Raw genomic sequence first — 57671 nt, 5'->3', positions numbered from 1 at the left:
CTGATAGCGGCCGCCCAAGGGCTCCGCCATGATGCTGTTGGGCGAACTGTCCACGATGTCCCCGTATCTTCCCTGTGCGCCACGGCGGCGCTCCACAAGAATAATACGGGGACGGGTATCGGCTGCCGTCACCCTGGGCCTGTGTCGGATGCGCCGTGGCCGGCAGCGGGCCTCTTTTGTTGACGGGTTTGTGTTGACGGACCGCTCCTTCGAAGGCGCCCTACCGCCGGAGCCAGTGAATGCCGTTGGGTCCCCCAGCGGACCCAACGACCTCGCTCCGGCGGTTACAGGACCTCGAGGGGAGCGGGGCAGTGCATTACGGCGGGCGGGCCCTGCATCCGGCGCGCGGATGCTGGCCGGAGCGTTCCGGACGCGCGGGTGCGGGCAGCACTTCCGACGGCCCGGACATTGACGGTGCCGGCTCTGACTGTGCGGACTTTGGCGGTGCCGGGTTTGATGCTGCGGGCTTTGGCGGCGCAGCCGGTGACGGGGCTGACGGGATCAGCCCGTTGCGAATTGGGGTGCCGGCAACCCGGCGGCGGACGGTTGAGTCCATTGGGAAATCTCCTGGGTGACAGTTAACGGGCGGCCAAGGCAGCCCGACGGGCCGTGCTCTGTGGAGACAGAGACGGCCCGACTAGTCAGGAGAAGAACCGGGATCAGCGCTAACGGCGGCGTAGTCGTGCTGGAGCGGACCGGTGATGGGATCGGCTCCTGTTGTGGGCAGGCAGAAGTACAGGCCGGGCATCCAGGCAGCCGTTCCGACAGGCCCGTTGGCGGACTGACCGCTGCCGCACCCCGAGCCCGGAGCAGCCGGGAGCGCGTCAGGGGCAGGCAGGCCCGTGCCGCCATGCCAGGGGCTCGGACCGGGGGTGCCGGGGGAGACCGGCGGACCACCGGTGCCGGCAGGGGGTTCGGCAGGTGGGGCAGCGGCCGACTGGACGGGTGCCGCCGAAACGGGTTCCGACATCAGCAAACCGGCATAGGTGACCGGGGCAACCGCAGGGCGGTATGTCTGGAGCGGGCCGGGAGCCGGAGGACCTGCCGGAGCGGCGGGCGCTGGCGGTTCCTGTGATGCTGCCTTCACGCTGTTCGCTGGCGGGGAGGTGCCGACGACGGCCGCCGGCGGTGCTGCCGCTGTGCCGTCACCCGGAACGGCGGCGCCCGGAAGCACGCCCGGAACGATGGCGGCGGGGTCACCTGGTTGCAGTGGGGCCGGATCCACCGGAGCCGCGGGGACCCCGACCGGCGGAACAGTGCCCGTGCCTGGAACGGCCGGGTCCACTACGGGAGCGGCCGGGTCCACTACAGGAGCGGCCGGGTCGACGGCGGGCGGAACCACCCCGGTGCCAGGAACTGTCGGATCCACTGCCGGGACGGCGGGATCCGCGGCGGGCGAAGTGGAAGGCGGGGCGGCGCCTGGCGCGGGGAGTGAAGGATCAGATACCGCCGGATCGGAGGCAGGAGGTCCGGGATCAGCCGCGGGCGGTGGCGTGTCCGGAACTGGCGCGGCACTCCCAACGGCGCTTCCAGCGGCTCCCTTAGCCGCCTTGTCAGCAGCGACCCGCGCGTCATCTGCGACGTCGTTCGAGGCGACGGTACGGGAAGCGTCCGCCGGGGCTACTGCCAGCGCAGGAACGGCGCCCGCGGTCCACGTGCCCGACGGGGCCGGGTCGGACTCCAGAGGCACCTGGGGGCCGTCGAGGGCGGGAACGGGGAAGTCGTCGGAATCCGCGCATTCGGCAGCTGCTACAGTCCCGTGCTCGTCGCCGGCCGGCCCGTAGATCGTGCACGCGTCGTCCGCCTGCGCGGCGGTGCCTGAGAGCGTCAGCCACGCGGCGCCGGCTAGGGCCGCCAAGACGACGCGGCGCAGGGGGCGGAGGCTGCGGCCCGCGCGGGAGGGCGACGCTGCTGGATCCATGCGCGCACCCCCGCTCCGGGAAGAGTAGACAATTGCCTACAGGGTAAGTCGGCCCCAACGGGCGAGTCCAGAGCAGCGCCGAAACTGTAGGCATACCGAGACACTGGGCCCCGGCCGGGTTCGCGGCCGGCGGGAGGTCGTCAGTGGGCGTCGTTCGGGTAACTCACTCCGAGTTGCGCGCGTACACCGTCGAAGAGCCGCATGGTGTTCAGGGAGTCCTCCAGCGGCATGACCGGGCTCTCAGTGAGCCCCTGCTGGATGCAGCGCGTGACCTCGCGGAGTTCGTAGGTGTAGCCGCGACCCACCGTCGTGAACTGCTCCGTGCGCGGATCGTCGAAGCCAACCCTGACCAGCAGCTCCTTCGGGTTGTTGATGGAGCCGGAGGTCTGCAGGAAGCCCTTGCTGCCGGCGACGGTGGCAGTACGGGGCCCATGCGCGAGCAACGAGGAGGTCAGCTGGGCCTGCGCGCCGTGGTGGTAGCCGAGCGTCAGAGCGTTCTGGGCGTCCACGCCGTCGTCGTTGAGCCAGCCGGTAGCGCTGACTGTTTGCGGGAACCCCAGCGTGCCGAGCGCCCAGAGCAGCGGGTAGACCGTCAGGTCCAGCAGGGCGCCGCCGCCGTCCTTGGGCGCCCAAAGCCGGGAACCCGGCGAGTACGGTGCCGGGAAGCCGAGGTCGGCGCCGACCCACTTGACCTCACCGATCTCGCCCGAGGCCGCGATCTCGAACGCCCGCTGCATGCTGGGCAGGAAACGGCTCCACACCGCCTCCATAAGGAATAATCCGTTAGCCCGGGCCACCGCGATCAGCTCGGCGGCTTCCCGCGCGTTGATGGTGAGGGCCTTCTCGCAGAGTACGTGCTTGCCGGCGTTGAGGGCGGCGAGGGCGATCTCGTGGTGGTGGGCGTGCGGCGTAGCGACGTAGACGACGTCGACGGTGTCATCCGCCAACAACCGGTCGTAGCCGTTCACGCCGTCGTGGTCGCCGTAGGCGCGGACAAAGCCGTAGTCGGCCGCAAAGGCGTCGGCTGCCGCCTGGGTGCGGGAGCTGACAGCATGCAGTTCCGCATCCGCCAGAAGTTCGAGGTCGCGGGTGACCGCTGCGGCGATCCCGCCGGTGGCGATGATCCCCCAGCGCAGCCGGGCGCCGGTGGCGGTACGGGGGTCCTGGTCCGGCTGGCTGAACAGCCACGGCTTCGCGATGAGGGCAGACATGGTGCCATCTTCTCACCCACCTGCGGGAGGGATTGGGCTTTGGGGGGCGGGATCTGCGGGAGGGATTGGTTTTTGGGGGCAAAAGCTGCGGGAGGATCGGAAGGGACCCGCCCGCAGCGCCGCCGTTAGCCGGTCACGGCCGCGGTCGCACGGGTCCGGGTCGTTTCCTCCGTGAGCCGGCCCTGCTGAAGCCGGAACCGCCGCTCGGTCTTGTTGGCCAGGGACCGGTCATGGGTGACCACCAGGATGGTGGTGTTGTGGTCCCGGCTGAGCGCGCTGAGGAGCTCGATGATGTGCTCGCCGGTCTGCTCGTCGAGGTTACCCGTGGGTTCATCGGCCAGGATCAGCTTCGGTTCGTTCGCCAGCGCCCGGGCGATCGCCACCCGCTGCTGCTCCCCGCCGGAGAGCCGGTTGATGCGCCGCACGTGCTTGTCCGGGTCGAGCTGGACCTGTTCGAGCAGCTGCCGGGCACGCTCGAGCCGGGCGGCCTTGCGCACCCCGGCAAACTCCATCGGCAGCATCACGTTGTCCACGGCCGAGAGGTTCGGGATCAGGTTGAACTGCTGAAAGACGAATCCGATGTCCCGGCGCCGGTAATTCGTCAGCTTGGCGTCCGGCATGCTGGCCAGGCTCACGCCGTTGACCACCACGTCGCCGCTGGTCGGCTTGTCGAGCGCGCCGAGCAGGGACAGCAGGGTGCTCTTGCCGCTGCCGCTCTTGCCCACGATCGAGGCCAGCGTGCCCTGTTCGAGCTCGAAGCTGACGTCGTTGACCGGCTTGATGGTCCGGTCACCGGATTTGAACGTGCGGACCAGGTTCTTCACTTCGATCATGGCTATTCTCCTCGGAGGACTTCGATGGGGCGGATGCGTGCGGTGAGCAGGGCCGGAACCAGGGCCCCGATGATGGCGACGCCGAATACCGCGGCGATGCCCGTGGCAATGATCCCGGGGGAGGCGCTCGCCGTGACGGAGGTCAGCAGCTGGCTGGCCCCGCCGAAGGCACCGCCCGGGCCGCCGGGGAAGCCTCCGGGGCCGCCGCGCTGGCCGGTGGCCGCTGTCGTGTTGCTGCTTGAGCTGATGAGGGCGCTGGCGATGCCTCCGCTGGCGAAGGACGCGATGGCGGCGCCCACCACGCTGCCCATGGCCACCAGCACGAGGGCCTCCAGCACGAACTGCAGGCCGATGGTGCGGTTGGGTGCTCCGATGGCCTTCAGGACGCCGATCTCGCGGCGGCGTTCGCGGACCAGCATGACCATGATCAGCAGGATGATCAGGCCGGCAGTGGCGAGGGCCGCAGCGAAGGCGATGAAGGAGATGTTCTTGACGCTGTCCAGCGAGCTGATGGCGGTCTGCAGGTTCCGCTGGCCCTGGGTGACGTCCGCCTTGTCGGAGCCGAGTGCGGCCTGGAGGGCGGTCTTGGCGGCGTCGACGTTCTCCATGCTGTTGACCGTGACGATCATGGTGGACAGTTCGCCCGGCAGCGCCGCGAGGGTCTGGGCGGTGGGGAGCGTCACGTAGAGGGCGTTGTTGCCGAAGGCGGTGCCGGCGTCGAAGAGTCCCTTGACGGTGAAGGTCTGGTCCTTGATGGTGAATGTCGAGCCCACGCTCAGGCCGTTCTTCGTGGCCAGTGTGGTGCCCAGCAGGGCGCCGGTGGATGTGGCGGTGTAGTCGCCCAGGCCGGTGCCTTGCGTCAGTTGCAGGGCCTTGCCGGTGGAGTCCACCTCGGCGCCGATGCCCGTTGCGGTGACCGGCAGCGAGAACGACGGCGCGGCCTGGGTGGAGCCGGCAGTGCCGCTTCCGGAGGCTCCGGAGGCGGCCTGGTTCCGGTTCCCGAGCGTGCCGGCGTCGACTGCGGCGGTGAGGCTCGTGGTGACGGAGGTGGCAGACTGGCCTCCCGGGCCGCCCTGGCCTGTCCGTCCGGACGCGGCCTCGGCCGCGGCTTCGGCGGCGTTGCGCAGGCGCAGTGCCTTGGTGCCGACCACGCTGGTGACGTTGGGGACGGCGGCCGCGGTGGCCGCCTGCGCTGCGGTCAACGGCTCGCCGCCGCCTTCGAACCCCTGGCCGCCGGCCGGGTTGACCGTCAGGACCGTGCCTACGGAGGCATTGAGCTCGGCGACCTTGCCGGTGACAGCCTGGTTGGCTACGAGCATGGCCAGGGCAAGTCCGATTGCTACGGCCAGCACGGCCACCACAGCGGCGGTCCTGACCTTGTTTCGAAAGGCGTTGCCTACACTCCGGGCAAGAACGCTCACGGTACTCCTAATTTTTCTTGGGTGTCTCTTGCCGGACCCACTGTCCGGCGGCTGGTCCCACAGTGGTACGGGCTGCTGTGCGAACCTCCCGGTGAAGCTATGGATCCGCTGTGAAGCTCTCTGCCGCAGGCAAAAGGGAGCAGGCAAAAGGGAGCAGGCAAAAGAGAGCAGGCAAAAGGGAGGAGGCAAAAGGGAGTGGCAAACCACCGCAGGCAACACGAGAGCCCCGGCCCTCCCTTGCGGGGGAGCCGGGGCTCTCGCGTCTGGCTGGCGCCGGTGGAACCTGCGCCTAAGTCAGGAACTGCTGGTCAGGAACTACTGCTTGGTGATCGGTCCAAGTACCGGATCGTTGACATAGGCCGTGTGGACGTTCTCGGCGGTCACGATGACCGGCTTCAGCAGGTACGCGGGAACAACCTTGACGCCGTTGTTGTAGGACTTGTCGTCGTTGATCTCCGGCTTCTTGCCTGCCTGGATGTCGTTGACCATGGTGATCGAGTGCTCAACGAGCGCGTTGGTGTCCTTGTTGATGGTGGAGTACTGCTCGCCCGCCATGATGGACTTGACTGACTCAACCTCGGAGTCCTGGCCCGTGACAACCGGGATCGGCTTGCCGGCGGCCTTGACGGAGGTGATGATCGCGCGGGCCAGGGTGTCGTTCGGGGACAACACGCCGTCAAGCGCGGCGCTGCCGTACGTTCCGGCGAGCAGGGTGTCCATGCGCTTCTGGGCGTTCTCTGCCTTCCAGCCCTGGGTAACGGCCTGCTCGAAGCTCGTCTGGCCGGAGAGGACCTTCAGGGTGCCGTCGTCCATCTTCGGCTTGAGGACGCTCATGGCGCCGTCGAAGAAGACCTTCGCGTTGGCGTCGTCGGGGGAACCGGCGAAGAGCTCGATGTTGTACGGGCCTGCCGGCTTCTTGGCCTTCATGCCGTCCAGCAGCGCCTGGCCCTGGAGTTCGCCGACCTTGAAGTTGTCGTAGGCCACGTAGTAGTCCACGTTTTCGGTGTTCAGGAGCAGCCGGTCATACGCGATGATCGTGGCGCCGGCGTCCTTGGCCTGCTTGAGCTGGGTGCCCAGCTGCGCACCGTCGATGGCACCGACGATGATGAGCTTGTCGCCCTTGGTGATCATGGCACTGATCTGGTTCTGCTGATCCGAAACGCCGCCGTTGGCGAACTGCACATCCGGCTTGTAGCCGGCCTTGGTGAGGCCGTCGTTGAACAGCTGCTCAGCCAGGACCCAGTTTTCCGAGGTCTTCTGGGGCAGCGCGACACCGATAGAAGAGCCCTTCGGGAAGGCCTCGCCCCCGGAGGAAGAACCGCTGGTGGTTCCGGTGTCGGAACGGCCGCAGGCTGTCAGCGCCAGTGCCGCAATTGCAGCGATTGCTGCTGCCTTTCCTGCTTTACCAATCATTCGCATTGCTTGGTTCTCTTTCTTTTGGTGGTGTGCGGAGAATTGTGGGATTCGGGATTCGGGGTAGCGGATCATATCCCCCTGGAGATGACCTCTTTGGTTTGGGTGGTCTCGTCGGCCTTGATCTCGCTGCTGCGGCCGAAGTTCTTCATCAGCATGCCGATGATCGACCTCTTGCCCTGCGACTTGTTGTAGACGTCGAACGCGACGGCGATCAGCAGGACCAGGCCCTTGATGATCTGGGTGAGGTCGGCGCCGACGCCCAGGAGCTGCAGGCCGTTGTTCAGCACGGCCATGACCAGGCCACCGATGATCGAGCCGATCACAGTGCCCACGCCACCGGTGACCGCGGCGCCGCCGATGAAGACAGCCGCGATGGCGTCCAATTCCCAGCCGACGCCGTCGAACGGGCCTGAGGCGGTGGACCGGCCGACGAAGATCATGCCGGCGAGGCCGGCCAGCAAGGACATGTTCATCATGACCAGGAAGTTGACCTTCTTGGACTGGACGCCAGAGAGCTCGGCGGCGTGTCGGTTCCCGCCGACGGCGTAGATGTGGCGGCCAATCACGGTCTTGGAGGAGATGAAGCCGTAGATGAGGATCAGGACGGCGAGGATCAGGCCCGGGATCGGGAAGGAGGTGCCCGGCCGGCCGGTGGCGAAGAGGTAGGTGGCGTAGAGGATGGCGCCGCAGACCAGGACCAGCTTGAGAACGCTGACCCAGACTTCGGGGACCTCGGCGCCGAGCGCCTTGGCGTTGCGGCGGGAGCGGATCTCGCTGAAGATCACGAAGGCGACGCCGAGCAGGCCCAGGATCAGGGTGAGGTTGTTATAACCGGTTTTCGGGCCGATCTCGGGCAGGTAGCCGGAGCCGAGGTACTGGAAATCCGTGGGGACCGGGATGGTGTTCGACTTGCCGACCAACTGGTTGGCGCCGCGGAAGATCAGCATGCCGGCCAGCGTCACGATGAACGCTGGAATGCCGACGTAGGCCACCCAGAATCCCTGCCAGGCTCCGATCAGGATGCCCAGCCCCAGCCCCATCAGGACGCCGATGTACCAGGGCAGGCCCCAGTCACGGATGAAGAGGGCCACGCAGACGCCCACGAAGGCGGCGACGGAACCGACCGAGAGGTCGATGTGCCCGGCGATAATGACCAGAACCATGCCGATGGCGAGGATCAGGATGTAGGAGTTGCCGTTGAAGAGGTTGATGACGTTGCCCGACGTGAGCGTGCGGCCCTCCGTGAAAATCTCGAAGAACACGATCAGCGCAACCAGGGCGAAGATCATGCCGAATTGGCGGGTGTTGCCGCCAAAGAGCTTCTTGAGCGCGTTCATTGTTTCAGTCCTTGTGTCCGGGGTGTTCGGCTAGTTCTGGATGGTCTCAGAGGGTGAGGCGGTCTTGCGGGCGGACGTCATGAGTTTCATGAGGCTCTCCTGGCTTGCTTCGTCCTTGTTCAGCACGCCGGTGATGGCGCCTTCGAAAATCGTGTAGATCCGGTCCGAGAGGCCCAGCAGTTCGGGCAGTTCCGAGGAAATGACGATCACGGCCTTGCCCTGGTTGGCCAGGTTCTGGATGATGCCGTAGATCTCGTACTTGGCGCCGACGTCGATCCCGCGGGTGGGCTCGTCCAGGATCAGCACGTCCGGGTCGGTGAACATCCACTTGGCCAGCACGACTTTCTGCTGGTTGCCGCCGGAGAGCTTCGCGACGCCTTCCTCGACGGAGGGCGTCTTGGTCCGCAGCGACTTCCGGTACTCCTCGGCAACCATGTACTCCTTGTTGGTGTCCACCACGAAGTGCTTGCTGATCTTGCGCAGGTTCGCCGAGACCGTGGTGGCCTTAATGTCGTCCAGCAGGTTCAGGCCCAGGGACTTGCGGTCCTCCGTGACGTAGCCCAGCCCGGCGTCGATCGCCTGGCGGACGTTCTTGAGCTGCAGTTCCTTGCCATCCTTATAGACGTGGCCCGAGATGAAGCGGCCGTAGGAACGCCCGAACACGGACCGGGCCAGCTCGGTGCGTCCGGCGCCCATGAGGCCGGCGAACCCGACGATCTCGCCGCGGCGGACGAAGAAGCTGGAGTTCTTGCAGACCAGGCGGTCCTGGATCTGAGGGTGCCCGACGTTCCAGTTCTTCACTTCGAAGAGGACGTCGCCGATCTTCGGCTCGTGGTCCGGGAACCTGGATTCCAGGGTCCGGCCCACCATGCCCTTGATGATGCGGTCCTCGTCGACGCCGTCGGCCTTGACGTTCAGGGTCTCGATCGACTTGCCGTCGCGGATGATCGTGATCTCATCCGCGATCTGTTCGATCTCGTTGAGCTTGTGGGAAATGATGATCGAGGTGATGCCGCGGCCCTTCAGGCCGAGCATGAGATCCAGCAGGTGCTGGGAGTCGGACTCGTTCAGCGCGGCCGTGGGCTCGTCCAGGATCAGGAGCTTGACCGACTTGTTCAGGGCCTTGGCAATCTCGACCAGTTGCTGCTTGCCGACGCCGATCTCCTTGATGGGGGTGTCCGGGTCTTCCCGCAGCCCCACCCGGGCCAGCAGTTCGATGGACCGCTTCCGGGCCTCGGTCCAGTCGATCACGCCGCGCTTGGTCGGTTCGTTGCCGAGGAAGATGTTCTCCATGATCGACAGTTCCGGGATCAGCGCGAGTTCCTGGTGGATGATCACGATTCCGGCGTGCTCGCTGGCGCGGATGTCCTTGAACTCCTGGACTTCGTTCTGGTAAACGATGTCCCCGGTGTAGGTGCCGTACGGGTAAACCCCGGACAGGACCTTCATCAGGGTGGACTTGCCGGCGCCGTTTTCACCGCAGATGGCGTGGATCTCGCCGGCCTTCACCCGCAGGCTCACATCGGCCAAAGCTTTAACGCCGGGGAATTCCTTGGTGATGGAACGCATCTCGAGGATTAGCGGATCACTGTGCGTGTTGAGGGACGTCATCTGCCCTTACGCCTCCAATGCATGACTTCGTTGTCCGCCCCTGCAAACCGCAGGGCCGTCTGATGGAAAAGTAAACTGGATCACAGGCCTTGTCGTCAAGTCTTTAACGCAACGGCCCGATAACGAATGGTTAGTTCCGCCGGATTCCGGCGTGCTGGAACACCAAAGCCGTGGCCCCGAGAGCCTCCGCCCGGTCGCCCAGGGATGACATCGTGAGGGTAGTGGTCTCCCCGATGACCGGCACCGCGTGGCGGATCAGGCCGCGCCGGATCGGATCCAGGAGGAGCTCGCCGAGCCCTGCCAGCGGACCGCCCACCACAATGACTTCCGGGTTGATCAGGTTCGCCACGTTGCCCAGGGCGCGTCCGACGGCGAGACCGGCGTCGTCCACCACACGGAGTGTCGCGGAGTCCCGTTCCAGGGCTTTCCGGACGATGTCCCCGGGCGTGAGGGGCCGATCCTCGCCACGGCTCAGGAGTTCGATCATGGTGGTGGTGGAGGCGATGGTTTCCAGGCATCCCCGGTTCCCGCAACGGCAGATCAGCCCATGTTCGTGGATGGTGGCGTGGCCGATTTCGCCAGTGATCCCCACGTTGCCGTAGTACGGGACGCCGTTGAGGATCAGACCCGCGCCGATGCCCGAACCGATCTTGAGGAACATCAGGTTGCTGACGCCGCTGTGCGGCCCCCAAGTGACCTCGGACAGGGCGCCCAGATTGGCGTCGTTGTCCACGAAAACGGGCAGGTCAAGGGCTTCCTCGAGGCGTTTGAGGATGTTGATGCCCACCCATTCGGGCAGAATCGCGCCCTGCGCCACGGTGCCGGTGCGCCGGTCGATCGGGCCGGGAATTCCGACGCCGGCACCCACCAGGGCGCTGCGTTCCACGCCGCTGCTGGCGAGCAGCCGGTCCAGTACACCGACGGCGGCCTGGATGCCCTCCTCCGCGTGGTGGCCCAAGGGAAGCAGGACCGATTCCTCGGCGATCACGTGATAACTGAGCGAAGCCAGGACCACGCGCAAGTGGCGGCGGCCAAAGTCGATCCCGACGGCGACGGCACCGTTGCTGTTGAGCCGTACGTTCAATGCCCGTCGCCCGGAGCTGGTGATCGGCTCGGTCGAGGCCAGTCCGGCGTCCTGCATGATCTTGACGATGTTAGAAACAGTCGCAGTGGAAAGGCCGGTCTGGCGGGCCAGTTCCGCCTGGGTGGAAGGACCGGCGAGGAGGCATTCGATGATCCGCTGCTGGTTCAGATGCCGGAGCGCGGACTGCGATCCCGGGTTCTTGGTTCGGCTCCTCGTTGAGCGCGTTGGTGAGGGCATGCTATGAAGCGTGACGCATCCGCGGCTTGTAGTCAAGAAGTTAACGCATTGATAACGGTGCCGCAGGATTCCGGCGGCGCGAGCGGCCCTTAGCGCTTCCACGCTCCGCTGCCGGGACGTTCTGCCCTGCCCGCCGGACGGCCGGGCGGAAATGCACCACTGCAGGCAGTGTGGGCCGAAGCTACGCTGGGACAAGAGAGTCCGCAGCGGTCCTGCGGAGGTGCCCGGAAAATCTTGAGGTGGTAATGGTGCTGCTGGCCCTGATGCAGGCGAACTCCGCCGTGCTGGACATAACGGCGAACTGCGCCGCGGTGGATGACGCGGCGCGCACGGCGGCGGCCGCGGGGGCGCAATTGCTGCTGACCCCCGAGCTCTTCCCCGTGGGCTACGCGCCGGGCCGGCTGCGCACGGACTTCGACCCCGCCACGCTGCCTGCGCTCCGGGAGGCCTTGGCGGGGATCGCCCGGCGCCATAACATCGCCCTGGTCTACAGCCTGCCCGCCGTGACGCCAGCAGGAGAGTGGCACATCTCAGCGACTCTAGTCGACGAGTCAGGAGACGAACTGCTCAGCTACGGGAAAGTGCACTTGTTCGGCCCCGATGAGCGGGCTGCGTTTGCGTCGGCCGCCGCGGCCCCCGGCGTCGTGGAGTTCCACGGGCTCAAAACGTCGCTGGTTATTTGCTACGACATCGAATTTCCCGAGTCCGCACGGGCCGCCGCCGTGCGCGGTGCCGAACTGCTCCTGGTGCCGACGGCCCTCGCCGGCGGGTTCGACGCCGTGCCGAAGGTGCTGGTCAGGGCCCGGGCCCTGGAGAACCAGCTCACGGTCGCCTATGCCAACCACACCGGCGTGGAGGGCAGCTATGACTTCCACGGCGGCAGCATCGTGGCGGGTCCGGACGGAGCCGTCCTGGCCGAGGCCGGCCCCGGGGCGGAACTGCTGTTTGCCGAGCTTGGTGAACCCAGTAACGCCGCCGCGGACCCTGCCGAAGGGGCCGGCAGCGCAGACAGGGCGGACGATCCGGAGGCCGCCGTGGCGTATCTGCGCGACCGCCGCCCGGACATCTACCGTTCCTGGGACGTCTGACCGGCAGGCGTCCGGCCACGGGTCTGGGCGGCGGGGGAGCCAGCAGCCGGCGCAACGACGTCGGACGCGGCCGGCACCGCCGAGCCAGCCGGGGCGCCGGGCAGCTCCAGGACGCCTAGGTACTGGAACGCTATCCACAGCTCCGCGCGGGCCTGCGCCTGATTGAGGTCAAGTCCCAGCAGATCGGTGATGATGCCGATCTGCCGGCGGACGCTGTTGCGGTGCAGGCCCGTGGCCTTTGCCGTGGCGTCCCAGCTGCCGTTCTCGCCCAGCCAGGCCCGCAGGATGCCGAGCAGGTTGTCGCGGCGTTCCGGCTCAAGCGCGAGCACGGGTGCCAGCAGGCGCCCCGCCAGCTGGGCCCCGGCCTCGGCGCCCAGCAGGCCCGTCACGGACCACGTAACGTCGTCCTCCCGGGCGCTCCGGCGGCTCGTGAGCACACGGTTCCGCAGCGAGGAGGCGCGCTGGTAGGCCTCCGCCAGGCCGGCGAATTCGGTGCTGCTGCCGATCACCAGGCTCCACCCGAGCCGTTCGACCTCGGCGAGCAGGGCGTCGTCGACCTTCAGGCGCGTTATGGCGGCAAAGCCGTAGTCGGTGAGCTCCACCAGTTTGGTGTCGAACAGCCTGCGCCACTCGAGCAGCTCCCGGACCGGGCCCTCGCCCGTGCGGCGCGGCGCGTCCGCCGTCCTGCCGCTGCCGGCGGCGGTGTCCAGCCGGAGGCCCTGAATGACGCGCAGCTGACCGGACCGGGTGGAGGAAATGCTTTGTGCCAGCAGGTCCTTCAACCCGGTGACGTGCCGTGCCGTTCCTGACGCCACGCTTTCCGGATGCAGGAGCAGCGCCGTGGCCAGCTGGCTGGGGGCCAGGGAACCGCTGGTGCGCTGGCGGACCAGCAGTTCCAGCAGGCCGACGGCGGTGGAGACAACACTGTTCTGCGCCGGGGTCAGCGCGGCGTCCGTGCCGATGACGAGAGCGCCGAGGTTGGCGTCCCGGGTGCTGCGCAGCGGATGCCCGAAGACCAGCGACGAGCCGGCGGCGTCGAACGAATCCATCTCCACCCGGGGACCGCTGCCGGCGAGCAGCCGGGTCAGCAGCGGCTGCAAGGCGGCTGAATCAACGCCCGGGGCGGCCGGGCCGCGGGCACGCACCCGGCCGTCGGCGCCGACCAGCACGGCCCAGACCGGGACGCGCTGCACGAGGGCGGCGAGGAGTTCATGTTCGGGGCGCGCAGACAGGACCGCGCGCATCAACTGCCGGTTGGTGTCCGCCAGTTGGCGGAAGGTCTTGGCGTTGTCCGATTCGAGAAGCCGGGAGAACTCGAGCCCAAGGGCGGCGAACGGGAGGTTCCCCGGGATGGACACCAGCGTCAGCTCCTGCCGCCGGCAGGCCTGGACCACGGTATCCGGCACGGCATCGAAGTAGGGTTCCAGGCCAAATCCGAGGGCACCGACCCGGGCCTCAACCAGCCGCCGCACATAAGCATCCACCGCATCCTGGCTGCCGCCGTCGCCTACGAACGGCAGGCCGGCGGTGAGCAGGAACTCGCCGTCGAGCAGGTAGGGGGTCGGGTCGTCCAGCTCACTCGGCTCAACCCAGCGCAGCCGCCCCTCTCCGTTGCCGCCGTCGTGCAGCACCTTCAGCGCCGGAAGCTGGCCCAGGAACTGCGCCAGAGTGACGAAGCCGAGCCGCTCGGAGCCTTCAGCAGCCACGGCCGTGGAACCTGGTCTGGCCGCCCGGACGCCGGGCCCACCACCGGGTCGGCAGTGCATTAAGTCTCATGACTGAAGACTATAGGTCATTTTGCACACCCGTGAGAGGTGGCTCACAAGCCTAGGGTGGGTCAGGGGAAACCGACCACTACTGAAGATAAGGACGTCAACGATGACTGTGCCAACTCTGATCGGGGAACGCCCGCCGGCTGCCGCCGGCCGTCCCGGGCTCGCCGCCCAGCTCCTGCGCCGCAAGCCGATCGGGCAGCTGGTCAGCGAGGCCGAGACCGGGCACGGCGGCACGCGGCTGGTCCGCAGTTTCGGGGTACTGCAGCTGACCATGATCAGCGTCGGCGCCACGCTCGGCACCGGCATCCTGGTCATCCTGGGCGAATCCGTGCCGCTCGCCGGACCGGCCATCTGGATCTCCTTCGCCATCGCCGGATTCGCCGCGCTGCTCTCGGCCGTGTCCTACGCGGAGATGGCCGGCCTGGTGCCTGCCGCCGGGTCCAGCTACTCCTACACCTACGCGACCATGGGCGAGGGCATGGCCTGGATCTGCGGCTGGTGCCTGGTTCTGGAATACGCCGTCTCCGTGGCCGCCGTCGCGGTCGGTGCCGGCCAGTACGTCAACGAGGCCCTGGCGGTCTTCGGCCTCACGCTTCCGGACGCGATGTCGCAGCCGCCGGGAGCCGGCGGGGTGCTGAATGTCCCCGCAATCATCATTGTGGTGCTGGCCATGGTGCTGCTGGTCCGCGGTGCCAAGGAAAGCGCCTGGATCAACACCGCGATTGTCCTGATCAAGGTCGGCATCCTGCTGTTCTTCTGCGCCGTGGCGTTCACCGCGTTCAACGGCGGACACTTTGAACCCCTCATGCCGATGGGCGCCGCCGGGGTCTCGGCCGCGGCCTCACGGGTCTTCTTCTCCTACATCGGCTTCGACGCCGCCTCCACGGCCGGCGAGGAAGCCCGCAACCCCAAGCGCGACCTCCCGCGGGCCATCCTGCTCTCCATGCTGATCGTCACCAGCATCTACGTGCTCGTCTCCGTCGCCGCCATCGGCGCCCGACCCTGGGGCTGGTTCGACGGCACCGAAGCCGCCCTCGTGAAGATCCTCGAGGAAATCACCGGTCAGCCGTGGGTCGGCGTCGTGTTCGCCGTCGGTGCCGTGCTTGCCATCGCCAGCATCGTGCTGACCGTCCTCTACGGGCAGACCCGGATCCTGCTGTCCATGTCCCGCGACGGCCTCGTCCCCAAAGTCTTCGGCCGCGTCTCGCCCCGGACCGGCACGCCGGTTGCCGGAACCCTGATCGTAGGCACCGCCGTCGCGCTGACCGCCGGCCTCGTGCCGCTGGGCGCCCTCGCGGACGCCACCAGCATCGGCACCCTGTTCGCCTTCGCGCTGGTCAACGTGGCCGTCCTCTACCTGCGCCGCAACCGCCCGGAGCTCAAGCGCAGCTTCCGCGTCCCGCTCTTTCCGCTGACCCCGATTCTCGGCGCCCTCATGTGCGCCTACCTCATGGCCAACCTCGGCGCCGAGACCTGGGCGGTCTTCGGTGTCTGGATGCTCGTGGGCCTTGCCGCCTACTTCGGCTACGGCCGCAAGAACTCCAGGGTGGCGGCCCTGGGGCACGAGGAATACCGTGAACTATCAAGCCGCCAACCCGCCAACACCACCACAACCGAGGAACTGAAGGCAGAGATCTCATGACCACCGCCACCGAACTGCCGGCTACCACTCCGGCTTCCACCCCGGCCGAGGCGCCCATCACCATGCTGAACCCGGATTTCCCGTTCAGCTACGACCACTATCTGGCCCACCCGGACGGCCTGGGGTCCGTGCCGCCGGAACTGTACGGGACGGAGGTCGCCGTCGTCGGTGCCGGCCTGTCCGGGCTCGTGACCGCCTATGAGCTCATGAAGCTGGGCCTGCGGCCGGTGGTCTATGAGGCCGATCAGATCGGCGGCCGGCTGAGGACCGCCAGCTTCCCGTCCGCGCCGGGCATCGTGGCGGACCTCGGCGGCATGCGGTTCCCGGTCTCCGGGAAGGCTTTCTACCACTACGTGGACCTGCTCGGGCTGGACACCCAGGAGTTCCCCAATCCGCTGGCGCCGGCGACCTCCAGCACGGTGATCGAGCTCGCGGGCCAGAAGTACTACGCCGAGACCGCGGCGGACCTGCCCCCGTTCTTCCTGGAGGTCGCGGACGCGTGGAAGGCGGCCGTGAACGACGGCGCCCGGTTCGCCGAGATGCAGGAGGCCATCCGGGCCCGGGACACGGCCCGGATCAAGGAACTGTGGAACGCGCTGCTGCCGGAGCTGGACGAGCAGACGTTCTACGGTTTCATCGCCGGCAGCGACTCCTTCAAGCAGGCCGGCTTCGCCCACCGCGAGGCGTTCGGGCAGGTGGGCTTCGGCACCGGCGGCTGGGACACCGACTTCCCCAACTCCATCCTCGAAATCCTCCGGGTCGTCTACACCGACGCCGACGACCAGCACCGGCTCATCGCCGGCGGCGCGCAGCGGCTCCCCGAGGCGCTGTGGGAGCACGCGCCGTCGGGCATGGCGCACTGGCCGGACGGCACCTCCCTGGCGTCGCTGCATGCGGGTGCCCCGCGCGGCGCCGTGGAGCGCATCGCCCGCGACGGCAGCGGCGACTTCCGGATCCGCGAACGCTGGGGACGCGAATCCGCCTACCCGGCGGTGGTGACCACGTGCCAGTCCTGGCTGCTGTCGACGCGGATCCACACGGACGAAACCCTGTTTCCCGCCGAGCTGTGGACGGCGATCGAACGCTCGCACTACATGCAGTCCTCCAAGACCTTCGTCATGGTGGACCGGCCGTTCTGGAAGGACATCGATCCGGAGACCGGCCGCGAGGTCCTGTCGATGACGCTGACCGACCGGCTGAACCGGGCCACGTACCTGCTGGACAACGGCCCGGACCAGCCCGCCGTGATCCTGCTGTCCTACACGTGGAACGACGACGCGCTGAAGTGGCTCTCACTCGACGCGGACCAGCGGGCGGAGCTCATGCTGCACTCGCTGGAGCAGATCTACCCGGGCGTCGACATCGCCAGCCACATCGTGGGACAGCCGATCACGGTCTCGTGGGAGGCCGACCCTAACTTCATGGGCGCTTTCAAGGCCAACCTGCCGGGGCACTACCGCTACCAGCAGCGGCTCTTCACCCACTTCAAGCAGGACGGGCTGCCCGCCGAACAGCGCGGGATCTTCCTCGCCGGCGACGACGTCTCCTTCACCGCCGGCTGGGCCGAGGGTGCTGTCACCACCGGCCTCAACGCGGTCTGGGGCGTGGTCAACCACCTCGGCGGCCGGACACCGGCCGGGAACCCGGGTCCGGGCGAGCTCCTGCCCGAGCTGGGCCCGATCGCCCTCGACTAAGCAGCTCTGTGGACTAAGCGGCGCCTGGACGCAGCAGCCCCGCGGCTCAGGCGCTGTGGAGTTCGCGGTGCGCCCGCGCCAGCTCCTGGTAGTGCGCGGCATTGCGCTGGACGCCCGCGAACTCCTCGTCGCTGAGCTCGCGCCGGACTTTCGCGGGCACCCCGGCGACGAGCGAGCGCGGCGGGATGACCGTACCCTCCAGCACCACGGCACCGGCAGCAACAAGCGAGCCGGTGCCGATCACGGCCCCGTTGAGGATGGTGGCGCTCATACCGATCAGGCAATCGTCCTCGACGGTGCAGCCGTGCACCACGGCGCTGTGGCCGACGCTGACCCGGGCCCCGACGGTGCAGGGGAACCCGGGATCGGCGTGCAGCACCACGTTGTCCTGCAGGTTGCTGCCGGCCCCCACCGTGATGGCGGCGGTGTCGGCGCGGACGGACACGCCGTAGAAGGCGCTCGAGTTCTCAGCCAGCGTGGCGTTGCCGATCACCGAGGCCGTGGGCGCGATGAAAGCGGAGTCATGGACGGCCGGGGTCGTGCCGGCGAATGCGTAGAGGGGAGCCATGCCTCCAGCCTAGGACACCTGCCCACCCCGTTGCCCTATCACTTATGGCTGCTCTGAGCGCTCAGAGCAGCCATAAGCGATAGGGCAACGGGGGTTTGGGTCAGCCGGGGGAGCGGAGGACCGTAAACCCGCCGTCGCCGCTGCCACCTTTGCTGTCACTTGCGGCTTCTCCGCCCCTGTCGCTTGCGCCGTCGCTTCCCCCGTCGCTTGCGTCGCCTTCGCTGCGCGGGGCGGGGGACGGGAGGACGACGGCGATCGGCGCGCCGGGTTCGGCCACCCGCCCGAGTTCGCGGACGACGTCGTCCCACTGGTCCGGCGGCAGGCCCGCCAGGGCGTCCACCGCCCAGACCGAGGAGAACGCGGCGTCGGCGAACGGCAGCGATTCCGGGCCCGACACGGACGCCTCCAGCCCGTGCGCCCGTGCGGCATGGATATTTTCTTCGGACGGGTCGACGCCGGTGAAATGGATGCCGGACTGCACAAAGTGCAGCCCGTCGGTGCCCGAGCCGCAGTCGAGCCCCAGCACCGCGTGCCGCCCCTCTGACTTGAGCAGGGCCACGAATGATTCGAGCCGGTCCTTCCGGATGGAGTCCATGGCTCTAGTCAAGGACCGGAATCAGTTAAAGACAACCGTCCGGTTGCCGTCGAGCAGGACGCGGTGCTCGGCATGCCACTGCACGGCCTGGGCCAGGGTGCGGCCCTCCACGTCGCGGCCCATCTGGACGAACTGCTCGGCGGTGCGCCGGTGGTCCACGCGGATGACTTCCTGCTCGATGATCGGTCCCTCATCCAGGGCTGCCGTGACGTAGTGTGCCGTGGCCCCGATGAGCTTTACGCCGCGGGCGTGCGCCTGGTGGTAGGGCTTGGCACCCTTGAAAGAGGGCAGGAATGAGTGGTGGATGTTGATCGCCTTGCCCGTGAGTTCGCTGCAAAGCTCGTCGGAGATGATCTGCATGTACCGGGCCAGGACGGTGAGCTCGATGTCGTGCTCCTTCATCAGGAGACGAAGGGCGTCCTCGGCCTGGACCTTGGTGTCCGGCGTGACGGGGATGTAGTGGAACGGGATGCCGTAGAACTCCGCCAGGCCCTCAAGGTCCCGGTGGTTGGAGACAATGGCCGGAATGTCGATCGGCAGGGTGCCGGAGCGCTGCAGGAACAGCAGGTCGTTCAGGCAGTGGGCCGAGGTGCTGGCCATCAGCAGGGTGCGGACCTTCCGGCCGGCCGGGTTCAGGCTCCACTGCATGCCGAAAGCCTGGGCCACGGGCTCCAGTGCCGCCTGCAGCTCGGCCCGCTCGGCGGCCGTCGTCGCCTCCACCCGCATGAAGAAGGTGCCCGTGCCGTGGCTGCCGTACTGCTGGGAGTCCGTAATATTGCAGCCCGCCACGAGGAGGGCTCCGGCGACGGCGTGCACGATGCCGGGCCGGTCAGGGCAGGACAGAGTCAGGATGTAGGAAGCAGTCAGGTTCTCGTCAGTCACGAAGAACAGCCTACCCGCGCTTCAGGGGCAGTTTTGTAAGCGTTTTGGTAGTGTTAACCCGTCGCAACTGGCGTTGGATGGCTAACCATCAGGGAGCGGCACTCACGAAGACCACGGATCGTACGCCTGGGCCGAGGGTCATGTCTTACCGGTTGGCAGCTTCACCGCTGCCAGGCCGTTGACGGCGCCCATTCAGGGTGCCAATCGCCGACGTCGCGTCCCGCTGTCCAGGGGTCCGTCATCAAGGGGCGGTGCAACGGGCCAGCCGGTAGCCTGACCATTAGCCGTACCCGTTGCCTACCAGGAGTTCCTCGTGACTACTACTACCGCCACCTCAGCCGCCGTGAGCAACCAGCCGCTGGCCGAACTCGACCCGGAAATCGCCGCCGTTCTGGCCCAGGAGCTTGGCCGCCAGCGCGGCACCCTGGAAATGATCGCCTCCGAGAACTTCGCCCCGCGCGCCGTGATGGAAGCCCAGGGTTCCGTCCTGACCAACAAGTACGCCGAGGGCTACCCGGGACGCCGCTATTACGGCGGCTGTGAATACGTCGACGTCGCCGAGCAGCTGGCGATCGACCGCGTCAAGGAGCTCTTCGGCGCCGAATACGCCAACGTCCAGCCGCACTCGGGTGCGCAGGCCAACGCCGCCGCGCTCGCCGCCATGATCACCCCCGGTGACAAGATCCTGGGCCTCTCCCTGGCCCACGGCGGTCACCTCACCCACGGCATGAAGCTGAACTTCTCCGGCAAGCTCTACGAGGTTGCCGCCTACCAGGTCGAGGAAGACAACTTCCGGATCGACATGGACAAGCTGCGCGAGCAGGCCATCGCCGAAAAGCCCCAGGTCATCATCGCCGGCTGGTCCGCCTACCCGCGGCACCTTGATTTCGCCGCGTTCCGCTCGATCGCCGACGAGGTCGGCGCCCTGCTCTGGACCGATATGGCGCACTTCGCCGGCCTCGTGGCCGCCGGGCTGCACCCGAGCCCGGTCCCGCACTCGGACGTCGTCACCTCCACCGTGCACAAGACCCTCGCCGGCCCGCGCTCCGGCGTCATCCTGGCCAAGCAGGAATGGGCCAAGAAGCTCAACTCCGCCGTGTTCCCCGGCCAGCAGGGCGGCCCGCTCATGCACGTGATCGCCGCGAAGGCAGTGGCCTTCAAGATCGCCGGTACCGAGGAATTCAAGGAACGCCAGGAGCGCGTCCTCGAAGGCGCCAAGATCATCGCCGAACGCCTCGGCCAGGCCGATGTCGCCGACGCCGGCGTCTCGGTCCTGACCGGCGGCACCGACGTGCACCTGGTCCTGGTGGACCTGCGCAACTCCCAGCTGGACGGCCAGCAGGCCGAGGACCTCCTGCACTCCGTGGGCATCACCGTCAACCGCAACGCCGTGCCGTTCGACCCCCGCCCGCCGATGGTCACCTCCGGTCTGCGCATCGGCACCCCGGCCCTGGCCACCCGCGGCTTTGGCGCCGAGGAATTCACCGAGGTCGCCGACATCATCGCCACGGCGCTGAAGTCCGGCGCGGCCACGGATATCGAGGCCCTGCAGGCCCGCGTGGACAAGCTGGCCGCCGATTTCCCGCTCTACCCCCAGCACGAGCAGTGGTAATCGATGACTTCTGCAAAAATGGCTGAAACCGCCCAGATCCTTGACGGCAAGGCTACCGCCGCTGCCATCAAGGCTGAGCTGAAAGAACGCGTGGCCGCACTCAAAGCCATGGGCGTCACCCCCGGACTGGGCACCATCCTGGTCGGCTCCGATCCCGGCAGCACTTGGTATGTCGGCGGCAAGCACAAGGACTGCGCCGAGGTGGGCATCACGTCCATCCGCCGCGACCTGCCCGAGGAAACCACGCAGGATGAACTCCTGGCCGTGGTCCGCGAGCTCAACGAGAACCCGGAGTGCACCGGTTACATCGTCCAGCTGCCGCTGCCCAAGCACATCGACCAGGACGTCATCCTGGAGGCCATGGACCCTGAGAAGGACGCCGACGGCCTGCACCCGATGAACCTGGGCCGGCTCGTGGCCAACGTCAGCGGACCCATGAAGTCCCCGTTGCCCTGCACGCCCAAGGGCTGCGTGGAACTGCTGACCCGGCACGGCATCAGCCTCAACGGCAAGCGCGTCCTCGTGGTGGGCCGCGGCGTCACCATCGGCCGCCCGGTGGGACTCCTGCTGACCCGCAAGGACGTCAACGCCACGGTCATCCTGGCCCACACGGGCACGGTGGACCTGCCGGCCGAACTCCGCCAGGCCGACGTCGTGATTGCCGCCGCCGGCCAGCCGCACATGATCAAGGCCGGGGACCTTAAGCCCGGGGCGATCGTGCTCGACGTCGGCGTCAGCCGCGTGGACGACGGCACCGGCAAGGCCGTGGTCACGGGAGACGTTGACCCCGCCGCGGCCGACGTCGCCGCCTGGCTCTCGCCGAACCCGGGGGGAGTGGGGCCCATGACCCGCGCCATGCTCCTGGCCAACGTGGTGGAAACCGCCGAGCGCCAACTGGCATCGAAAAGCCACACCGGGCTCGCCTAGGAATCCGAGCTGATGACAGGGCACCTGCTTCCCGCGAAGCAGGTGCCCTGTGGCTTTAAGAGCGGGGGCTTGAATCGGGCGGAACGCCGCACCTGCCCGCCGGGACGCATAACAGAACGAATACGTCAGGAGTTTTTACGAAAAGACTCTTTCATACTTTGCGGGGATCCACTACCGTGGTGCGGGTGTCCGAACTTGTCTCGAAAGAATCCCCCGTGAGCAGCCCCTCTGATGCCGCTCCGCAGTACGTCATCACCGCCGAAAACCTCACCAAACGTTACGGCGACGTCACCGCCGTCGACGGCATCTCCTTCCGCGTCCCCGCCGGGGAAGCCTTCGGCCTGCTGGGCCCCAACGGCGCCGGGAAGTCCACCACGATGAAGATGATCGGCGGGGTCTCCCAGCGCACCTCCGGCAGCCTGAGCATCATGGGCCTGGACCCCGAGCATCACGGTCCGGAAGTCCGCGCCCACCTGGGCGTCGTCCCGCAACAGGACAACCTGGACGAGGAATTGAAAGTCCGGGACAACCTGCTGGTCTACGGCCGCTACTTCGGCCTTCCCATGAGCTACCTCAGGCGCAAAGCCGACGAGCTGCTCGAATTCGCCCAGCTCACGGACAAGGCCAACGCCAAGGTGGACGCCCTGTCCGGCGGCATGAAGCGGCGCCTGACGATCGCCCGCTCCCTCATCAACGAACCCCGGATCCTGCTGCTGGACGAGCCGACCACCGGCCTGGACCCGCAGGCGCGGCACATCCTCTGGGACCGGCTGTTCCGGCTCAAGGAACAGGGCGTCACCCTGATCCTCACGACCCACTACATGGATGAGGCCGAGCAGCTGTGCGACCGCCTGATCGTGGTGGACAAGGGCAAGATCATGGCCGAGGGCTCTCCGGCCAGCCTGATCCGCGACTACTCCACGCGGGAGGTGCTCGAACTGCGCTTCGGCTCGGACCGCAACGCGAGCGTCGGCGCGGAGCTCGAAGGCATCGGCGAACGCCTGGAGACCCTGCCGGACCGGGTGCTCATCTACGCCCATGACGGCGAGGCCGCCCTGGAGCAGGTCACCGCCCGGGGACTCCGGCCGGTCACCTCGCTGGTTCGCCGCTCTTCGCTGGAAGACGTCTTCCTGCGCCTGACCGGCAGGAGCCTCGTTGACTAAGCCAACGACGACGGCGACGCCCGCCCTCCGCGCCCACTCGCCGGAAGTCTCGGCCGCCCGTGCCCGCCGCTGGGGCGCCTTCTACTACGCCGAACAGGTCCTGCGTGTCATGAAGGGCTACGGCTGGACCATCGTTATGTACGGCGTGGGGCAGCCGGTGGCCTATCTGTTCGCGATGGGCGTCGGCCTCGCCACACTGGTCGAGGCCAACGGCGCCGGCGCCTTCGGCGGCGTCAGTTACCTGACGTTCATCGCGCCCGCCCTGCTGATCTCGGCCGCCGTCATGACGGCCGCCAACGAGTTCACCTTTCCGGTGATGGACGGCTTCAAGTGGCGGCGCGTCTACTACGGCCCGCACGCCTCGCCGCTGACGCCGGAGCAGATCGCCGGGGGCCAGGTCATCGCCGTCACCGTCCGGTTCCTGCTGCAGTCGGCCCTCTACTTCGCCGTCGTCGCCCTGTTCGGGGCCGCACCCGGCACCTGGGCCTGGGTGTCCATCCTCGTCGCCACGCTCGCCGGCCTGTCCTTCGGGCTGCCGCTTATGTCCTACGCGGCGACGATCCGGAATGACAGAGGCCAGTTCGCCATGGTCATGCGGTTCATCGTCATGCCGCTGTTCCTGTTCTCCGGCACGTTCTTCCCGCTGGACACGCTTCCGCTCGGCGTCCGCTGGATCGGCTGGATCTCGCCGATCTGGCACGGCACCGAACTTGGCCGCGTGGTCAGCTACGGCTACGAGGAAGAGCCGTGGCTCACGATCGTCCACCTGGTCTTCCTGCTGGGCCTCCCGGCCGCCGGCTGGGTCCTGTCCAAGCGCCAGTTCGCCAAAAGGATGGCCTCATGAGCGTTCTTACCGGAAGTTTCAATGCGGGGGACCACAGCGTCACGGACGCCGCACGCCGCCGGCGTTTCGGGCCCATGTACTCCCGCAACGTCCGCGCCGTCGTCGCCCGCGGGCTCATGGCCACCAAGAGCAGCAACTGGATGGTCATGGTCTCCGGGTTCTTCGAACCCGTGCTGTACCTGATCTCCATGGGTGTGGGCCTGGGCGCAATCGTGGGGTCCGTCCAGGGCCCCGGCGGGCAGGAGATCAGCTACGCCGCGTACATCGCGCCGGCACTGTTGGCGGTGTCCGCCATGAACGGCGCCGTCTACGACTCCACTTGGAACGTCTTCTTCAAGATGAACTTCGCCAAGCTGTATCAGGGCATGCTCTACACCTCGCTGGGGCCGCTGGATGTCGCCATGGGCGAGATCTTCCTGGCCCTCCTGCGCGGGTTCATGTACGCCACCGGCTTCACCGCCGTGATGGGCGTGATGGGCCTCCTCACCACGCCATGGGCCATCCTCATGATCCCGGCCTCGGTGCTGATTGCCTTCGGCTTCGCGAGCTTCGGCATGGGGGTGACGAGCTTCATGAAGACGTTCCAGCAGATGGACTGGATCAATTTCGTGATGCTGCCGATGTTCCTGTTTAGCGCCACGTTCTACCCGCTCAGCGTCTACCCGCAGTACATCCAGTGGCTCATCCAGGCCATGCCGCTGTGGCACGGCGTGGAACTGCTGCGCCAGATCAGCGTGGGCGTGTTCACCCCGGCCACCGCCGTGCACGTCGGCTACTACCTCGTCATGATCGCCCTCGGCGTCACGCTCACCACGGGCCGCCTGCGCCGGCTGTTCCTCACCTAAGGAGATCCCATGATCGGACAATGGCACGCACTCGTCATCGACTGCGAGAACCCGGACACGCTCGCAGGCTTCTACCAGGAGCTGCTGGGCATGATCCGGGTGCAGGAGGACCGGGACTGGATTTCGATCGGCGATGCCGCCGACCGTCCCGCCGTCGCCTTCCAGCGCGTGGACAGGCTGGTCCGGCCGCAGTGGCCCGACGCCGAGCACCCGCAGCAGATGCACGTGGATGTGAAAGTCACCGACCTCGACGCCGGCGAGGCCGAAGTCATCCGGCTCGGCGCTGCGCGCCTGGCAGGCGGCGGGGAATCCTTCCGGGTCTACACCGACCCCAGCGGCCACCCGTTCTGCCTGGTTCTTTCCTGAGTCGCCTGAACTGAACCGCCTGAACTGGGCCGCGTGGCCTGGGACCGCCTGAACTGGGCCGCGTGGCCTCAGCCGCGCCGTGCGGGGCGCCTCTCCGGGGCCGCTTCGCCTCTCTCCGCGGCGGGGGCGGCGTTCGCCCGGGGTGGAAGCGCCGCGGGCGGCCTGCCCCGTTTGCGATAATAGGCTCATGCAATCTCTGGGTAGCCCCGCGTCCTCGTCCACCACGGCCACGGGCCGGTTCTCCACGTTCCGCATCAGCGGGCCGGGGATGCTGGTCTTCATCATCGCGTTCACGGTCGCCGTGATCTTCGCGGCCAACCAGAACGACGTCGTGGGCTGGGTCGTGGCGATCATCGCCGGCGCCTGGCTGGCGCTGGCCTCGTTCGTGGTGTTCAGCATCCAGCGGGCCGCCAAGCGGGCCGCGGCCAGGCTCGACGAGGCCCAGAACGCCTTCAACGCCGCCACCGGGCGGGCGCCGACGGCCAGCAGCGTGGACCATGGCGGCACCCGCGTGGTCAGTGAAGGCCTCCCTGCGGAGAGCGTACGCGACATGAAGCTCGACCACTCCTTCAAGATCGTCCAGGTTCAGGTGCGCGTCGTCGAACAGGAGCGTGCCAAGGGCGAGGCCGCGGACCAGGACACGATCCGCCGGGCCCTGGAGACCATCGAGATCACCGCGACCAACGCACGGGACATGATCAAATCCTCGGCCGGCGGCGACGAACCCGTCAGCGGAACCATCATCGACTAGAGTGGATCGGGTGAGCTCGGCATTGAAGAAGGACCACCTTCGCATCGCATCAGTCAACGTCAACGGCCTGCGGGCCGCCTATAAGAAGGGTATGGCGGAATGGCTTGAACCGCGCGAAGTGGACATTCTGTGCCTCCAGGAGGTCCGCGCGCCCGATGCGATCGTCCAGGAGCTGCTCGGCGAGGGCTGGTTCATCCTGCACGCCGAGGCCGAGGCCAAAGGCCGGGCCGGCGTCGCCATCGCTTCGCGCGAAGAGCCGATTGCCACTCGGGTAGGCATCGGGGATGACTACTTTGCCACCACCGGACGCTGGGTCGAAGCCGACTACACCGCCCGCAACGCGGAGGGCGAGGCATCGCAGCTGACCGTCGTGAGCGCCTACGTGCACTCGGGCGAGGCCGGCACGCCCAAGCAGGATGACAAGTTCCGTTTCCTTGACGTCATGATCAAGCGACTGCCCGAACTCACCAAGCACAGCGACCACGCCCTCGTCGTCGGTGACCTCAACGTCGGCCACACGGAGCTGGACATCAAGAACTGGAAGGGCAACGTCAAACGTGCCGGCTTCCTGCCGGAGGAGAGGGCGTATTTTGACCGCTTCTTCGGCGAGGAAATCGGCTGGAAGGATGTTCACAGGGGCCTGGCGGGTAACGTCGACGGCCCCTACACTTGGTGGTCGCAACGGGGCCAGGCCTTCGACAACGACACCGGCTGGCGCATCGACTACCACATGGCCACGCCCGCTCTCGCTGCTGCCGCAGTGTCAGCCGTTGTTGACCGGGCATCGTCCTGGGACACACGCTTCTCCGACCACGCCCCGCTGGTAGTGGACTACCGGCTCTAGTTTTAAGGCTTCCACGAATGACCTCTACTTCCACTGTGACCGACGCCGGCGTCGCTCCTGACCCTGAGACAGCCGCCGGCAAAGCCGCTCCGGCTACCACCGGGGCCCGGCACCGCATCCTCTCGGGCATGCAGCCCTCCGCGGACTCCCTGCACCTGGGCAACTACCTCGGAGCCCTCGTGAACTGGGTCCGGATGCAGGATGAGTACGACGCCGTCTTCTTCATCCCGGACCTCCATGCGATCACCGTTCCGCAGGACCCCGCCGAGCTGGCGCACCGCACCCGGGTCACGGCCGCGCAGTACATTGCCGGCGGCGTGGACGTGGACAAGTGCACGCTGTTCGTCCAGTCCCAGGTGCCGGAGCACGCCCAGTTGGCGTGGGTCCTGAACTGCATCACGGGTTTCGGCGAGGCGTCCCGGATGACCCAGTTCAAGGACAAGGCCCACAAACAGGGCTCAGACCAGGCCAGCGTCGGCCTGTTCACGTACCCCATCCTGCAAGCCGCGGACATCCTGCTGTACCAGCCGCACGGTGTCCCCGTGGGCGAGGACCAGCGCCAGCACGTCGAACTGAGCCGTGACCTCGCCCAGCGGTTCAATACCCGTTTCGGCCAGACGTTCACGGTGCCGCAGCCCTTCATCCAGAAGGAATCCGCGAAGATCTACGATCTGCAGCACCCCACTGCCAAGATGTCCAAGTCGGCGGAGTCGCCTGCAGGCCTGATCAACCTGCTCGACGATCCCAAGGTCACCGCCAAACGGATCAAGTCGGCCGTGACGGACGCGGAGACCGAAATCCGGTTCGACCGCGAGGCCAAGCCGGGCGTGTCCAACCTCCTGACCATCTATTCGGCGATCACCGGGCAATCCGTTGACGCCCTGGTCGGCGCCTATGAGGGCAAGATGTACGGTCACCTCAAGGTGGACCTCGCCGAGGTGGTCACCGAGCACCTGACGCCGATCCGGAACCGCGCCAATGAGCTGCTGGACGATCCCGCGGAGCTGGACCGGCTGCTGGCACTCGGCGCGGACAAGGCCCGCGAGATCGCCTCGGTCACCCTGCGCGACGTCTACTCCAAGGTGGGCTTCCTGCCCTACGCCGGCGCCCACGGAGTCCGCTAGGTCAATGTCCTCCGTCAGCAAAGTCACCGCGAAAGCCGCAACGTCAAACGGGCAGGCACGCAGCGAAGGCATTAGCATCGGCGTGATCCTGAGGTTCCCGGCGGACATCGCCGAGGAGCTTCAGCGCTGGCGGGCGTCCTTCGGGGACCCGATGGCCTCCGTCGTCCCGGCCCACATCACGCTGGTCACCACCACCATGACGCAGGACTGGGACGCGACCTGCGCCCATGTCCGGGACGTGGCCCGCCGGCAGGAGCCGTTCACGGTGACCATCGCGGGGACCGGGTCTTTCCGCCCGGTGTCCCCGGTGGTCTTCCTGAACGTGGAGGACGGCTTCGGCGAATGCGTGAACCTGCACCGTCAGCTGCAGTCCGGTCCCCTGGAACGGGAGTTGCCCTTCGACTACCACCCGCACGTGACCGTGGCCCACGACGTCGCCCCGGAAAGCCTCGATGAGGCCGAAACGGTCCTGAAGGATTACTCGGCCACGTTCCCGGTGGCTAGCATGGGACTTTACGAGCACGATGACAACGGCATCTGGCAGCTACGGGAAGAGCTTGACTTTGGGACCAAACTCGACGACGACAGAGGCCAGGACGGCACCGCAGACGCCCGCTAAGCCGCCGCTTCCCACCGACCTGGCCGGGCTGAAGCTGGAAGTGATCCGGAAAAGGGTCGACTGGGGCCGGGTACGACGCTCCGGCGGCGGATGGATTGCTTCGCTCATGGCGATGGTGGCATGGCTGCTGGCCAAGGTCAACGCGCTGCTGCCCGTGCGGGCCTACACGCACTACCTCCGCCAGCGCGGCCCGTTGTTAAGTGCCGGCATCGGGTTCCGGATGTTTTTCTCCGTCACGGGTCTGTTGGCCACCGGATTCTCCATTGCCGGCCTCGTCCTCAGCGGACATCCGGCCCTGCTGGACACGATCATCAGGAGCGTGGACGCCGCCGCGCCCGGCCTGTTGCAGGTCGACGGCAGCGCGGGGCTGGTTGATCCCTACCAGCTGCTGAACCCTGCCAGCCTCGGCTGGGCCGCCGGGATTGCCGCCATCGTCACGGTATTCACCTCCCTGGGCTGGATCAGCGGCATCCGCGACGGTGTGCGGGGCATGATGCGGCTCGGGCCGCTAGTGATGAATCCGATCCTGCAGATACTCAAGGACGTCGGCACGCTGCTCCTGATGGGCGTGGCCCTGGTGGTCAGCTCGGCAGTCTCCCTGATATTCGGCACGGCGGCTGGGTGGGTGGCCCAGCAACTGGGCCTGGACCCGGTAGTGGCCGGGCCTTTGACGACGTCCATCACAATCCTCGTGCCGCTGCTGCTCGGCTGGGGCACCGCCCTGATCATGTACCGGGTGGCCGCAGGGCTGAAACCGGCCCGCCGCTCACTGCTCGAGGGGACCACCCTCGCCGCGGTAGGCGCCACCGTGCTGCAGATCTTCAGCACCCAGCTGCTGGCCAGTGCCGGGAAGAACCCGATTCTGGCGCCTTTCGCCATCATCATCGGCCTGCTGATCTGGTTCAACCTGGTGAGCCAGGTTTACGTGTTCTGCGCCGCGTGGGTGGCGATCCGGGAGGAAGACCTTAAATCGCAGCCCGTCTCGACGGCTACCGGGTGGGGCGCCCGGCGGGTCCAGCCCGGCAAAACACCGGTGGAGTCGCCGGCTGAGCCGCGGGCACGCCGCAGGGCACTGCCCGCCGTGTTCAGGCGTCGAGGTACTGGTCGGCCCACGCCGAAATAATCTTCGCGGCACGCGCCGCCTGCCCCTTACCCGTCAGGAGGTGGTCGCTGCCCTCCAGCGAGACGAAGCTGCGCGGGTGGCGTGCGGTGCGGAAGATGGTGCTGGCGTTTTCGATCCCCACCGTGTTGTCGGTAGGGGAGTGCAGCACCATGAGCGGCTTGTGCAGCTGCCGGATGCAGTCCGTCAGGTCCGCGTTTTCCAGATCCTCGACGAAGTGACGCCGGATCTCCACACGCTTGCCGCCAAGATCCACCTCGGCGCTTCCCTCCTCCAGGATCCGGTCCAGCGCCGCGTCAAAGACGTGGGCAACGTGCTTGGGCGAGAACGGGGCGCCCACCGTGGCAACAGCCTTGAGCTCCGGAATCTGCCGTGCCGCGGACAGGACGGCAGCGCCGCCGAACGAATGTCCCACCAGCAACGACACCCGCCGACCCGAGTCCCGCATGAACTCGGCGGCCTTGACGGTGTCGGCCACCTTGTGGCTGAACGAGCCCTCCGACCACATCCCCGCCGACTCGCCGAGCCCCAGGTTGTCGAACCGGAGCATGCCCACGCCGTTGTCCGCCAGGGCCTTGCACATCCGCGACGCCGAGGGGCTGTCCTTGCCCAGGGTGAAGCCGTGCGAGAACACGCCCCAGCCCTTCACCGGGCCTTCGGGCAGGTCCACAACGCCGGAGAGCAGTTCGCCGGTGGAACCCTGGAACGAGACTTTTTCTGAACGGGACACGGTGTCCCCTTTCGTGTGAGCGCCGAAGACGACGACGGCGCCCCCACCCATAAGGTGAGAGGCGCCGTCGTCGTGTTTCTCTTGGTTCTGGAGGAGTCGCTAGACCTTGCGGGACAGGATGGCCTGCTTGACCTCGGCGATGGCCTGAGTCACCTGGATGCCGCGCGGGCACGCTTCGGTGCAGTTGAAGGTGGTGCGGCAGCGCCACACGCCTTCCTTGTCGTTGAGGATCTCCAGGCGCATGTCGCCGGCGTCATCACGGGAATCGAAGATGAAGCGGTGCGCGTTGACGATTGCCGCAGGGCCGAAGTACTGGCCGTCGGTCCAGAACACCGGGCAGGACGAGGTGCACGCGGCGCACAGGATGCACTTGGTGGTGTCGTCGAACCGCTCGCGGTCCTCGGCCGACTGCAGGCGTTCCTTGGTGGGCTCGTGGCCGCGGTTGATCAGGAAGGGCATGACTTCGCGGAAGGACTGGAAGAAGGGCTCCATGTCCACGATCAGGTCCTTCTCCACCGGCAGGCCCTTGATCGGCTCGACCGTGATGGGCTTGGACGTGTCCAGGTCCTTCAGCAGGGTCTTGCAGGCGAGGCGGTTGCGGCCGTTGATGCGCATGGCATCGGAGCCGCAGACACCGTGGGCGCAGGAGCGGCGGAAGGAGACGCTGCCGTCCATCTCCCACTTGATCTTGTGCAGGGCGTCCAGCACGCGGTCCGTGCCGTACATGGTGACCTTGAAGTCATCCCACGTGGCGTCCTCGGAGACCTCGGGGTTGTAGCGGCGCACGCGCAGCGTGACGTCAAAGGACGGGATTTCCCCGCCCCCGCCGACGCCGGCGGGCAGTTCGATCTTGGATGCTGGCTCAGCGAGTTCAGCGCTCATCTTAGTACTTCCTCACCATCGGCTCGTAGCGCGTAAAGACCACCGGTTTGGTGGCAAGCCGGATGCCGGCAATAGCCTCGGCAGAACCATCCGCCGGAGCATGCTCATCCTTGTACGCCATGGAGTGCTTCATGAATTTTTCGTCGTCGCGCTCGGGGAAGTCCTCACGGAAGTGTCCGCCGCGGGACTCCTCGCGGTGCAGGGCCGCCACGGTCATGACTTTGGCAAGCTCCAGCAGGAAGCCCAGTTCCACGGCCTCGAGCAGGTCCAGGTTGAAGCGCTTGCCCTTGTCCTGGACGCTGATGCGCTGGTACCGCTCCTCGAAGGACGCGATGTCCTTCAGGACCTGGTTCAGGGTATCGGCGGTGCGGAACACCTGCATGTTGGCATCCATGGTGTCCTGCAGTTCCTTGCGGATCGCAGCGACCTTCTCGGTGCCGTTTGAGGTGCGGACGTGGTCCAGCAGGTTCAGCGTGTACGCCTCCGGATCGGCCGGGAGCTCCACGAAGTCCGCGGTCTTGGCGTATTCGGCGGCGGCGATGCCGGCGCGCTTGCCGAACACGTTGATGTCCAGCAGCGAGTTGGTGCCCAGGCGGTTGGAGCCGTGGACGGAGACGCAGGCGACCTCGCCGGCGGCGTAGAGGCCCGGAACCACGGTGTCGTTGTCCTGGAGGACCTCGGCGCTGATGTTCGTGGGGATGCCGCCCATGGCGTAGTGCGCCGTCGGGAACACCGGGACCGGCTCCGTGTACGGCTCCACACCCAGGTAGGTGCGGGCGAACTCGGTGATGTCCGGCAGCTTGGCGTCGATGTGCGCGGGCTCAAGGTGGGTCAGGTCCAACAGGACGTAGTCCTTGTTCGGGCCGCAGCCGCGTCCCTCGCGGACTTCGTTGGCCATGGAACGGGCCACGATGTCGCGCGGGGCGAGGTCCTTGATGGTGGGCGCGTAACGCTCCATGAAGCGTTCGCCCTCGGAGTTGCGCAGGATGGCGCCTTCGCCGCGGGCGGCCTCGGAGAGCAGGATGCCCAGCCCGGCAAGGCCTGTCGGGTGGAACTGGAAGAACTCCATGTCCTCCAGCGGGATGCCCCGGCGGAACGCGATGCCCATGCCGTCACCGGTGAGGGTGTGGGCGTTGGACGTGGTCTTGAAGACCTTGCCGGCGCCGCCGGAGGCGAACACCACGGACTTGGCCTGGAAGACGTGCAGTTCGCCGGAGGCGAGGTCGTAGGACACGACGCCGGCAACGCGCTTCTGCTTGTACGGGGTGCCGTCCTCGCGGACCGCGTCTTCCTCGACGGTCAGCAGGTCCAGCACGTAGTACTCGTTGTAGAACTCAACGTTGTGCTTGACGCAGTTTTGGTACAGGGTCTGCAGGATCATGTGTCCGGTGCGGTCCGCGGCGTAGCAGGCGCGGCGGACCGGTGCCTTGCCGTGGTCGCGGGTGTGGCCGCCGAAACGACGCTGGTCAATGCGGCCCTCGGGCGTGCGGTTGAACGGCAGGCCCATCTTCTCCAGGTCCAGGACGGCGTCGATCGCTTCCTTCGCCATGACCTCGGCGGCGTCCTGGTCAACCAGGTAGTCGCCGCCCTTGATGGTGTCGAAGGTGTGCCACTCCCAGTTGTCTTCCTCGACGTTGGCCAGGGCCGCACACATGCCGCCCTGCGCCGCGCCGGTGTGGGACCGCGTGGGGTAGAGCTTGGTCAATACTGCTGTTCGGGCGCGCTGACCTGATTCGATCGCCGCGCGCATCCCGGCGCCACCGGCACCGACGATCACGACGTCGTACTTATGGACCTGCATACCAGACGCTCTTTCTCTCAAAATTCGCTATAACCTACCGGCAGGTTCGCGCCTGTCCGGTGAAGTCTCGTGCAATCTGCGCCTGCGCTCGGCAGGCAAGATCAGTTGCCGTGACGGACCGTCCCTGCCCGCGGGGGCAGCGATCCGCGGCGGCTCCGCTGTTATGGCTGAGCCGTGGCGGCTGCGCCCCTAAGGTGCGGGGCAGAATCCGCCGGGAAGCTGGACGCCGTGGACCACGGGGCACGGGTCGAACGTGAAGATGACCAGGGTGCCCAGGATGATGATGACGGTGGTGGCCGCGTAGAGCACGATCTTCAGCCAGAGACGCGTGGCGTCCCTCTCGGCGTAGTCATTGATGATCGTGCGGACACCGTTGGTGCCGTGCAGCATGGCGAGCCACAGCATGGCCAGGTCCCAGAACTGCCAGAACGGGTCGGCCCACTTGCCGGCCACAAAGCCGAAGTCGATCGCGTGGATGCCCTCGCCGACCAGCAGGTTGACGGTCAGGTGACCGAAGATCAGCACCACCAGCACGACGCCGGAGAGCCGCATGAAAAGCCATGCGAGCATCTCGAAGTTGCCCTTGGACCCGCCGCTGCGGCGGTACTTGGGCTGGATCTTTCCGCTGCGCGGACTCTGAATGGTTGCAGTCATGGCTTAGTGACCTCCAAGGGCGAGGGACAGGTGGCGGATCGCGAAGCCGGCCATGACAACGACCCAGAGGCCCAGGACCGTCCAGAGCATCTGACGCTGGTACTTGGCACCCTTCTTCCAGAAGTCGACGGCGATAATCCGCAGGCCGTTGAAGGCGTGGAACACGATCGCTGCGACAAGGCCCGTTTCACCCAGGGCCATGAGGGGGTTCTTGTAGGCGCCAATCACGGCGGTGTAGGCCTCGGGGGACACACGCACCAATGAGGTGTCCAGCACGTGGACCAACAAGAAGAAGAAAATCACTACACCGGTAATGCGGTGTCCAACCCAGGACCACATGCCTTCACGGCCGCGGTACAAGGTGCCAGCTGGTTTTGTCGGCACTGAATAAACCTCCCTGCAACACAGCGGCGCTGGCATGGGATCCACGCGGGGGGAACGCCTGCTGCGAGAGCACTCGTAAGCTCAAGCCTAAATCTAGGCTTCGCTCACAGCTTATTCAATTTAGGGACAGGTTGTTGACAAGCCCCGGCGCGGTTTTTCGTCTCTTTTGAGACGAACGCCACATTCGGCTGCGGCTGCGGCCGTGACCGCGGCCCCGACTGCGGGGGCCGAAGGGGCGGGATTCCTTCCCGTTCGGGGGTGATGTGGCCGCCGTCGGCTAAAGTAGCGGTGATGACTACAGACAAAGTGACAAGCCAGGATTCACCGCTGGACCGTTTTATTGCGGTCATTCCGGCGGGCGGGGTGGGGACCCGTCTTTGGCCCCTGTCACGGGCAGCGGCCCCCAAGTTCCTCCATGACCTGACCGGTTCAGGCAGCACTTTGCTGCGCGCGACCTACGACCGCCTCCAGCCCGTCGCCGGCAAGCACGTGCTGGTGGTGACCGGTGCCGCCCACCGGGCCGCCGTGTGCCGCCAGCTGCCTGAGGTCCTGGAAGCCGACCTCGTCCTGGAAAGCGAGCCCAAGGACTCCGGCGCGGCCATCGGCCTCGCCGCGGCCATTCTCCATGAGCGGGATCCGGACACCATCATGGGCTCGTTCGCCGCGGACCAGGTCATCAGCCCGGACGCGCTCTTCCAGGATGCCGTCCGCGAGGCCGTCTACACCGCGGCTGCGGGGAAGATCGTCACCATCGGCATCAAGCCCACCCACCCGTCCACCGGATTCGGCTACATCCGCTCCGGCGCGAACCTCAACATCCCCGACGCCCCCAGCGCGCAGTCCGTGGTGGAGTTCGTAGAGAAGCCCAGCGAGGAAGTGGCCCAGCAGTACGTTGACAGCGGCGAATACGTCTGGAACGCCGGAATGTTCGTTGCGCCGGTCTCGCTGATGCTCAAGCACCTCGAAGCCAACCAGCCCGAGCTCTTCGCCGGACTGCAGGAAATCGCCAAGGCCTGGGACACCCCGGAGCGCGACGCCGTCACTGCCCGGGTCTGGCCCACCCTGCCCAAGATCGCCATTGACTATGCGGTCGCCGAACCGGCCGCGGCCGCGGGCGACGTCGCCGTGGTGCCCGGAACGTTCCGCTGGGACGACGTCGGGGACTTTGCCTCCGTGGGCCGGCTCAACAGCGCCAAGGAAGTCGACGAAGTCACGGTGCTGGGTGAAGGCGCACGCGTTTTCACCGAGAACGCCAGCGGTGTGGTGGTCTCCGATACCAAGCGGGTGATCGCCCTCATCGGCATCAAGGACGTCGTGATCGTGGACACCCCGGACGCTCTGCTGGTCACCACGAAGGAACACTCGCAGCGGGTCAAGCAGGCAGTGGACGCCATCAAGGCCAAGGGCGACACCGACGTCCTGTAGGCTCGCGGGCGGCTTTTCGGCCATCCCGCGTTCAGCAAACCGTAACGCGCCGTACGCGATGCCGCTATTCGTTGTCGGCTGGATAGAGTTGTTCCGTGCGCAACTACTCTACTGAAGCTGAGCCCACGACTCTCGTGGGGCCGTGGCTGGAGCCCCTCCTGCCGGAGCTGATCGCTTTCCGCCGCGACCTCCATGCGCACCCCGAGCTGTCGTTCAAGGAATTCCGCACCACCGACAAGCTCGCGAAGCGGCTTGAGGAAGCCGGGCTCAAGCCCCGGCGCCTTGAGGGAACCGGCCTGACGGTCGACGTCGGACAGGGGCCCATTGCCACGGCGCTGCGCGGTGACATTGACGCCCTGCCGATCATCGAGGAAACGGGCCTTGAGTTCGCGTCGAAGAACCACGGCGTGACCCACGCCTGCGGCCACGACGTCCACACCACCACCATGCTCGGCATCGCCCTGGTCCTGCAGCGCATGCATGAGCAGTCCCCGCTGCGCGGCACCGTCCGGATCATCTTCCAGCCTGCCGAGGAGACGATGCCCGGCGGCGCCACCTCGTGCATCGAACAGGGTGTACTCGAGGGCGTGCCGCGCATTCTTGCGCTGCACTGCGATCCCCGGATCGAGGTCGGCAAGATCGGCACCCGGATCGGGGCCATCACCTCCGCTTCGGACACCATCAAGATTGAACTCTCCGGCCGCGGCGGACACACCTCGCGCCCGCACCTGACCGAGGAACTGGTCTTCGCCCTCGCGCAGATCGCGGTCAACGTTCCCGCCGTCCTGTCCCGCCGCGTCGATGTCCGCAGCGGCGTATCGGTGGTCTGGGGACAGATCTCGGCAGGCTCGGCCCCGAACGCCATCCCCGGTAGCGGCTACATGGCCGGCACCATGCGGTGCCTGGACCGTGACGCCTGGCACGATGCCGGTGAGCTGCTCGACGAGGTCGTCCGGCAGATCGCCGAGCCGTACGGCGTCGACGTCCACCTTGAGCACACCCGCGGCGTGCCGCCGGTGGTCAACTCCGAGCACGAGACCGCGCTGATCGAGGCCGCCGCCCGCGCCGAAATCGGCGAGGGCGCCGTCGTCCTGACCCCGCAGTCCATGGGCGGGGAGGACTTTGCCTGGTTCCTGGCCGAGACCCCCGGCGCCATGATGCGCCTCGGCACCAAGACCCCCGGCGGAGAAGAGTACGACCTCCACCGCGGCGACTACATTCTCGATGAGCGGGCCCTCGGCCTCGGCATCCAGGTGCTCACGGCGGCGGCCCTGCGCACCATCCGCGACCTCTAACCCGGCCCCGCTCGGTCCGGACCTCCGCGGTGCCCGCCGTGCGGGGGTTTCCCCACCTCTGGCGGCACGACGCCGGGACGCGCCGGGCGTTCGGGCCGACACGGCGTCGGCGCCCGGCGAACATGGGGAAATTCGGCGACTCCGGTATTGGCATCGATGTCCCATTGCTGATCGGCGGCACGGTTGGAGTCTCCACAATTCAGTTGTGCACAATTGAATTGTGCGCAACTGAATTGTGGAGTAGGGTAAAGCTATGACCACGCCAGAAGGGGCCCGCCCGCACGGGTCCGAAGCGCTCCGCCTGAATCGGCAGGTGTGCTTTGCCATGTACTCGGCCTCCCGCGCCGCCACGGCCGCCTACCGGCCCATGCTGGAGGAGCTCGGCCTGACCTACCCGCAGTACCTCGCCATGCTGGTGCTGTGGGAAGCGGAGCCGCGCAGCGTCCGTGAACTGGGGGAGGAGCTCGGGCTCGACTCCGGGACACTCTCGCCGCTGCTCAAGCGGCTCGAAGCCCTCGGCCTCGTCCGGCGCCGCCGGTCCGCCGAAGACGAGCGCCGCGTGGAGATCTTCCTGACCGACGCCGGGTCCGCGCTAAGCGCCAAAGCCAGTGGCATCCCGCAACGGCTCGCCGACGCCGCCGGCCTCACGCCGGCCGAACTCGACCAGCTGCGCGAAACCCTGGGCCGGCTGGCCAGTGCACTCCAGGCCTCCCACTGAGATCACCCCGGCAGACGCGTCCGACGTCGAAATCGCCGGTGGCGTGCCGTCTCGCCGGAAGTCCACGGCGACTCCGCTGGCTTCCGGCGAGTTCCCCGCTGGAGTCCTTTTGTCTCAACCACTTTGTCCCGCCGACAGAACGGAAACCCCATGAAACCCCTTTACACAGCCGAGGCCCTGGCCTCCGGCGAAGGCCGCGACGGCACCGCCGTCAGCAAGGACGGCAAACTCAACGTGGCCCTGGCCAGCCCGGTCGAACTCGGCGGCAGCGGCGAGGGCACCAATCCCGAGCAGCTCTTCGCCGCCGGTTACGCGGCCTGCTTCCACTCGGCGCTGCGCCTCGTCGGCCGCCAGCAGAAAGCAGACCTGACCGATTCCGCCGTCGCCGCGAGGATCCACCTCGGCGCCCTCGACGGGGGCGCCGGCTACGGCATCGCCGCCGAACTCGAGATCGCCCTGCCCGCCGTGGACCGGGAAACGGCTGAGGACCTCGTGGCCAAGGCCCACGAGGTCTGCCCCTATTCCAACGCCACCCGCGGCAACATCACTGTCGACATCAAAATCCTGGAGGTAGCTGCATGAGCACCCACACCGAAACTCCCACCCTTCCCGTCACCACCCGCGAGATCCAGCTGGCGTCCCGTCCGCACGGCCGTCCCGTCCCGGCGAACTTCCGCCTCGCCGAATCGCCGCTGCCCGAACTGCAGGACGGCCAGGTCCTGGTCCGCAACCTTTACATCTCGGTGGACCCGTACATGCGCGGCCGCATGAACGACGTCAAGTCCTACTCCGCGCCGTTCGCCCTGGATGCCGCCCTCGACGGCGGCGCAGTCGGTGAAATCATCGCGTCCCGGGCCGAAGGGCGCGCCGTCGGCGATACCGTCGTGCACAGCCTCGGCTGGCGCGAATACGCCGTCCTCGACGCCGCGGCCACCACCCCGGCGCGCACGGACCTGGCCCCCGCCTCCGCGTTCCTCGGCGCCCTCGGCATGACCGGCCTGACGGCCTACGCGGGTCTGCTGAAGGTCGCCGAATTCAAACCCGGCGAGGTCGTGTTCGTCTCGGGCGCCGCAGGTGCGGTCGGCTCCCTCGTCGGGCAGATCGCTAAGGCCATGGGTGCGTCCCGCGTGATCGGCAGCGCCGGCTCGCCGGAAAAGGTGGCACGGCTCCTGGAACTCGGCTTCGACGCCGCGTTCAACTACCACGACGGCCCTGTGGCCGAGCAGCTCGCCGCCGCCGCGGGGGAGCGCGGGATTGACGTCTACTTCGACAACGTCGGCGGCGAGCACCTTGAAGCGGCGCTGTCCGCGCTCACCGTCGGCGGCCGGGTGGCCATGTGCGGCGCCATTTCGCAGTACAACTCCACCGAGCCGACTCCGGCGCCGCGGAACCTTATGCAGGCGATCGGCAAGCAGCTGACGCTCAAGGGCTTCCTCGTCGGCGGCTACTGGCAGCACATGGCCGAGTTTGTCGAGGCCATGTCCGGCTGGCTGGCCGACGGAACCGTCCGCTACGACGAGACGGTGGTGGACGGCCTGGAGAACGCACCGCAGGCGTTCATGGACCTGCTGGACGGCGCCAACACCGGCAAGATGCTCGTTCGGCTGTAGTCCGGCGTCGGCGCGCCACCAAACAGGCAGCCGCCGCTGTGCTCCGTCGCCTCCGGCACCGGTCCCCGCGGGGACCGGTGCCGGAGGCGTCTGCGCGCAGGGGCCGGTAGGAAGATTCGGGCTACTACTAGGTAACAAGTTCTCAACAATCTGGGTAATTGCTGTGAAGTCTGCTACGTGCACGTGTCGCAGGACACTAAAGTAACTTCATCAGTGCGCCTCGGCGCAGTGCTGCGAATCCATCAGTGACAAACAGAGTTCAGCGGAACACCGCGGACAGACACTCATTGAGCTCCGTCGTAGCGCCTACTCTTTCTTCCTGGAGGAAAATTGAAGAACTCCCTGCGTGCCACCCTCAAGCGCGGATCAATGGCCGGGGTCGCCACCGCGGGCGCGGCTGCACTCCTGTTGACCGGCTGCGGAGCTGCCCCGGAGGCCAGCACCGCCACCCAGACTGCCAGCAACTACAAGGGCTGCATCGTGTCCGACTCGGGTGGATTCGACGACCAGTCGTTCAACCAGTCTTCCTACGAGGGCCTGAAGAAGACCGAGAAGGATCTCGGCATCCAGACGAACCAGGCCGAGTCCAAGACCAACAACGACTTTGAGCCGAACCTGCGCGCCATGGTCGCCGCCGGCTGCAACCTGACCATCACGGTCGGCTTCCTCCTCGGTGACGCCACGAAGGCCCAGGCCACCGCGAACCCGGACAAGCACTTCGCCATCATCGACTTCGGCTACGACACCCCGATCACCAACGTCAAGCCGATCATCTACGACACCGCCCAGGCCGCGTTCCTGGCCGGCTACCTCGCGGCAGGCACCACCAAGACGGGAACGGTCGCCACGTTTGGCGGCATCAAGATCCCCACGGTCACCATCTTCATGGACGGCTTCGCCGACGGCGTGAAGTACTACAACGACCAGAAGGGCAAGGACGTCAAGCTCCTGGGCTGGGACAAGGCCAAGCAGGACGGCTCCTTCACCGGTGACTTCGAAAAGCAGGACAAGGGCAAGCAGTTCACCCAGAACTTCCTGGACCAGGGCGCCGACATCGTCATGCCCGTCGCCGGTCCGGTCGGCAAGGGTGCAGGTGCGGCCCTGAAGGAAGCCAAGGCAGCAGGCAAGGACGTCAAGCTCATCTGGGTTGACTCCGACGGCTTCCTCACGGCACCGGATTACAAGGACATCATGCTCTCCTCCGTCATGAAGCTGATGGGCGAGGCCGTCGAGACGGTCGTCAAGCAGGACAAGGACGGCCAGTTCACCAACGCTCCGTACGTCGGCACCCTCGCGAACGACGGCGTCCAGCTGGCTCCGTTCCACGACATGGACTCCCAGGTTCCGGCGGACGTGAAGTCCGAGCTGGACCAGATCAAGAAGGACATCGCCTCCGGCAAGCTGAAGGTTGAATCCGCAGCAAGCCCGAAGTCTTAACTTCTTCCGCTGAGCGCCACGGCCCGTCCGGTCACCACCGCACGGGCTGTGGCGCTTTTCGTTTCGCGGCCCGCTGCGCCTGCGACCGCAGGCACTAAGCTGGTGCTGCGGCCCCCACTTCGCGTCCGGACCAAGCCTTCCGGACACTTCGAGATTGGTCAGAGTTTTGAAACTTGAACTCAAGGGGATTACCAAACGCTTCGGCTCCCTGGTAGCCAACGATCACATTGATGTGGTTGTTGAACCCGGGCAGATTCACTGTCTGCTCGGCGAGAACGGCGCTGGCAAGTCCACGCTGATGAATGTCCTTTACGGACTGTACGAGCCCACAGAGGGCGAAATCCTGATCGACGACAAACCGGTCACCTTCCGTGGCCCCGGCGACGCCATGGCTGCCGGCATCGGCATGGTTCACCAGCACTTCATGCTGGTCCCCGTCTTTACCGTCGCGGAAAACGTCGCCCTGGGAGCAGAAACCACCAAGACCGGCGGATTCCTGGACCTTGACGACACCCGCCGGAAGATCCGGGAGATCTCGGACCGGTACGGCTTCGACGTCGACCCCGATGCACTGATTGAAGACCTGCCCGTGGGCGTGCAGCAGCGGGTGGAGATCATCAAGGCACTGGTCCGGGACGCCAAGGTGCTCATCCTCGATGAGCCCACGGCCGTCCTGACCCCGCAGGACACCGACGAGCTGTTGGACATCATGCGCCAGCTCAAGAGCCACGGCACGTCCATCGTCTTCATTTCGCACAAGCTCCGTGAGGTCAAAGCCGTTTCGGACACCATAACCGTGATCCGGCGCGGCAAAGTAGTAGGCACGGCCGATCCCGACGCTTCCACCACCGAGCTGGCGTCCATGATGGTCGGCCGCGCCGTCAGCCTCACCCTGGACAAGGCTCCCGCCAAGCCGCAGGAGACCACCTTTGAGGTCAAAGACCTCACCGTGATCGCCCCCAGCGGCCAGCATGTCGTGGACGGCATCAGCTTCGGGATCGCCCGCGGCGAGATCCTCGCCATCGCCGGCGTCCAGGGCAACGGCCAGACTGAGCTGACCGAAGCCGTCCTCGGCCTCCACAGCAGGGTCCACGGCTCGATCGTGCTCGACGGCGAAGAACTCGTGGGCCGCAGCGTCAAAGAGGTCCTGAACGCCGGGGTCGGGTTCGTCCCGGAGGACCGCTCCCTCGACGGGCTGATCGGCACGTTCTCCATCGCCGAAAACCTGATCCTCGACCGGTACGACCAGGCACCGTTCGCCAAGGGCATCAGCATGAGCCCGGCCAAGGTCCTGGAGAACGCCAAGACCCGGATCGAAGAATTCGACGTCCGCACCCCGTCCGGCTCGCTCGCCGCAGGCACCCTGTCCGGCGGCAACCAGCAGAAGGTTGTCATGGCGCGGGAACTCTCCCGGCCGCTGCGGCTCTTCATCGCCTCCCAGCCCACCCGAGGCGTGGACGTGGGATCCATCGAGTTCCTGCACAAACGCATCGTCGCGGAGCGGGACAACGGCACGCCCGTCATGATCGTCTCCACCGAACTGGACGAAGTGATTGAACTCGCCGACCGGATCGCCGTGCTGTACAAGGGCAAGCTGGTCGGGATCGTCCCGGCCGGCACCGGGCGCGACGTCCTGGGCCTGATGATGGCCGGGGTATCCGCGGAAGAGGCCCTGAGCGACGCCGCAGGCAAACACCCGGCGCCTGCACCGGCGCCGGAATCTGCCGAAAACCCAGCCGACACCCCAGCAGCGTACCCGGCGCCCGCCGCCCCGTCCGTACAGGAGCCCAGCTCCGGCGCCGTAGGAGACCACCATGACTGAGAACACCGAGCCGCGGCACGCGGCCGCGACGGACCCGGACCCGATTCCGGCTGACCAGGCCACGGCGCCGGAACTCGAGCCGCTTGAGGACGACGAGGCCTTTGTCACCTCGCTGGACACCGCCGGCGGCGCCATGCAGCCATCGGCGGTTCCGGTTTCGACCCAGAGCGGCCACCTGGGCGCTCCGGAGGAACCCGAGTCGGTGCTGCGGAAGATCTTCACCGGCAACGGCATGGTGACCATCCTGGCGGTGCTGCTCGCACTGATCCTCGGCGGCCTGCTCATCGCCCTGACAGACAAGGTGGTCGGCACCACGGCCGGCTACCTCTTCGCACGTCCCAGTGACTTCCTCACCGCCGTCTGGTCCGCCGCCACGAGCTCCTACGTCGCCCTGTTCCAGGGCGCGGTGTTCAACCCGCACGGGACCGGGGTGGCCGGACAGTTCGCCCCGCTCATGGAGACCCTGACGATCGCCACCCCGCTGATCACCGCGGGCCTCGGCGTCGCGCTGGCCTTCCGCGCGGGTCTGTTCAACATCGGTGCCCAGGGCCAGATCATCATGGCCGGCATCCTCGCCTCGTGGGTGGGCTTCGCTCTGCACCTGCCAGTGGGGCTGCACCTGCTGCTCGTCCTCGTGGCCGGCGTCGTCGGGGGCGCCGTCTGGGGCGGCATTGTGGGCGTGCTCAAGGCCCGCACAGGTGCCCACGAGGTCATCGTGACCATCATGTTCAACTACATCGCCCTGTATCTCCTGCGCTATCTGCTCGACACGGACCTGTTCCAGCGTCCGGGGGAGTCCACCCCGATTTCCCCCATCCTGGACCCCAGCGCCGTATACCCGCTGCTCTTCGGAAGCCAGTACCGGCTGCACGTGGGCTTCCTGCTGGCCATCGCGGCCACGGTGTTCGTCTGGTGGCTGCTGAACCGCTCCACGATCGGTTTCGAGTTCCGTGCCGTCGGGGCCAACCCCAAGGCAGCTCTGACTGCCGGCATCAACGTCCCCCGGGCCACGATCCTGGTGATGACCATTGCCGGCGGCCTGGCCGGCCTGGCCGGCGTCGCACAGGTGGCCGGCACCGAAAAGGTCCTCACCGACGGTGTCGCGGCAACGTATGGCTTTGACGCGATCACCGTGGCCCTGCTGGGGCGTTCCTCACCGTGGGGCACCTTTGCCGCGGGCCTCCTGTTCGGGGCCTTCCGTGCCGGCGCCGTGCAGATGCAGATCCAGACCGGAACCCCGATCGACATCGTGCTCGTGGTCCAATCGCTCATTGTGCTGTTCATCGCGGCGCCGCCCCTGGTCCGGGCGATCTTCGGACTCAACCCGCGCAAGAAGAAGACAGCGACCGCCGGCGCATCCAAGCAGGCAGCAACCACCGGAGGTGCCGCATGAGCACAACAGCAACCTCGCCCGTAAAACCGCAGCCGGAGGAAAGCCACACACCGGCGCATTCCGCCAAGCCCGTGACCTGGAAACTGCCGGTCACGCTCGCCGTGCTCGCCGTCGTCGCGTTCATCTTCTTTGGCCTGCTGGGCCCGCAAGGGACCGCCAAGTTCGGGGTATCCTCCGGCGGGGACTTTTTCCAACTGCCCGCGATCGAAGTACCCGCGTTCCTGTCCGGGATGGTGCTCTCCGTGATCCTGCTGGGCCTCGCCGGCTACGCCCTGGTCCTGAAGGCGAACCGGAACCAGCGGCCCCCGCGCTGGCTGCCGGTCGTCTTCACAGTGGTGTTCGTGGTCGCCTTCCTGATCTGGGTGGTGGGCGGCGCCCGGACCCCCAGCATCTCGCTGGCAGGCCTCATCGCCGGGTCTGTGACGCTCGCCGTGCCGATCGTCTTCGGTTCCCTGTCCGGCGTGCTGTGCGAACGCGCCGGCGTCGTGAACATCGCCATCGAAGGGCAGCTGCTGGGCGGCGCCTTCACGGCCGCGCTCGTAGCCAGCCTGACCCACAACCCCTACGCGGGCCTCCTGGCGGCGGCCGTGGCAGGCGCCCTCGTCTCTATGGTCCTGGCCCTGTTCAGCATCAAGTACGTGGTCAACCAGATCATTGTCGGCGTCGTGCTCAACGTCCTGGTCTCCGGACTCACAGGCTTCCTGTTCAGCACCGTGATGCAGTCCGATCCGGAGAAGTACAATTCGCCCGGCCGGCTGCCCATCATCGATATCCCGGTCCTGTCCAGCATCCCCGTCATCGGGCCCATCCTGTTCAAGCAGTCCGTGGTGGGCTATCTGATGTACGTGGCCGTCATCGTGATCTGGATCGCGCTATTCAAGACCAAGTGGGGCCTGCGCGTCCGTGCCGTGGGCGAACACCCGCAGGCGGCCGACACCCTGGGCATCAAGGTCAACGCGACCCGCTTCTGGAACGTCACCCTTGGCGGCGCCGTGGCCGGAATCGGCGGATCGTTCTTCACCCTCGTGGCGATCGACAGCTTCACCAAGGAAATCTCCGGAGGCCGCGGCTTCATCGCCCTCGCCGCCATGATCCTGGGCCGCTGGAATCCGATCGGGGCGTTCTTCGCCGCGCTGCTGTTCGGCTTCGCCGACAACCTGCAGAGCATCGTGACGATCATCGGCACCCCCGTGCCGAGCCAGTTCATGGCCATGCTGCCGTACCTCGTGACCGTGTTTGCCGTGGCCGGACTCGTCGGCCGCTCCCGGCCGCCGGCCGCCGACGGCATCCCGTACGTCAAGGGCTGACCGTGGAGACTACCGAGGTTGACTGGGCCGCGCTCGAGGCCGCGGCAGTGTCCGCCATGCTGAACGCCTATGCGCCGTATTCGAAGTTCCCGGTGGGGGCCGCAGCCCTCACCGGGGACGGGCGGATCGTCAGCGGTTGCAACGTCGAAAACGCCAGCTACGGGCTGACACTGTGCGCCGAGTGCGCCCTGGTGGGCAACCTGCAGATGACCGGCGGGGGACTTCTCCGCGCCTTCTACTGCGTCGACGCCGGCGGCAACGTCCTTATGCCTTGCGGGCGCTGCCGCCAGCTGCTCTACGAATTCCGGGCTCCCGACATGGAGCTCATGACCACGCAGGGAATCAAGACCATGGACCAGGTCCTTCCCGATGCCTTTGGCCCCCAACACCTGGAGGAACCCCGGTGACCCAATCGACACAGACCACCAGCACCACCGAAGCGTTCGACGCCGTCGACATCATCCGCATCAAGCGGGACAAGGGCGTGCTCAGCCCGGCCCAGATCGACTGGACGATCGACGCGTACACGCGTGGCGCCATCGCCGACGAACAGATGGCCGCCCTGAACATGGCGATCCTGCTCAACGGCATGGACCGGGCCGAGATCTCCCGCTGGACCGCGGCCATGATCGCCTCCGGCGAGCGGATGGACTTCTCCAGCCTGCGGCGGCCCGACGGCGGCGTGAAGGTGACGAGCGACAAGCACTCCACCGGCGGCGTGGGAGACAAGATCACCCTGCCGCTGGCGCCCCTGGTGGCGGTTTTCGGCGTGGCCGTGCCGCAGCTCTCGGGCCGCGGCCTGGGCCACACCGGCGGCACCCTGGACAAGCTCGAAGCGATCCCGGGCTGGCGCGCGGACCTGAGCAATGAGGAAATGCTGGCCCAGCTCCAGGACGTCGGCGCGGTCATTTGCGCCGCCGGCGCGGGGCTGGCCCCGGCGGACAAGAAGCTCTACGCGCTCCGCGATGTCACCGGGACCGTGGAGGCCATCCCGCTGATTGCGTCCTCGATCATGAGCAAGAAGATCGCCGAAGGTACCGGTTCGCTGGTGCTCGACGTCAAGGTGGGCAGCGGAGCCTTCATGAAGGACGAGGCCCGTGCCCGCGAACTCGCCGAGACCATGGTGGCCCTGGGCAAGGACGCCGGCGTCAACACCGTTGCCCTGCTGACCAACATGAACACGCCCCTGGGCCTCACCGCGGGCAACGCGATTGAGGTCGAGGAATCCGTGGAAGTCCTGGCCGGCGGGGGCCCGGAAGACGTCGTCGAACTCACCGTCCGGCTCGCGGAGGAGATGCTGGCGTGCGCCGGCGTCCCCGACGTGGATCCGCGCGCGGCCCTGCGGGACGGCCGGGCCATGGACGTCTGGAACCGGATGATCGAGGCGCAGGGCGGCGACCCGCGCGCCAAGCTTCCGGTGGCCCGGGAATCCGAGGTCATCTACGCCCCGGCCGACGGCGTCCTGGTGGAGCTTGACGCGATGGCCGTCGGCGTCGCGGCCTGGCGTCTCGGCGCCGGACGGGCCCGCAAGGAGGACACGGTCCAAGCCGGAGCCGGGGTGCGGATGCACGCCAAGCCGGGCGCCACGGTCCGGGCCGGAGAACCGCTCATGACCCTTCTGACGGACACCCCGGAGAAGTTCGAGCGGGCCAAGGAGGCGCTCGACCACGCCGCCGTGATCGCACCGGAGGGCTCCCGGCCCGCCCAGAAGCTCATCATCGACCGCATCGCTTAACCCCCGCCGCCCACCCTCCGTTGCCCTATCACTTATGGTCCCCAAACCCCGGGTTTAGCCGCCATAAGGGATAGGGCAAGTGGCGGCGGGGACCGCCGGCGGTACACTGACTCCACATCAGGATCTTTCAGGCCCCGCCGTGCGTTAGGAAGCTGTGCAGGCAATCAACGACTTCATCCTCGCCGCCGCAGGGCAGCCCTGGGTTCTCGTCCTTGTTTTTGCCTGCTGCGTGATCGACGGATTCTTCCCGCCGATCCCGAGCGAATCGGTGGTGGTGGGCCTGGCCGCCGTCGCCGCCACCGCGAATGTTCCCAACCCGGTCCTCCTGATCCTCACCGCCGCCGCCGGGGCCTGGGTTGGCGACAACCTCGCTTACCTGATCGGCCGCAGAACCGGGACACGGCGGTGGGCCTGGCAGCGCGGTGCGAGGACGCAGGCGGCCTTTGCCTGGGCCGGACGGGAACTGCGGAAACGGCCCGCGTCGCTGATCCTCGTGGCACGCTTCGTCCCGATCGGGCGTGTGGCCGTCAACCTGACCGCCGGGGCCACGCACTACCCGAGGCCCAGATTCATGATCTTGACCGTGCTGTCGGCAGTCCTGTGGGCCGGCTATTCGGTCGGAATCGGATTGTTCGTCGGCCCGTGGTTTGAGAAAAACCACGTACTGGGTGCGGCCATCGCGATCGTCTGCGCGATCGTCCTGGGTGTCGCCGTGGACTTCACCATCAGCAGGCTGCGTGGCCGGACACCGGAGGAGTCCACGCCGTCCATTCCGCCGGTTGAATCCTAAGTGAACCGGACAGGGCGGCCCCATTGTTCCTACCCCTACAACAACGTGAACTGCAGACGCGACCCGTCCCGGACGCCGGATCATCGCCCGCACCAGCGGCCCCGTCCGCGTCATTGTCACCGGACGCCCGACCGTAGCGGACCGCGCCCCGCCCGTGGGACACTTAGGAGCGATTTGCATCACGTTTGTTTGCTGCAGTTCGTTGCAGGTTCCACCCACACGCCCATCGCATGTTCGTCACGGCTTAGTTGTCCGTTCCTCATCATCAAGGAGCACCGCCCGCATGGAGTTCATTAACCAGGCCGTGCTCCATGCTGCCGGCCAGTGGTGGATCTACCCGCTGCTGCTGGTTTTCTTTTTCGTGGACGGCTTCGCGATGGTGGTCCCCAGTGAGACCCTCATCGTTGCTCTCGCGGCGTATTCCCTGCACAGCGGCCAGCCCAACCTCTGGCTCCTCGCCCTCACGGCGTTGGTCGGAGCCATGGCCGGCGACAACATGGCCTACATGCTCGGGCGGAAGATCGGTCTTGAACGGTTCCGCTGGATGCGCAAGCCGAAAGTCCAGAAGGTCTTCGCCTGGGCACACTACGAGCTCGAGAAACGCGGCGCCGTCCTGATCTTCACGGCCCGGTACATCCCCTGGGGCCGTGTAGCCGTCAACTACGTGTCGGGCACGACGTCGTTTCCGCACCGCAGATTTTTCTTCCTGGACGCCATCGCGTGCGTCACGTGGGTCGGCTACTCGATCGGCATCGGCGTGTTGGCCAGTTCCTTCCCGTGGCTGCACCACAACCCGCTGCTCAGCGCGGGGATTGCGGTGGTGTTCGCGATAGTGCTTGGCGTCCTCATCGACCACCTGCTGCGCTGGTGGCACAAGCGCCTTGGACGCAACGACACCCGGTCCGCTCCGGCCGGCGCCACGTCCGGCGCCACGTCCGTTCCGGGGACCGCGCCCCAGGACCCTGCTGCCCCGGAGTCCGCTCCCCAGGGGCACGGCACGATGCTGGCCGGCCCGGCCACTGAGGCCGGAGCTTCCAGAAAGTAGCATCCCGCGCCCTGCGACCCTATGGTTGGAACGTGACTGAGACTAATCCTGACGCTGCCCCTGACCTCGACTTCGACCTGACGGTCCTTCCCAAGGTTTCCCTTCACGACCACTTGGACGGCGGGCTCCGCCCGGCCACCATCATTGAGCTTGCCGAGGCCGTGGGCCACACGCTGCCCTCGACTGACCCCGTCGCCCTGGGGGAGTGGTTCCGCGAGTCCGCCGATTCCGGCTCGCTGGTCCGTTACCTGGAAACGTTTGACCACACCATCGCCGTGATGCAGACCAAGGAAGGCCTGTTCCGCGTCGCGAAGGAATTCGTCGAAGACCTGGCCGACGACGGCGTCGTGTACGGCGAAGTTCGCTGGGCCCCCGAGCAGCACCTGCAGAAGGGCCTGAGCTTGGACGAAGTGGTGGAAGCCGTCCAGGCCGGGCTGGAAGCAGGCGTGGACGCCGTCGCCGAGACAGGCCGCGATATCCAGGTGGGCCAGCTCATCACCGCCATGCGCCACGCCGACCGCGGCCAGGAGATTGCCGAACTGGCGGTCCGGCACCGGAACAAGGGCGCGGTGGGCTTTGACATCGCCGGCGCCGAGGACGGCTTCCTGCCCTCCCGCTTCAAGGACGCCTTCACCTACCTTGCTGAGCACAACTTCCCGGCCACTGTCCACGCCGGCGAGGCCGCCGGCCTGGAGAGCATCCAGTCGGCCCTGGTGGACGGCCGGGCGCTTCGCCTGGGCCACGGTGTCCGGATCGCCGAGGATGTCACGATCGAATTCGAGGAGGACAGCGAAGCCTGGGAGGACGCCGACGGGTTCGGCGTCGAGGTCAGCGACACCATCGGCATGGTGACCCTGGGCGAGCTGGCCAGCTGGGTGCGTGACCGCGGCATCGCGCTGGAGATCTGCCCGTCGTCGAACCTGCAGACCGGTGCCATTGCCGGCTTCGGTGAGGGGATCGAAAGCCACCCGCTGGACATGCTCTACCAGCTGGGCTTCAACGTCACCATCAACACGGACAACCGGCTCATGAGCGGCGTGACCCTCACGGACGAGTTCGAGCTTCTGGTCGAGACCTTCGACTACGACCTCGACGACCTCCTGGAGCTGACGCTGAATGCCGCCGAGGCCGCCTTCCTCCCGCTCGAGGAGAAGGAAGCACTGGTGGAATACATCAACGAGGCCTACGCCGACCTTGGCTAGCCGGGATATCGCGGTGGGCGCGCCGCTCGGTGACTTGGTGCGAACGATCGCCGAGCTGCGCGCCCATTGCCCCTGGATGGGTGCCCTCACCCACGAGTCTCTCGTCGAATACCTCCTCGAAGAGGCGTACGAGGTGGCCGAAACCATCGAGACGGAGGGCGGCGACGCCGACCTGAAATCCGAACTCGGGGACGTGCTGCTCCAGGTGGTCCTGCATGCCCGGCTCGCGGAGGAACGCGGCGCCTTCGACCTCGACGACGTCGCGCGCTCCCTTAACGCCAAGATGATCCGGCGGAACCCGCACGTCTTCCGCCCCGACGGCTCACTGCAGGATTCCTTCCCTGCAACGGTCGAGGAGATCGTCCTGACGTGGGATGCCGTCAAGAAAGCAGAGAAACCGGAACGCGGCCACGGCTTCGACGGCGTTCCCGGCGCGCTTCCTGCCCTCGCGCGGGCCCAAAAGCTCCTGGACCGGGCCGAGCGCGCCGGCCTGCCGACGGCCGCCGGCGTGACCGGCGTAGACATCCCCGGCACCGAAGAGGAGCTCGGAGAGCTGCTGTTCGGGATCGTGGCGGCCGCCAGGGCCGGCGGGCTCGACGCCGAGCGCGCCCTCCGCGGAGCCCTCCGCCGCTTCCAGGACAGTCACGGCCCTGTGTCGCCGGCATCGTAGCGCCGGCACGGTAGCGTAGGCCTCATAGTGCCGGGCAAGTAGCGCCGGCATCATGACGTCCGGGGATTGGATAGGTTTCCGTAACTTATCCCGCTCTCGACTAGGCTAGTAGCGACGACGACGTCGGCTTATCAGCTTGATGTACAGCCAGATTCCCAGCAGTCAGATTCCCTGCAGATCGCTTCACCCAAAGGAGCATATCCATGGCGCTTATCGATGCCATCCACGCCCGCGAGATCCTCGATTCCCGTGGCAACCCGACCGTAGAAGTTGAAGTCCTGCTCTCCGATGGCCAGATCGGCCGCGCAGCAGTTCCCTCCGGCGCCTCCACCGGCGAGCACGAGGCTGTTGAGCTCCGCGATGGCGACAAGGGCCGCTACCTCGGCAAGGGCGTCCAGAAGGCCGTCGACGCCGTCATCGACCAGATCGCGCCGGCCCTGATCGGCTTCGACGCGACCGACCAGCGCAGCATCGACCAGGCCATGATCGACCTCGACGGCACTGCCAACAAGTCCAAGCTCGGTGCCAACGCCATCCTGGGCGTGTCCCTCGCCGTCGCCAACGCTGCCGCGGCGTCCGCCGACCTGCCGCTGTACAAGTACCTGGGCGGCCCGAACGCCCACGTCCTGCCGGTGCCGCTGATGAACATCCTCAACGGCGGCTCGCACGCCGACTCCGATGTCGACATCCAGGAATTCATGATCGCGCCGATCGGCGCCGAGACCTTCTCCGAGGGTCTGCGCTGGGGCGTCGAGGTCTACCACAACCTCAAGTCCGTGCTGCAGGCCAAGGGCCTGTCCACCGGCCTGGGCGACGAGGGCGGCTTCGCCCCGAACCTGCCCTCCAACCGCGCTGCCCTGGACCTGATCCAGGAAGCCATCAAGAACGCCGGCTACACCCCGGGCAAGGACATCGCCCTGGCCCTGGACGTTGCCTCCTCGGAATTCTTCACCGACGGCGCCTACCAGTTCGAAGGCAAGGCCCTCACAGCCACCGAGATGAGCAACTACTACGCCGAACTCGTCGCCGACTACCCGCTGGTCTCGATCGAGGACCCCCTGGACGAGAACGACTGGGAAGGCTGGAAGACCCTCACCGACGCCATCGGCGACAAGGTCCAGCTCGTGGGCGACGACCTCTTCGTCACCAACCCGGTCCGCCTGCAGCAGGGCATCGACTCTGCCACGGCAAACTCGCTGCTGGTGAAGGTCAACCAGATCGGCTCCCTGACCGAGACCCTGGATGCCGTGTCCCTGGCCCAGCGTGCCGGTTACACCACCATCACCTCGCACCGCTCCGGCGAGACCGAGGACACCACGATCGCCGACATCGCGGTTGCCACCAATGCCGGCCAGATCAAGACGGGCGCACCGGCCCGTTCCGAGCGCGTCGCAAAGTACAACCAGCTGCTGCGCATCGAAGAAGAACTCGACGACGCCGCACGCTACGCCGGACGCAGCGCCTTCCCGCGTTTCAAGGGCTAGTTAGCCGCGAAAACCGGTAACCGGTGGCTATGGTTGAAAGACCATGGCCACCGGTTCTGTTTTTGGTCCGCTTTTGAAGGAGTGACATGGCTACCCGACGTCCCAATGTTCCCCGGGCTACGCCCGCGGCCCCCAAGGCTGCTGCCGCCAAGCCTGCGGCCACGGGCTTGGGTGCAACAGTCGACGGCGGCGACGTCATCCGGGCGGACTTCGGCGGCTCCCGCAGCAGCGCGGGCACAACGACGCCGGCCAAGTCCTCCGGCGCCGGGCCGGCCTCTTCCCAGACGGCAGCACGTGCTGCAGGCAAGCGCGGCTCCGACAACCGAACCCCCGAAAGCCCAGGCCCCGAACGTCCGTCCCCCGACGTCCCGGCCACCGGCCAGAAGCGGCCGACGGTAACGCCAGGATCCCGGCCCTCGCCCGGGAAGCCGCCAGCGAAGTCGCCAGGGAAGTCGCCCGGGAAGGCCGGCGGCAAAGCCGCGCGCCGGGCCGCCGCGCGGGACACCGACGATTCACTCGATCCGGTACCCGCCAAGGCGTTCTCGGGCCGGTTGCTTGCGCTCGGCGTGGTCATGATTGCCATCACCATCCTGCTCGCGCCCACGGTCAAGATTTTCCTCGACAAGCGCGCCGAGATCGCGGCGCTTCAGGCGGATATCGCGGCCAAGCAGTCAAAGCAGGAGGACCTCAAACGCCAGGTCTCACGGTGGCAGGATCCCAACTACGTGAAACAGCAGGCCCGCGATCGCATTAACATGGTTATGCCCGGAGAGACGGGCTACTGGGTCTTCGGCAGCGATCTTCCTGCCGCGCAGCCCAGTGGCACGGCGGGTGCAGCATCAGCACAAGACCCGGCCAACCTGCCCTGGGTGGACGCCCTCTGGGAGTCCATCAGGCGATCGGCAACAGACTAGAAGCGGCGCCCGCCGCCGAGGTTGTCCCGAGGACACCCGGAACAGGGCAGGAAGGTGCCACTCCCGTGGACGATAACCGAGTGGACCAGAACCGAGCGGACGAGAACCAGCCGCAGGCAGCGCAGACCCCGGTGCCACTTCCCGCCTCAAGTGCACCCGTGGCCTCCCGCCAGCCGTCACCGCACGACCTCGAGGTCCTCAGCCGCCAGCTGGGCCGGCCGGTGCGCGACGTCGTCGAGATCCCCGCCCGCTGCGTCTGCGGAAACCCGCTCGTGGCCGCCACTTCGCCGCGGCTGAGCAACGGCACGCCGTTCCCCACCACGTTCTACCTCACGCACCCGGTGATCACGTCCGCGGTGTCGCGGCTGGAGGCTGCCGGGCTGATGAACGAGATGAACGTCCGGCTCGCCGCCGACGTCGATCTCGCGGCGCGCTACCGCGCCGCCCACGAGGCGTACCTGGCCTCACGCGCAGAAATCGGCGCCCGGTCCGGCATTGGCGCCGTGCCCGAGATCGACGGCGTCTCCGCCGGCGGAATGCCGACGCGCGTCAAATGCCTGCATGTACTCGTGGGCCATTCGCTGGCCGCCGGAACGGGCGTGAACCCGCTCGGTGACGAGGCGATCGCCGCCATCGCCGAGTGGTGGACCGCGGACCGCTGCTACTGCGACGGCGCCTGGGACACCGGGGGAGAGGTCCCGTCCCGGGACCTCAGCCGCCACGGACCGCAGGGCCTGCCGGAGATCGTTGGCCGGCCCGCCCCCGTGCGCAAGTCCCGCGGCGCGGAAGCCGCCGGTGCTGCAGAAGGCGCGGAAGCCGCCGGTGCTGCAGACGGCGCGGACGCCGCCGGCACCGCGAGCACGGAGGAGACCAAATGACCCGGGTCGCGGCCGTGGACTGCGGCACCAACTCGATCCGCCTGCTGATCGCGGATATAAACGCAGACATAGACACGGGTACCGGCACGGACGCCGCGACCGGGCAGCCCGCCCCGCGGCTGACCGACGTCGTGCGGGAAATGCGCGTGGTCCGGCTGGGGCAGGGCGTGGACTCGACGGGCGAACTCGCCCCGGAAGCGCTGGAGCGAACGTTTGCCGCGACCCGGGACTATGCCGCCCTCATCCGCGAGCACGGGGTGGAAAAGGTGCGCTTCGTGGCCACCTCCGCCACCCGCGACGCCAGCAACCGGCAGGTCTTCGTCGACGGCATCCGCGCCATCCTCGGCGTCGAGCCCGAGGTGATCACCGGCGATGAGGAAGCCGCACTGTCCTTCGCCGGCGCCAGCAGCGTCCTGCCCTCCCGCGGCGACGACCCCGTGCTCGTGGTGGACCTCGGCGGCGGGAGCACGGAGTTCGTGCTCGGCAACGCCGGAGGCGTCATCGCCGCCCGCTCGGTCGACGTCGGCTGCGTCCGGATGACCGAACGGCACCTGCGCAGCGATCCGCCCACCCCGGAGCAGATCGCAGCGGCGGAGGCCGACGTCGACGCCGCCATCAGCGAGGCGGCACGCACCGTGCCGCTGGAACGCGCCACCGCCGTCGTCGGCGTGGCCGGATCCGTCACCACCATCACGGCGCATGCGCTGCGCCTTCCGGAGTATTCGCCGGCCGCAATCCACGGCACCGAACTGGACCTGGACGCGGTGCGGAAAGCCTGCACCGAACTGCTCGACATGACCCGGGAAGAGCGGGCCGCGCTGCCGTTCATGCACCCCGGGCGGGTGGACGTGATTGGCGCCGGCGGCCTCGTGTGGCGGCGGGTCCTGGAGCGCCTGGCCGACGTCACGGCCGGCCGCATCACCACGGCAGTGGCCAGCGAACACGATATTCTTGACGGAATTGCCCTCAGCATCAGCTGATGTCGCACCAGCAGTAGTGCACTAGCCGTTGTGTACCGACAGAGTGCTTGTGCCACTGGCGCATCCGCCGATAGGACCTGTATGACCAGAGCAACAGCCCGGCACCGCCGGACCGCCTCCGCGTTGATGGCTTTGGCCCTTGCCGGCGGCATGTCCGCGGCGGCGCTGACCTCAGCCGCGCCCGCCCACGCCGACTCCTGGCGGGACAAGGAATACTGGCTCGCCGAATCGGGCATCACCAAAGCCTGGGAAGTGTCCAAGGGCGCCGGTGTCAAAGTCGCTGTGATTGACAGCGGCGTGGACGGCACGCATCCGGACCTGGCGGGCGTGCTTGCCGGCGGCGCCGACATCTCCGGCGCCGGCGGTGCCAACGGGCAGGAGAGCATCGGCGCCAAACCCGAACACGGAACCCTCGTGGCCACGATGCTCGCAGGGCGCGGACACCAGCCCGCCAGTGCGACCGCCAAGCCGAGTGCCGGTGCCTCCGCGGGCCCGGCCGCGGGCTCGGACGCCGGCCCGGACGGGGTGGTCGGCGTCGCCCCTGAGGCCCAGATCTTGTCCGTCTCGACCTGGCTCGGTTCCGCCAACCCGGGCGGCAAGAGCGACCAGGACCAGATTCCGGAGGCCGTGCGCTGGGCCGTCGACAACGGCGCCCGCGTCATCAACATTTCACTCGGCAGCACGTCGCCGGAGTGGCCGCAGAGCTGGGACGCGGCGTTTCTCTACGCCGAACAGAAGGACGTGGTGATCGTGGCCGCCGCGGGCAACCGCGTCGGGGGAAACGTCCAGGTCGGCGCCCCGGCCACGATTCCGGGTGTCCTGACGGTCGCGGGCCTGGACCGCAACGGAACGGCCAGCATCGACGCGTCCTCCCAGGGCATCAGCATCGGCGTCGCCGCTCCCGCTGAAGACCTGATCGGCGGCATGCCCGGCGGCGGCTATGCCGAGTGGGCGGGCACCTCCGGCGCCACCCCCATCGTCGCCGGCGTCGCGGCCCTGATCCGCTCCAAATGGCCGGAGATGTCCGCGAGCCAGGTGATCAACAGGATCGTCAGCACGGCTAAGGACGCCGGGGCTCCGGGAAAGGATCCGCTCTACGGGTTCGGCGTCCTCAACGCCGAGGCCGCCCTCAAGGCCGATGTGCCCGAAACCAAGGTCAATCCGCTGGGGTCTATTTCGGACTGGATCCGGGTTCAGCGGCGCGGCAACCTGGCCACGACGGCGCCTGCTGCGACGCCCGCGCCCTCCAGCGCCGCCCCCACGCTGCCTGAGGCGACCGTGCCGGTCGCGGAGAAGCCGTCGCAGCTGGACAGCGCCGTGCCGGCCGCCGTGGTCCTGGGCTTCGGATTCCTGTTTGTGGGCATCATTGCCGCCGCCGCCTTCCAGTTGCGGGCCGCGATGCGCAGCTCGCCCAAGGAAGGCGCTGACACGCCCGAACGGCCGGACCGGCCCGGCCCGGGAGCCGCCGATTCGGTGGATTCCAGCCACCCGTCATAGTTAGTGAAGGTTTTCACAAACTACTGTATTCTTGACGCATGGCATCCTCCCTTCAGCTCCAGGACCGTCCCCGGGTACTCGTCGTCGGCGGCGGGTACGTCGGCCTGTATGTAGCCCTCAAACTGCAGAAAAAGATCGCGAATGCAGGTGGCATCGTCACCCTCGTTGATCCGCTGCCCTACATGACCTACCAGCCCTTCCTGCCGGAAGTTGCCGGCGGAAACATCGAGGCCCGCCACGCGGTGGTCTCGCACCGCATGCACCTTAAGCAGACCGAACTCATCGAGGGCCGCGTCACCTCGATCGACCACGCCAACCGCACCGCCGTCGTCGCCCCCGCGGACGGCGGCGACACCTTCGAGGTTCCCTACTTCGACGTCGTGCTGGCCGCCGGCGCCATCACCCGCACGTTCCCGATCAAGGGCCTTGCGGACAAGGGCATCGGCCTGAAGACCATCGAGGAAGCCGTTGCCCTGCGCAACAAGGTCCTCGAGCGCATCGAGACCGGCTCGCTCATGACCGACCCCGTCGAGCGTGCCCGCGCCCTGACCTTCGTCGTCGTCGGCGGCGGCTTTGCCGGCATCGAGTGCATCACCGAAATGGAAGACCTCGCCCGCGCCGCGGTCAAGAACAACCCCCGCGTCAAGCAGGAAGAAATCCGCTTCGTCCTGGTCGAGGCCATGGGCCGCATCATGCCCGAGGTCACGGCGCAGCAGGCCGAATGGGTCGTCGGACACCTCCGCAGCCGCGGCATCGAGGTCCTGCTCAACACCTCGCTCGACAACGCCGAGGGCTCCCTGAAGCTCATCAACCTCCCGGACAAGACCCCGGCCCAGGAATTCGAAACTGACACCCTTGTCTGGACTGCCGGCGTGCAGGCCAACCCGATGGTCCGTTCCACCGACTTCCCGCTCGAACCGCGCGGCCGCGTCCGCGTCCTTGCCGACCTGCGCATCGCCGGCGACGAGGGCATCATCGACAACGCCTGGGCTGCCGGCGACATCGCTGCCGTTCCCGACCTCACGGGCAGCGGCCTGCCGGACGGCACCTGCGTGCCGAACGCCCAGCACGCCCTGCGCCAGGCCAAGCGCCTGGCCAAGAACCTGTGGGCCTCCCGCTGGAACAAGCCGCTCACGGACTACAAGCACAAGAACCTGGGCGCCGTCGCCGGCTTCGGCGAATGGAAGGGCGTGGCGAACATCAACCTGATTGGCCGCATCGGCCTCAAGGGCCCGCTGGCCTGGCTGGCACACCGTGGCTACCACGGCATGGCCATGCCCACCGTTGAGCGCAAGATCCGCGTGATCTCCGGCTGGTTCTGGGCCTTCTTCCTGGGCCGCGACACCACGCAGCTCATGGACCTGGACAACCCCCGCGGCGCCTTCGTGACCGCAGCGACTCCGGCCCCGAAGCCGGCCGCTGTCCCGGCCCCGGAAGCAGCCAAGCCTGCGGCCGACGCCAAGGCAGAGTCCAAGGTGGACCCCAAGG

53 protein-coding genes (1 of these 53 running past the window's edge) are annotated in these 57671 nt (G+C 67.3%); 35 read left to right on the top strand and 18 right to left on the bottom strand.

Annotated features, from left to right (window positions below):
- From ABD243_RS08700 to ABD243_RS08660, 9 genes are all read right to left on the bottom strand, one after another.
- On the bottom strand, positions 1 to 57 hold the beginning of the coding sequence (locus ABD243_RS08700; protein WP_344364417.1) for a serine/threonine-protein kinase. 1191 nt of this gene lie to the left of the window's left edge; the window shows 57 of its 1248 coding nt (coding positions 1–57); the start codon lies at positions 55 to 57; the stop codon falls past the left edge of the window.
- Between the two features lie 580 nt (positions 58 to 637).
- Positions 638 to 1921: a hypothetical protein gene (locus tag ABD243_RS08695; RefSeq protein WP_344364321.1), complete on the bottom strand. Its 1284-nt coding sequence runs from the start codon at positions 1919 to 1921 to the stop codon at positions 638 to 640.
- Between the two features lie 140 nt (positions 1922 to 2061).
- Positions 2062 to 3132 carry a Gfo/Idh/MocA family protein gene (locus ABD243_RS08690; protein WP_116765953.1) on the bottom strand — a complete coding sequence of 357 codons (1071 nt, stop codon included), beginning with the start codon at positions 3130 to 3132 and terminating at the stop codon, positions 2062 to 2064.
- A 125-nt stretch (positions 3133 to 3257) separates the two neighbouring features.
- Complete coding sequence (locus ABD243_RS08685) at positions 3258 to 3965, bottom strand: ABC transporter ATP-binding protein (protein WP_116765954.1); 708 nt, start codon at positions 3963 to 3965, stop codon at positions 3258 to 3260.
- 2 nt (positions 3966 to 3967) lie between these two features.
- Positions 3968 to 5386 carry an ABC transporter permease gene (locus ABD243_RS08680; RefSeq protein WP_344364316.1) on the bottom strand — a complete coding sequence of 473 codons (1419 nt, stop codon included), beginning with the start codon at positions 5384 to 5386 and terminating at the stop codon, positions 3968 to 3970.
- A gap of 315 nt (positions 5387 to 5701) precedes the next feature.
- Complete coding sequence (locus ABD243_RS08675) at positions 5702 to 6805, bottom strand: substrate-binding domain-containing protein (RefSeq protein WP_344364314.1); 1104 nt, start codon at positions 6803 to 6805, stop codon at positions 5702 to 5704.
- 65 nt (positions 6806 to 6870) lie between these two features.
- Positions 6871 to 8139 carry a multiple monosaccharide ABC transporter permease gene (gene mmsB / locus ABD243_RS08670; protein WP_116765957.1) on the bottom strand — a complete coding sequence of 423 codons (1269 nt, stop codon included), beginning with the start codon at positions 8137 to 8139 and terminating at the stop codon, positions 6871 to 6873.
- Positions 8140 to 8169: 30 nt separating this feature from the next.
- A complete protein-coding gene (gene mmsA, locus ABD243_RS08665) occupies positions 8170 to 9750 on the bottom strand; it encodes a multiple monosaccharide ABC transporter ATP-binding protein (RefSeq protein ID WP_116765958.1) in 1581 nt (526 codons plus the stop codon).
- Between the two features lie 130 nt (positions 9751 to 9880).
- Positions 9881 to 11071, bottom strand: coding sequence for an ROK family transcriptional regulator (locus tag ABD243_RS08660; RefSeq protein WP_116765959.1), 1191 nt, complete (start codon positions 11069 to 11071; stop codon positions 9881 to 9883).
- A gap of 245 nt (positions 11072 to 11316) precedes the next feature.
- Between ABD243_RS08660 and ABD243_RS08655 the strand changes: the two genes are divergently transcribed.
- A complete protein-coding gene (locus ABD243_RS08655; protein WP_344364415.1) occupies positions 11317 to 12159 on the top strand; it encodes a nitrilase-related carbon-nitrogen hydrolase in 843 nt (280 codons plus the stop codon).
- Here ABD243_RS08655 and ABD243_RS08650 read toward each other — a convergent pair.
- Positions 12138 to 13925 carry a PucR family transcriptional regulator gene (locus tag ABD243_RS08650; protein ID WP_425547159.1) on the bottom strand — a complete coding sequence of 596 codons (1788 nt, stop codon included), beginning with the start codon at positions 13923 to 13925 and terminating at the stop codon, positions 12138 to 12140. The two genes, ABD243_RS08655 and ABD243_RS08650, sit on opposite strands and share 22 nt — an antisense overlap.
- A 112-nt stretch (positions 13926 to 14037) precedes the next feature.
- Here ABD243_RS08650 and ABD243_RS08645 point away from each other — a divergent pair, with 112 nt between their 5' ends.
- Entirely contained in the window at positions 14038 to 15576 is a 1539-nt protein-coding gene (locus tag ABD243_RS08645) for an amino acid permease (protein WP_344364306.1), read from the top strand.
- Positions 15573 to 17270, top strand: coding sequence for a flavin monoamine oxidase family protein (locus ABD243_RS08640; protein ID WP_344364303.1), 1698 nt, complete (start codon positions 15573 to 15575; stop codon positions 17268 to 17270). The genes ABD243_RS08645 and ABD243_RS08640 overlap by 4 nt, the downstream gene beginning before the upstream one ends.
- A 46-nt stretch (positions 17271 to 17316) precedes the next feature.
- Here the strand turns inward: ABD243_RS08640 and ABD243_RS08635 are convergent, their stop codons facing one another.
- The 3 genes from ABD243_RS08635 to purU form a co-directional block, all read right to left on the bottom strand.
- Positions 17317 to 17838 carry a gamma carbonic anhydrase family protein gene (locus ABD243_RS08635; protein WP_116765962.1) on the bottom strand — a complete coding sequence of 174 codons (522 nt, stop codon included), beginning with the start codon at positions 17836 to 17838 and terminating at the stop codon, positions 17317 to 17319.
- Between the two features lie 100 nt (positions 17839 to 17938).
- Entirely contained in the window at positions 17939 to 18433 is a 495-nt protein-coding gene (locus ABD243_RS08630) for a class I SAM-dependent methyltransferase (RefSeq protein ID WP_344364300.1), read from the bottom strand.
- Between the two features lie 21 nt (positions 18434 to 18454).
- Positions 18455 to 19315 (bottom strand): formyltetrahydrofolate deformylase, encoded by an 861-nt coding sequence (gene purU, locus ABD243_RS08625; RefSeq protein ID WP_091250903.1) that lies wholly within the window; start codon positions 19313 to 19315, stop codon positions 18455 to 18457.
- Between the two features lie 313 nt (positions 19316 to 19628).
- Here purU and glyA point away from each other — a divergent pair, with 313 nt between their 5' ends.
- The 11 genes from glyA to ABD243_RS08570 all read left to right on the top strand — a co-directional run bounded on the left by glyA (position 19629) and on the right by ABD243_RS08570 (position 29533).
- Positions 19629 to 20927, top strand: coding sequence for a serine hydroxymethyltransferase (glyA, locus tag ABD243_RS08620; RefSeq protein WP_091250902.1), 1299 nt, complete (start codon positions 19629 to 19631; stop codon positions 20925 to 20927).
- A gap of 18 nt (positions 20928 to 20945) precedes the next feature.
- A complete protein-coding gene (locus ABD243_RS08615; protein ID WP_344364296.1) occupies positions 20946 to 21854 on the top strand; it encodes a bifunctional methylenetetrahydrofolate dehydrogenase/methenyltetrahydrofolate cyclohydrolase in 909 nt (302 codons plus the stop codon).
- Between the two features lie 215 nt (positions 21855 to 22069).
- On the top strand, positions 22070 to 23017 hold the full coding sequence (locus ABD243_RS08610) for an ABC transporter ATP-binding protein (RefSeq protein ID WP_344364294.1): 948 nt from the start codon (positions 22070 to 22072) through the stop codon (positions 23015 to 23017).
- Complete coding sequence (locus ABD243_RS08605) at positions 23010 to 23861, top strand: ABC transporter permease (protein WP_344364291.1); 852 nt, start codon at positions 23010 to 23012, stop codon at positions 23859 to 23861. Before ABD243_RS08610 ends, ABD243_RS08605 begins: the two co-directional genes overlap by 8 nt.
- On the top strand, positions 23858 to 24706 hold the full coding sequence (locus tag ABD243_RS08600; RefSeq protein ID WP_344364289.1) for an ABC transporter permease: 849 nt from the start codon (positions 23858 to 23860) through the stop codon (positions 24704 to 24706). The genes ABD243_RS08605 and ABD243_RS08600 overlap by 4 nt, the downstream gene beginning before the upstream one ends.
- A gap of 9 nt (positions 24707 to 24715) precedes the next feature.
- Positions 24716 to 25072: a VOC family protein gene (locus tag ABD243_RS08595; protein ID WP_344364288.1), complete on the top strand. Its 357-nt coding sequence runs from the start codon at positions 24716 to 24718 to the stop codon at positions 25070 to 25072.
- Between the two features lie 187 nt (positions 25073 to 25259).
- Entirely contained in the window at positions 25260 to 25823 is a 564-nt protein-coding gene (locus ABD243_RS08590) for a hypothetical protein (RefSeq protein ID WP_344364286.1), read from the top strand.
- Between the two features lie 10 nt (positions 25824 to 25833).
- Entirely contained in the window at positions 25834 to 26667 is an 834-nt protein-coding gene (locus ABD243_RS08585) for an exodeoxyribonuclease III (RefSeq protein WP_344364284.1), read from the top strand.
- Between the two features lie 17 nt (positions 26668 to 26684).
- Positions 26685 to 27791, top strand: coding sequence for a tryptophan--tRNA ligase (trpS, locus tag ABD243_RS08580; protein ID WP_344364282.1), 1107 nt, complete (start codon positions 26685 to 26687; stop codon positions 27789 to 27791).
- A gap of 4 nt (positions 27792 to 27795) precedes the next feature.
- A complete protein-coding gene (locus ABD243_RS08575; protein ID WP_116765972.1) occupies positions 27796 to 28410 on the top strand; it encodes a 2'-5' RNA ligase family protein in 615 nt (204 codons plus the stop codon).
- The gene (locus ABD243_RS08570) at positions 28355 to 29533 is read left to right on the top strand and encodes a YihY/virulence factor BrkB family protein (protein WP_344364412.1); all 1179 of its coding nucleotides are present in this window, start codon (positions 28355 to 28357) and stop codon (positions 29531 to 29533) included. Before ABD243_RS08575 ends, ABD243_RS08570 begins: the two co-directional genes overlap by 56 nt.
- Here the strand turns inward: ABD243_RS08570 and ABD243_RS08565 are convergent.
- From ABD243_RS08565 to sdhC, 5 genes are all read right to left on the bottom strand, one after another.
- Positions 29496 to 30260: an alpha/beta hydrolase family protein gene (locus tag ABD243_RS08565; RefSeq protein ID WP_116765974.1), complete on the bottom strand. Its 765-nt coding sequence runs from the start codon at positions 30258 to 30260 to the stop codon at positions 29496 to 29498. The two genes, ABD243_RS08570 and ABD243_RS08565, sit on opposite strands and share 38 nt — an antisense overlap.
- Positions 30261 to 30359: 99 nt before the next feature.
- Positions 30360 to 31142 (bottom strand): succinate dehydrogenase iron-sulfur subunit, encoded by a 783-nt coding sequence (locus tag ABD243_RS08560; protein ID WP_026537821.1) that lies wholly within the window; start codon positions 31140 to 31142, stop codon positions 30360 to 30362.
- Between the two features lies 1 nt (position 31143).
- Positions 31144 to 32943 (bottom strand): succinate dehydrogenase flavoprotein subunit, encoded by a 1800-nt coding sequence (gene sdhA / locus ABD243_RS08555; RefSeq protein ID WP_344364279.1) that lies wholly within the window; start codon positions 32941 to 32943, stop codon positions 31144 to 31146.
- A gap of 189 nt (positions 32944 to 33132) precedes the next feature.
- On the bottom strand, positions 33133 to 33597 hold the full coding sequence (locus tag ABD243_RS08550) for a succinate dehydrogenase hydrophobic membrane anchor subunit (protein WP_091250877.1): 465 nt from the start codon (positions 33595 to 33597) through the stop codon (positions 33133 to 33135).
- A 3-nt stretch (positions 33598 to 33600) separates the two neighbouring features.
- Positions 33601 to 33981, bottom strand: a complete 381-nt coding sequence (gene sdhC, locus ABD243_RS08545; protein ID WP_091250876.1) for a succinate dehydrogenase, cytochrome b556 subunit — start codon at positions 33979 to 33981, stop codon at positions 33601 to 33603.
- Positions 33982 to 34272: 291 nt separating this feature from the next.
- Between sdhC and ABD243_RS08540 the strand changes: the two genes are divergently transcribed.
- The 21 genes from ABD243_RS08540 to ABD243_RS08440 form a co-directional block, all read left to right on the top strand.
- Positions 34273 to 35406: a mannose-1-phosphate guanylyltransferase gene (locus ABD243_RS08540; RefSeq protein ID WP_116765976.1), complete on the top strand. Its 1134-nt coding sequence runs from the start codon at positions 34273 to 34275 to the stop codon at positions 35404 to 35406.
- Between the two features lie 95 nt (positions 35407 to 35501).
- Positions 35502 to 36701: an amidohydrolase gene (locus tag ABD243_RS08535; RefSeq protein ID WP_116765977.1), complete on the top strand. Its 1200-nt coding sequence runs from the start codon at positions 35502 to 35504 to the stop codon at positions 36699 to 36701.
- Positions 36702 to 36954: 253 nt separating this feature from the next.
- Positions 36955 to 37419: a MarR family winged helix-turn-helix transcriptional regulator gene (locus ABD243_RS08530; protein ID WP_344364269.1), complete on the top strand. Its 465-nt coding sequence runs from the start codon at positions 36955 to 36957 to the stop codon at positions 37417 to 37419.
- A 150-nt stretch (positions 37420 to 37569) separates the two neighbouring features.
- A complete protein-coding gene (locus tag ABD243_RS08525) occupies positions 37570 to 38001 on the top strand; it encodes an organic hydroperoxide resistance protein (protein WP_344364267.1) in 432 nt (143 codons plus the stop codon).
- Complete coding sequence (locus tag ABD243_RS08520) at positions 37998 to 39029, top strand: NADP-dependent oxidoreductase (RefSeq protein WP_344364264.1); 1032 nt, start codon at positions 37998 to 38000, stop codon at positions 39027 to 39029. Before ABD243_RS08525 ends, ABD243_RS08520 begins: the two co-directional genes overlap by 4 nt.
- A gap of 330 nt (positions 39030 to 39359) precedes the next feature.
- Positions 39360 to 40466: a BMP family lipoprotein gene (locus tag ABD243_RS08515; protein ID WP_425547158.1), complete on the top strand. Its 1107-nt coding sequence runs from the start codon at positions 39360 to 39362 to the stop codon at positions 40464 to 40466.
- Between the two features lie 166 nt (positions 40467 to 40632).
- Complete coding sequence (locus tag ABD243_RS08510; RefSeq protein WP_344364261.1) at positions 40633 to 42288, top strand: ABC transporter ATP-binding protein; 1656 nt, start codon at positions 40633 to 40635, stop codon at positions 42286 to 42288.
- Positions 42281 to 43681 (top strand): ABC transporter permease, encoded by a 1401-nt coding sequence (locus ABD243_RS08505; RefSeq protein WP_344364258.1) that lies wholly within the window; start codon positions 42281 to 42283, stop codon positions 43679 to 43681. Before ABD243_RS08510 ends, ABD243_RS08505 begins: the two co-directional genes overlap by 8 nt.
- Positions 43678 to 44988, top strand: a complete 1311-nt coding sequence (locus ABD243_RS08500; RefSeq protein ID WP_344364254.1) for an ABC transporter permease — start codon at positions 43678 to 43680, stop codon at positions 44986 to 44988. Before ABD243_RS08505 ends, ABD243_RS08500 begins: the two co-directional genes overlap by 4 nt.
- Before the next feature lie 2 nt (positions 44989 to 44990).
- Positions 44991 to 45395 (top strand): cytidine deaminase, encoded by a 405-nt coding sequence (locus tag ABD243_RS08495; protein ID WP_344364251.1) that lies wholly within the window; start codon positions 44991 to 44993, stop codon positions 45393 to 45395.
- Positions 45392 to 46723 carry a thymidine phosphorylase gene (locus ABD243_RS08490; RefSeq protein ID WP_344364248.1) on the top strand — a complete coding sequence of 444 codons (1332 nt, stop codon included), beginning with the start codon at positions 45392 to 45394 and terminating at the stop codon, positions 46721 to 46723. Before ABD243_RS08495 ends, ABD243_RS08490 begins: the two co-directional genes overlap by 4 nt.
- Positions 46724 to 46877: 154 nt before the next feature.
- On the top strand, positions 46878 to 47513 hold the full coding sequence (locus tag ABD243_RS08485) for a DedA family protein (RefSeq protein ID WP_344364246.1): 636 nt from the start codon (positions 46878 to 46880) through the stop codon (positions 47511 to 47513).
- A 283-nt stretch (positions 47514 to 47796) separates the two neighbouring features.
- Complete coding sequence (locus ABD243_RS08480) at positions 47797 to 48558, top strand: DedA family protein (protein WP_344364244.1); 762 nt, start codon at positions 47797 to 47799, stop codon at positions 48556 to 48558.
- Between the two features lie 32 nt (positions 48559 to 48590).
- The gene (locus ABD243_RS08475; RefSeq protein WP_116765986.1) at positions 48591 to 49760 is read left to right on the top strand and encodes an adenosine deaminase; all 1170 of its coding nucleotides are present in this window, start codon (positions 48591 to 48593) and stop codon (positions 49758 to 49760) included.
- Positions 49761 to 49836: 76 nt separating this feature from the next.
- A complete protein-coding gene (locus tag ABD243_RS08470; protein ID WP_344364408.1) occupies positions 49837 to 50430 on the top strand; it encodes a MazG nucleotide pyrophosphohydrolase domain-containing protein in 594 nt (197 codons plus the stop codon).
- A gap of 203 nt (positions 50431 to 50633) precedes the next feature.
- On the top strand, positions 50634 to 51914 hold the full coding sequence (eno, locus tag ABD243_RS08465; protein WP_091250844.1) for a phosphopyruvate hydratase: 1281 nt from the start codon (positions 50634 to 50636) through the stop codon (positions 51912 to 51914).
- Between the two features lie 86 nt (positions 51915 to 52000).
- Positions 52001 to 52828 carry an FtsB family cell division protein gene (locus tag ABD243_RS08460; protein ID WP_344364239.1) on the top strand — a complete coding sequence of 276 codons (828 nt, stop codon included), beginning with the start codon at positions 52001 to 52003 and terminating at the stop codon, positions 52826 to 52828.
- A gap of 131 nt (positions 52829 to 52959) precedes the next feature.
- Positions 52960 to 53706, top strand: coding sequence for a DUF501 domain-containing protein (locus ABD243_RS08455; protein ID WP_344364406.1), 747 nt, complete (start codon positions 52960 to 52962; stop codon positions 53704 to 53706).
- The gene (locus ABD243_RS08450) at positions 53703 to 54686 is read left to right on the top strand and encodes a Ppx/GppA phosphatase family protein (protein ID WP_344364236.1); all 984 of its coding nucleotides are present in this window, start codon (positions 53703 to 53705) and stop codon (positions 54684 to 54686) included. The genes ABD243_RS08455 and ABD243_RS08450 overlap by 4 nt, the downstream gene beginning before the upstream one ends.
- Before the next feature lie 81 nt (positions 54687 to 54767).
- Positions 54768 to 56183: a S8 family serine peptidase gene (locus ABD243_RS08445; protein ID WP_344364234.1), complete on the top strand. Its 1416-nt coding sequence runs from the start codon at positions 54768 to 54770 to the stop codon at positions 56181 to 56183.
- 38 nt (positions 56184 to 56221) lie between these two features.
- Positions 56222 to 57671 (top strand): NAD(P)/FAD-dependent oxidoreductase (locus ABD243_RS08440; protein WP_344364232.1); only part of this gene is annotated, 1450 nt, incomplete at its 3' end.

The organism is Arthrobacter humicola, assembly GCF_039531445.1.
GTDB lineage: Bacteria > Actinomycetota > Actinomycetes > Actinomycetales > Micrococcaceae > Arthrobacter > Arthrobacter humicola.
This window is presented reverse-complemented; position numbering and strand designations above follow the sequence as displayed.

Excerpts from the sequence above, each read along its gene's own strand:
- ABD243_RS08505 (WP_344364258.1), top strand. The coding sequence starts at position 42,281 with ATGACTGAGAACACCGAGCCGCGGCACGCGGCCGCGACGGACCCGGAC.
- mmsB (WP_116765957.1), bottom strand. The coding sequence starts at position 8,139 with ATGAACGCGCTCAAGAAGCTCTTTGGCGGCAACACCCGCCAATTCGGC.
- ABD243_RS08690 (WP_116765953.1), bottom strand. The coding sequence starts at position 3,132 with ATGTCTGCCCTCATCGCGAAGCCGTGGCTGTTCAGCCAGCCGGACCAG.
- ABD243_RS08695 (WP_344364321.1), bottom strand. The coding sequence starts at position 1,921 with ATGGATCCAGCAGCGTCGCCCTCCCGCGCGGGCCGCAGCCTCCGCCCC.
- ABD243_RS08615 (WP_344364296.1), top strand. The coding sequence starts at position 20,946 with ATGGCTGAAACCGCCCAGATCCTTGACGGCAAGGCTACCGCCGCTGCC.
- ABD243_RS08630 (WP_344364300.1), bottom strand. The coding sequence starts at position 18,433 with ATGGACTCCATCCGGAAGGACCGGCTCGAATCATTCGTGGCCCTGCTC.
- ABD243_RS08540 (WP_116765976.1), top strand. The coding sequence starts at position 34,273 with ATGACTACAGACAAAGTGACAAGCCAGGATTCACCGCTGGACCGTTTT.
- ABD243_RS08550 (WP_091250877.1), bottom strand. The coding sequence starts at position 33,597 with ATGACTGCAACCATTCAGAGTCCGCGCAGCGGAAAGATCCAGCCCAAG.
- ABD243_RS08575 (WP_116765972.1), top strand. The coding sequence starts at position 27,796 with ATGTCCTCCGTCAGCAAAGTCACCGCGAAAGCCGCAACGTCAAACGGG.
- ABD243_RS08480 (WP_344364244.1), top strand. The coding sequence starts at position 47,797 with ATGGAGTTCATTAACCAGGCCGTGCTCCATGCTGCCGGCCAGTGGTGG.
- ABD243_RS08530 (WP_344364269.1), top strand. The coding sequence starts at position 36,955 with ATGACCACGCCAGAAGGGGCCCGCCCGCACGGGTCCGAAGCGCTCCGC.
- ABD243_RS08640 (WP_344364303.1), top strand. The coding sequence starts at position 15,573 with ATGACCACCGCCACCGAACTGCCGGCTACCACTCCGGCTTCCACCCCG.
- ABD243_RS08590 (WP_344364286.1), top strand. The coding sequence starts at position 25,260 with ATGCAATCTCTGGGTAGCCCCGCGTCCTCGTCCACCACGGCCACGGGC.
- ABD243_RS08560 (WP_026537821.1), bottom strand. The coding sequence starts at position 31,142 with ATGAGCGCTGAACTCGCTGAGCCAGCATCCAAGATCGAACTGCCCGCC.
- ABD243_RS08500 (WP_344364254.1), top strand. The coding sequence starts at position 43,678 with ATGAGCACAACAGCAACCTCGCCCGTAAAACCGCAGCCGGAGGAAAGC.
- mmsA (WP_116765958.1), bottom strand. The coding sequence starts at position 9,750 with ATGACGTCCCTCAACACGCACAGTGATCCGCTAATCCTCGAGATGCGT.
- ABD243_RS08600 (WP_344364289.1), top strand. The coding sequence starts at position 23,858 with ATGAGCGTTCTTACCGGAAGTTTCAATGCGGGGGACCACAGCGTCACG.
- sdhA (WP_344364279.1), bottom strand. The coding sequence starts at position 32,943 with ATGCAGGTCCATAAGTACGACGTCGTGATCGTCGGTGCCGGTGGCGCC.
- ABD243_RS08685 (WP_116765954.1), bottom strand. The coding sequence starts at position 3,965 with ATGATCGAAGTGAAGAACCTGGTCCGCACGTTCAAATCCGGTGACCGG.
- eno (WP_091250844.1), top strand. The coding sequence starts at position 50,634 with ATGGCGCTTATCGATGCCATCCACGCCCGCGAGATCCTCGATTCCCGT.
- ABD243_RS08595 (WP_344364288.1), top strand. The coding sequence starts at position 24,716 with ATGATCGGACAATGGCACGCACTCGTCATCGACTGCGAGAACCCGGAC.
- ABD243_RS08520 (WP_344364264.1), top strand. The coding sequence starts at position 37,998 with ATGAGCACCCACACCGAAACTCCCACCCTTCCCGTCACCACCCGCGAG.
- ABD243_RS08675 (WP_344364314.1), bottom strand. The coding sequence starts at position 6,805 with ATGCGAATGATTGGTAAAGCAGGAAAGGCAGCAGCAATCGCTGCAATT.
- ABD243_RS08660 (WP_116765959.1), bottom strand. The coding sequence starts at position 11,071 with ATGCCCTCACCAACGCGCTCAACGAGGAGCCGAACCAAGAACCCGGGA.
- ABD243_RS08645 (WP_344364306.1), top strand. The coding sequence starts at position 14,038 with ATGACTGTGCCAACTCTGATCGGGGAACGCCCGCCGGCTGCCGCCGGC.
- ABD243_RS08525 (WP_344364267.1), top strand. The coding sequence starts at position 37,570 with ATGAAACCCCTTTACACAGCCGAGGCCCTGGCCTCCGGCGAAGGCCGC.
- ABD243_RS08445 (WP_344364234.1), top strand. The coding sequence starts at position 54,768 with ATGACCAGAGCAACAGCCCGGCACCGCCGGACCGCCTCCGCGTTGATG.
- ABD243_RS08450 (WP_344364236.1), top strand. The coding sequence starts at position 53,703 with ATGACCCGGGTCGCGGCCGTGGACTGCGGCACCAACTCGATCCGCCTG.
- ABD243_RS08460 (WP_344364239.1), top strand. The coding sequence starts at position 52,001 with ATGGCTACCCGACGTCCCAATGTTCCCCGGGCTACGCCCGCGGCCCCC.
- ABD243_RS08650 (WP_425547159.1), bottom strand. The coding sequence starts at position 13,925 with ATGCACTGCCGACCCGGTGGTGGGCCCGGCGTCCGGGCGGCCAGACCA.
- ABD243_RS08655 (WP_344364415.1), top strand. The coding sequence starts at position 11,317 with ATGGTGCTGCTGGCCCTGATGCAGGCGAACTCCGCCGTGCTGGACATA.
- ABD243_RS08635 (WP_116765962.1), bottom strand. The coding sequence starts at position 17,838 with ATGGCTCCCCTCTACGCATTCGCCGGCACGACCCCGGCCGTCCATGAC.
- ABD243_RS08470 (WP_344364408.1), top strand. The coding sequence starts at position 49,837 with ATGGGTGCCCTCACCCACGAGTCTCTCGTCGAATACCTCCTCGAAGAG.
- trpS (WP_344364282.1), top strand. The coding sequence starts at position 26,685 with ATGACCTCTACTTCCACTGTGACCGACGCCGGCGTCGCTCCTGACCCT.